The organism is Rhodoferax sp. SPJ21, from assembly GCF_058216335.1.
In genome coordinates, this window is sequence record NZ_JBYZMO010000003.1 from 227462 (window position 1) to 285132 (window position 57671).

Below are 57671 nucleotides of genomic sequence, written 5' to 3' on the forward strand. Positions count from 1 at the left end.
TCCAGCCCCAGGATGGCGGCGTATTCGGCTGCTGCGGCGGCGCGGTCGGTGCCAAACCATTTGTCAATGGCTGCCACCTCCTCCACCGCGATGCGCAGAATATCGGCGTTCTTGTCGGCAAAGCTGCGCGAGCTGAAGTAGTAGCCCCGGTTGTTGACCACACCGGTGGCGTCGGCCAGCAGGCGGGCGTCGGCATTCTTTTGCGCGGCGGCCAGGAACGGGTCCCAGATCACCCAGGCGTCCACCGAGCCCTGCACAAAGGCGGCGCGGGCGTCGGCGGGGGCCAGATGCACGTGCTGCACATCGTTGTAGGCCAGGCCGTTTTTCTCCAGCAGCTTGGCCAGGAAGAACTGCACGTTGGAGCCCTTGTTGTAGGCAATCTTCTTGCCCTTGAGGTCGCCCACCTTCTGGCTGGCCGAGGCCTTGGGCACGACGATGGCTTCGCTGGCGACCAGTGGCGCGGTGGCAGCCACGTAGACCAGGGGCGCACCGGCGGCCTGGGCGAAGATGGGCGGGGCTTCGCCTACGTCGCCAAAATCGATGGAGCCCACGTTCAGCGCCTCCAGCTGCACCGGGCCGGCGTTGAACTCGGTCCAGGTAACGTTCACACCCAGCGGGGCCAGGCGCTTTTCGAGCGTGCCACGGGCCTTCAAAAAGCTCAGCACGCCTTTCTGGTTGCCGATGCGCAGAGTGCGGGTGGCGGGCGCTTGGGCCAGGGCGGTGACGGCTGGCAGTGCCAGGCTGGCGGCGGCTGCGCCGGCGATCAGCAGGCGGCGGCGTTGTTCGAAATTAGATGTACTCATGGTGTGTCCTAGGGGTCTGCGTAGGCAAAGCTCTGCCCTGCCGCTGCGCAGCTGTCAAAAAATCAAACGGTGAAGGAAAGGGGTGGAGCGGCTTAGACGCTACAGCGCACGTCGGCAAACTGCACCGGCGCGTACTGCGGCTGCAGCGACGGTTTGCGCTTGCCGGTGAAAGGCAGCAGGTCCACCACGCCTTCCAGCCGGCGCGCAAGTTCCACGTCGATCTGCTGGCCTTCTTGCGGTAGCAGCACCACTTGCGCGTCGATGGCGAACACGCCCGGCAGGATGTGCTCTGCCGACAGCGACTGCAGCACCGGCCGCAGCGCGTAGTCCAGCGCCAGCATGTGGTGCGGGCTGCCGCCGGTGGCTACTGGCAGCACCGTCTTGCCCTTGAAGGCGGTCTGAGGCAACAGGTCCAGGAACAGTTTCAACACGCCGCTGTACGCCGCCTTGTAGATGGGCGTGGCCACCACCACCGCCGTGGCCCGCGCCACCTGGGCAATGGCCTGGGCAATGCTGGGGTGGGCCACATTGGCCAGCAACAGGGCCTGGGGCGACAGGTCACGGATCTGCACCCGGTCCACCTGCGCACCCTGCAGCTGCAGACGCTGCTGCACGGCGTCCAGCAAGACGGCGGAGCGGGACCGCTCCGAAGGGCTTCCGGCAATCAATAAAACGGACATGTGGTGGACTCCTAACGTACTTGGTTAAGCCCCCTGCCTTCACCAGAGATACCGTGGAACTGGCTTTGCCAGGCCACTGGTATTGCCCCCTGCAAGGGGGTTGGCGAAAGACGCGAAGCGCTGCAGCCTGGGGGTGTGCCTATTTCTTCCCATAGAACTGGTCAAAGACACCGCCATCGGCGAAATGCGTCTTCTGGGCTTTGGTCCAGCCGCCGAACAGGTCGTCAATGGTGAACAGGTTCACGTTGCCGAACTGTTTGGCGTACTTGGCAGCGGCGGTCTTGTCGCGGGGGCGGTAGTAGTTCTTGCCGGCCAGGTCCTGGCCCACCGGGCTGTACAGGTATTGCAAGTAGGCCTCGGCCACCTTGCGGGTGCCGCGCTTGTCCACCACCTTATCGACCACGCTGACCGGCGGCTCGGCCAGGATGGACAGGCTGGGGGTGACGATCTCGAACTTGTCCTTGCCGAACTCGCCCAGCACCAGGTAGGCCTCGTTTTCCCAGGCGATCAGCACGTCGCCCTGGCCACGCTCAGCAAAGCTGATGGTGGAGCCACGGGCGCCGGAGTCCAGCACTACCGCGTTCTTGTAGATGCCGGCCACAAAGTCACGGGCCTGAGCGTCGGTGGCGTTATTCTTCTTCACCGCGTAGCCCCAGGCGGCCAGGTAGTTCCAGCGGGCGCCGCCGGAGGTCTTGGGGTTGGGCGTGACCACGGCGATGCCGGGGCGTACCAGGTCCGACCAGTCGGTGATCTTCTTGGGGTTGCCCTTGCGCACCAGGAACACGATGGTCGAGGTGTAGGGCGACGCGTTATTGGGCAGACGCTTTTGCCAGTCGGCGGGGATCAGCTTGCCGTATTCGTGCAGTGCGTCCACGTCGTAACCCAGGGCCAGCGTGGCCACATCGGCCTCCAGGCCGTCAATGATGGAGCGGGCTTGCTTGCCCGAGCCGCCGTGCGACTGGCTGATGGTCACGTCCTGGCCGGTCTTGGTCTTCCAGTCTTTGGCAAAGGCGGCGTTGAAGTCTTTATAGAACTCACGGGTCGGGTCATAAGATACATTTAGTAACTTGACCGGCTCCGCAGCATGCGCTGCCAGGCCAGCGAGAGACAAGGCCAGGGCCACAAAGGATTGCGAGATTTGGCGGCGGGTGGTCATAGAGCTTGAACAGAGTCCATTTGGTTTGCGATGGATGGATTCTGGAAGCAGCGTGTCAAAACTGGAACGAATGAATTCTCAGTTGTTTATTACTTATTCATCTCATAAGCCTCAGACCCAGAGTTATTTGCCGGGTCTGGCCCTGCTCGGGCTTTGCCTGTGGGCGGCTGCCCCTGCCTGGTCGCAGGCACGTTTTAAGTCAGATGTGATGCGCAATTTTGGCGGCGTGTACGCCAGCAGCTGCGGCAACCCCAGCGGCCCCAGGCTGCGTGTCGCCTGGGATGCACTGGTAGTGGAGCACGGCGACAAGCGCATCGTCGGTCGCAATGTGCAGGCAGATACCCGCTACTACGGCGCCGCCGCGCAGCTGCCGCATTTCCAGGTGGCGCTGACCAGCACGCTACGGTCTGGCGCCAAGCTGGACTTTGTGGTGCTGGAAGAAAAGTCCATCGTCAACATCACGCTACAGGCCGATCCCAAACTACAAGAGGCTCTGGGCAAGACCGTGCTGGCAGCCAAGTACCACCGCTGCAGCAACGACAAACCGGGCAACAAGGGCGAGGAAGCCGCCAATGAGCCGCGCGACGGCAGCCAGGCCACGTTGCCAGAACCCATGAGCGACATCGAGAAGTTGCTGCTCAACCCCCAGTTCAAGACCACCTACACCCGCGCGCTAGGCCCGCTGGTGCGCGAACGCTGGCTGGCCCGGCTGGAAGGCCCCCGCCCACCCATGCGGCGTGAGCACATAGACGGCACCGAATACGTGGTGATTGCCGTGTGCAAGCCGCATTTCTGCACCAACTACAACGCCGCCCTGCTCTACGCCCCCCAGCAGGGGCTGCTCTACGGCAAGGTCTTCCAGCTGGGCAGCAGCACCCAACTGGGCGAACCACCACCGCAGGTACAAACGCGCCTGGACGCGCTATGGGCCGAGCAGTGGCTGCAACACTGATGTGCTATTAAAACAGTAGCTGCCTGCGCAGGTTCTATCTGCGCCAGCGGCCTATTTTGCTTATAAGCGCCGTATAGGCTTCTTGACCCACACCAGGCGGTAATAGGTGGTTTGCATGGCCAACATGGCCAGAAACGCCACCGGGTAGGCGGCCCAGATGCCGTTCAGACCGTAGTGCTGGCTCAGCACCCAGGCCACCGGCACCTCCACCCCGCCAATTGCCAGCATGGTCAGCGCCGTGGGCACCAGCACCGTGCCGCTGGCGCGCATCAGGCCCGATAAGACCATGGACATGCCCATGACGATGATGGCCCAGAGCATGGTGTGCAGCAGGGTCTGCGCCAGATCGACCACCGCCGGGTCGGTGATGAACAGACCCAGGATGCGCCGCGAAAACAGGTAGGCCAGCAGCACCAGCGCACCGGTCAGCAGCGCATTCATCCAGATGCCGGTGCGGGCGATCTTGCCCAGCATGTCGCCCCGCCCGGCGCCAATCGCCTGCGCACCCAGGATGGACGCGGTGATGGCAATCGAAAACGCCGGGAACTGCACATAGGACACGATCTGGTTCACCGCGCCGTAAGCCGCCGTGGCCTGTGAACCAAAGCGGTTCACCAGGAACAGCACAGCGATCTCGGCCAATGAGATGGTGATCATCGACAAGCCCGTGGGCAGGCCAATGCGCAGCACCTTGGCCAGAATCTGCCCGTCTACCCGCAGATAGGGCCGGAACGTGGCGTCCGGCGCCAGCACATGGCGCACGCGCAGCAGGTGCCAGGCCGTCCAGGCCATGGACACGGCAAAGCCCAGGCCCGCCGCGTACGCGCCGCTGACCACGCCCAGCTGCGGCAAACCGCCCCAGCCGCGTATCAGCGCGGGCGTGGCCAGCAAGCCGACGGCGGTGGAGATCAGCAGGGTTTTCAGCGGCGTCTTGGTGTCGCCCACGCCGCGCATCATGGAGGTGACCAGCAAGAACAGAAACACCGCCGGCGAGGCCACCAGCATCACCCGCGCATAGGCCGTGGCGTCGCCCAAAATATCGGCCGGCGTGCCCAGGGCGCGCAGCAGGCCGTCGGTGAACATGCCGCCAAACAGGGCCACCACGACGCCGGCGTACAGGCCCACCATCAGCGTAGTGCCGGCAATCGCCTTCACCCGCTCGGGCTCCTTCGCGCCCCAGGCCTGGCCTATCAGCACGGCAGCGCCCGAGCCCAGGCCGATCATGAAGGCGATCAGAAAGAACAGCACCGGGAAAAAGGCCGACACCGCCGCCATCGCACCCACGCCCAGCATCTGGCCCAGGTAGATGTTGTTCACCGTGCCCGACAGCGCCTGCAGAAAGTTGCTGGCAATCATCGGCACCAGAAACGCCAGGTACACCCGCCACAGCACCTTGGGCCGGGCCGCTGGCCCGGGCATGGCGGCGCCCGCTGGCACGGCCGCACTACGATTTGCATCCATATTCAAACCTCGAAAACGTTGGCCAAGATCTTTTGCAGATGGGCCTGCACATCTGCTGGCCAGCGGGCTATCTGCGCTTCAAACGCTTGCGCGTCGCCCGCGAACAGGGCCCGGCTGGCTTCTTCAAAGCCGGGAGCGTCGCCCGCGATAGCGGACATGAACTTGTAGCCCACGGCGCTGCAGCGGGCGACCTCGTCCTTGCGCTCGGATGCATGCCGCGCCACTTCCACCAGCTTGCGCAGCGCCACCGAGGCGCCGCCGGGCTGGGTGGCCAGCCATTCCCAGTGCCGTGGCAGCAGGGTCACCTCGCGCGCCACCACGCCCAGCTTGGGACGGCCTGGCCCGCGCGGCGCCTGGCCGGAGGGGCTGTCTTCAGCCGGCAGTTGCGCGGGCTCGGCCATGGCATCCACCGCCTGTGCCTGCTGCACCAACTGCACCGCAAACTCTTCCACCGTGCCGTGCCAGTCCAGCTCCAGCACTTCGCTGGTGGCGTCGTCAAACACCCATACCGGCGTGGGTGCGGCGCTGTCAGCGCCCGCGTCCACCGCCATCTTGGCGCGCATGGCTACGTCACGCAGCGCCCCCGCTGCAATGCAGTTGCCGCCTTCGAAGGCGGTGCAAGAAGTATCCAACCATGCCATATTTTCACCCGGATTTAATTAATCCATGGATTCTACCCGGATTTAATATCCGAGCAATTTACACCCGGGTAAAAATTTGCAAACCCGGCTTACACAGGCTTTTCAACCGGCGGTTCAAGTTGCGCTACCGGCTGCACCGGCACATCGCGCAACACCATGGTGGACGGGTTGGACAGCGGCAGCCCGGCGGCACGCAACTCCTTCAGCACCACCAGCAACACGTCACTGCGCACGTTGTACGAACGCCGGGGCGTTGGCACATAGGCGGTGGCGTTGAACATCAGCTTGCCGCTGCTGTCTATGCCCTCCAGCGCCACGCTGGGCGCAGGCGTGGGCTGGACCTCGGGGTGGTTGGTGAATGCCGCCAACAACACGTCCTGCACGCGCTGCACATCGGTGTCCAGCGGCATGGGCAGCTTGATCTGCACCAGGCCCAGCGGGCTGGCGTGGGTGATGTTGCGTACCGTCTTGGTGATGAACTCCGAGTTCGGCACGATCACGGTGGAGCGGTCGCTCATCTGGATCTCGGTGGCCCGCACGTTGATGCGGCGGATATCGCCCTCCACCGTGCCCAGCACCACCCAGTCGCCCACCTTCACCGGCCGCTCGGCCAGCAAAATCAGACCGGAGACAAAGTTCTGCACCACCGCCTGCAGGCCAAAACCAATACCCACCGACAAGGCACTGGCCACCCAGGCCACCCGCTCCAGGCCAACGCCCACGGCCGACATGGCCATGGCCACCACGGTTACACCACCGGCATAGCCAAACAAGGTGCTGGCCGACATCTGCATGCCCGCGTCCAGCGTGGTGGTGGGCAGAAAATTGTTCTCCAACCAGCGCTTGAGGGTGCGCACGCACAGCAGCCCGCCCACCACCACCGCCAGGGCCAGCAGCACCGCTGTGGGCCGCAGCTGGATTTCGCCGATCGCCAGGCCGTCGCCCAGCGCCGAAGCGCGGTGCATCAGCTCGGGCGGCCCATCACCAAACGGCGACAACACCAGCAGCAGGGCCACCAGCGCTACCGTGGCGCGCACCACGCCTGACAGCAGCACGGCCGCCTGGTCGCGCAGGCGCCACACTTCGGGCTCGGGGTTTTCCACCGGGGCGGACGCCAGCCAGCCCATGCACATATCGTCCACCAACATCATCAGCAAGTAGGCCGTGCCAGAGACGATGGTGCACCAGGCCACCTGGCGCAACACAAAGCTGCCCAGCGCCACATAGCCCAGCAGCAAACCCACCACGCTGGCCGCCAGCACCAGCCAGAGCAGAAACGCCAAGCTGCTCAGCCACAGTGGCCGGGCCGGCACCTGGCCCACACCCGTGCCCTCCTCCAGCTGGCGGCGCAGCCGCTCGCCGCGCATCACCGCCATCACCATGCTCAGGCCCAGGGCCAAAGCCAGAATGCAGTTCAAAGCCACAGCTGTGGCCAGGCTGGCGTTCACCAGGCTGTAAAGCTGCTCGGCCAGCCAGCCGGCCGTGGTCACCAACGCCAGTACCAGCGGAAAGCGCCGCAGGCCGAGCGCCACGGTATCTGGCATGGCCGACAAGCGCCAGGTGGGGCGCTTGGGCGACAGCAAAGCCTGACCCAGGCCCGCCACGTAGCCACCGAAACAAGCCAGACCCACGCTGCGCACCAGCAAGGCATGGGGCAGCTCGGACAGGTCGCTATTCCACTCCAGCCCGGTGCGCACCACCAGAGCCACCAGGCCCCAAGACAGCACCGACAGCAGCACCCGCAGCACCGCGTACAGCGAGCGCCGCAAGCGCCCGCCCGGCACCTTGTGGCTGACCAGGTACAGCGCCGCCACTGCCAGCCGATTCCGCACCAGCGCCAGCACGGCCAAGGCCGCCGCCATGCCCAGCCACACGCCCACCGTGGCAGCGCGCAGGGCCTTCACCAGCTCTCCCACCAGGTCGGCCGAGCGGCCCGCATCGGCCACGAAGTTGTCGCGCAGCTCTTTCCAGAACGGCGGCGCCAGTATGGAAGCCGTACGCTGGCCCAGTTGGGCCTGGAACTGCGCGCGCCGCTGGGCAGAAATCTGCGCCGCCAACTGCTCACTTTCCACCACCAGCAGGCGTGCCAGCTTCAGCTGCGCGTCCAGCGCATTGCGGCTCTTGTCCAATTGGCTGCGCATGGAGCTGATGTCGCTGGCCTCTTTTTTGTCGGCCGGTGCGGCGCCCAGCTCGCTCAGCCGGGCCTGCACGCTGTCCAGCTGCGGCGACAGCTCGTCTGCTGCTTTTTGCGCCTGCGCCTCGGCCGCGATGGCAGTGCTGCGCCAGGCCATCAGATCGGTCTCGGCATCCGCATCGGGCAGGTTCTTCTGCATGGTCTCAATCTGCTGGCGCAGCTTGTCCAGCGAGTCGTCCAATTCCCCTGGCTGCGCCCCAACAGGCGCAAGAACACAGGCCACACATACCAGCACGCAGGCAAAAACTTTAGAGAAAAATTGGCTTCTAGCGCTCATGGGTATTGGCTTGCCTGCTATGAATTTCATAAATTGATGGGCCGCCGGGCGAGCCCCCTGGTACACCGCAGCGTGTCCTGGGGGTATGCGCCCGGCCTGCTGCTGCAGCACCAGCAGCGCTACAGGCAAAACGGTGACGGTACCATTGTTGTGTCTACCCCCAGGATGGCCGCAAGCGAATTCAAACCCCTGAGCTGCGGAATTGCAGACGCTCTCTGACTGGGAGCACCCCACCCAACCTGCGGGAAATTGGGGCCGACCTGACGCCCGGGCCACCACCCGCCACACACAAGAAAACAATGCACTCTTCTCAGCTCACCATCCGAGCCGCACAGGCATCCGACGTTCCCCACATCCTCGCAATGATCCACGAGATGGCGGAATTCGAGCACTTAACCCATCTGCTGAATGCGTCCGAAGAGCAGTTGGAAAACGACCTGTTCGGCCCCCGTCCAGCCGCCGAATGCGCAGTCGCCACGGTAGACGCGCAGCCCGTAGGCTACGCTGTTTTTTTCCACAACTACTCCACCTTTCTGACGCGCAAAGGCCTGTATCTGGAAGACCTGTACGTCAAGGCCGATGCGCGCAGCCTGGGCGTGGGCAAGGCCCTGCTCAAGCACCTGGCCAAGCTGGCCTGCGAGCGCCAGTGCGCACGTTTCGAATGGAGCGTGCTGGACTGGAACACCGCAGCCATCCAGTTCTATGAAAAGCTGGGGGCCAGCGTGCTGCCCGACTGGCGTACCTGCCGCGTCACCGGCGACGCACTGCAGGCCATGGCACAGGACTAAAACGCCGCGTCAGGCCCCCAGCTGCGCCCAGGCCTTGTCCAGCCGCTTGGCGCTGACCGGCTGCGGGGTCTTCAGCTCTTGCGCGAAGAAGCTGACGCGCAGCTCCTCCAGCAGCCAGCGGAACTCCTGCATGCGCGCGTCAAGCACGCCTTTGCGCTCGGCCACCAGGCGCCAGTAACGCTGCTCCTGCGGGCGCAGCTCGGCCAGGCGGGCGGTGTCACGGGCCGGGTCGGCGCGGTATTTGTCCAGCCGCGCGGTGATGGCTTTCAGGTAGCGGGCGTAGTGCTGCAGCGGGCCCCAGGGCGTGTTGGCCAGGAAGCGCTTGGGCATCAGCCGCGCCAGCTGCTGGGCAGCGTCGGCGGTGGCGTCGGGTGCGTTCTTGGTGTCCTTGATCTTGCGGGCGGCGGTGGCGTATTCGGTCAGAATGGTCAGGGCCAGCCGCGCCACCTCGTTGGCGATCAGGGTCAGGCGGCCACGGCCTTCGTCGATACGGCGCTTGAAGTCGGCATCAATGGTGGGCAGCGGGTCGAGCAGAAAGGCCCTGTCCAGCGCCACGTCGATGATCTGGGCACGCAGCTCTTCAATGGTGCCGCCGCCTGAGCCGTCGGCATTCTTGCCCACCTGCATGAACACCACGGCCATTTTTTGCAGGTCGGGGATGTTCTTTTCCAGGTACTTCAGCGCGTCCTTGATCTGCAGCGAGAACAGGCGACGCAGGCCGGCGCGGTGCTTGGCGGCGGCCACTTCGGGCTCGTCGAAGACCTCGATGGTGACGGCATCACCCGCGTCGATCAGGCCGGGGTAGCCGATCAGCGTCTGGCCGCCCTTCTGGATTTCCAGCAGCTCGGGCAGCTCGCCAAAGGTCCAGGCGGTGTAGCGCTGGTTGGCCGGGGTGGCAGGCTTTGCTGCGGTTTTTATAGCTGCTTGCGCAGGCGCTACCTGCGCTGCAGGCTGATTTTCTTTAGAAACTGGTTGGGCGGCGGCATTGCTCGCCATCTTCAAACCGGCGAGTGCCTGGAAGGCCCCGCGCGCCTGCGCGCCCAGCTCGGACTTCAGCGCGCCCAGGTTGCGGCCCGTGCCCAGCTGGCGGCCATGCTCGTCCACCACGCGGAAGTTCATGAACATGTGCGGGCTGAGCATGTCGGCCTTGATGTCGGCCCGCACCACGTCCAGCGAGGTGGCGGCGCGCACCAGCTTCAGCACCGCATCGACAAGGGTGCCGTGGCCGAACAGTGCGGGCGCGTTCAGCGTCTCGGCCATCTTGGCGGCGGTGTCGGGCAGCGGCACCAGGCGCGAGCGCGGGCGCTGGTGCAGGGTTTTGATCAGCGCCTGGATCTTGTCCTTCAACATGCCGGGCACCAGCCATTCGCAGCGCTCGTCGTTCACCTGGTTCAGCACGAACAGCGGCACGGTGACGGTCAGGCCATCTTTCGCGTCGCCGGGTTCGTGCAGATAGGTGGCCAGGCAGTCCACACCGCCCAGGCGGATGGTCTTGGGGAACGATTGCGTGGTGATGCCGGCGGCCTCGTGGCGCATCAGCTCCTCGCGGGTCAGCATCAGCAGCTTGGGGTTGATCTGCTGCGCGTCGCGGTACCAGCGCTCGAAGCTGGCGCCGCCGTACACATCGGCCGGCAACTGCTGGTCGTAGAAGGCGTAGATCAGTTCGTCGTCCACCAGCACGTCTTGCCGGCGCGCCTTGTGCTCCAGGTCTTCCACCTGCTTGATCAGTTTGAGGTTGGCCGCCAGGAACGGGAACTTGCAGTCCCATTGGCCCTGCACCAGCGCTTCGCGGATGAAGATTTCCCGCGCCCCCACCGGGTCCACACGGCCAAAGTTGGCACGCCGCCCGCTGTAGATGACGATGCCGTACAGCGTGGCCCGCTCCAGCGCGGTGACCTCGCTGGCCTTCTTTTCCCAATGCGGGTCCAGCAGCTGTTTTTTGAGCAAATGGCCGGCCACCTGCTCGACCCACTGCGGCTCGATGTTGGCAATGCCACGGCCAAACAAACGCGTGGTTTCCACCAGCTCGGCCACCACGATCCACCGGCCCGGCTTCTTGCGCAGGTGCGCGCCAGGATGGCGGTGGAACTTGATGCCGCGCGCACCGAGGTACTCGGTCTGAGCGACCTCGTCGCCCTCGGTCTTCCAGCCGATATTGCCCAGCAGGCCGGACAGCATGGACAAGTGAATCTGCTCGTAGCTGGCCGGCGCAGTATTCAGCCGCCATTTGTGCTCGGCCACCACGGTATGCAGCTGGCTGTAGATGTCGCGCCACTCCCGCACGCGGCGGATGTTGATGAAGTTCTGCCGCAGCAGCTGCTCGTATTGGCGGTTACTGAGCTTGTGGCGCGGGGAGCCCTCACCCCGGCCCTCTCCCAGAGGGAGAGGGAGTGGACCACCCGACTTGCCCCCTCTCCCGCCTGCGGGAGAGGGTTGGGGTGAGGGTGCATTCGGCTGCCCGCCCCGGGCGTCGTTGATCCACTTCCACAGGTTCAAATACCCGCTGAACTCGCTGCGGTCGTCGTCGAACTTGGCGTGCGCCTGGTCGGCCTGGGTCTGCAGGTCCATGGGGCGGTCGCGCACGTCCTGCACGCTCAGGGCGCTGGCAATCACCAGCACCTCGTCCAGCGACTGGCGGGCGCGGGCTTCCAGAATCATGCGGCCCACGCGCGGGTCGAGTGGCAGCTTGGCCAGCTCCTGGCCGGTGGGGGTCAGCTCGTTCGCGTCGTCCACCGCGCCGAGTTCGGCCAGCAGCTGGTAGCCATCGGCAATCGCGCGGCCCTGGGGCTTCTCTAAAAACGGAAAGTCTTCGACGATGCCCAAGTGCAACGACTTCATGCGCAAGATCACGCCGGCCAGCGAGCTGCGCAAAATTTCGGGGTCGGTAAAGCGCGGGCGACCGTTGAAGTCCTGCTCGTCGTACAGGCGTATGCAGATGCCGTTGGCCACGCGGCCGCAGCGGCCGGCGCGCTGGTTGGCCGAGCTTTGGCTGATAGGCTCCACCAGCAGCTGCTCCACCTTGCTACGGAAAGAATAGCGCTTCACGCGCGCCGTACCTGCATCAATCACGTATCGGATGCCGGGCACGGTGAGCGATGTCTCGGCCACATTGGTGGCCAGCACAATGCGTCGGCCACCGGCGTGGGCGTCGAAAATGCGGTCCTGCTCGGCTGGGCTGAGGCGCGCGAACAGCGGCAGCACCTCGGCGCTGCGGAACACCGGCTGGTGGCTCACATGCTTGCGCAGGTGGTCGGCGGCCTCGCGGATTTCACGCTCGCCGGGCAGGAAGATCAGGATGTCGCCCGCGTTGTGCGGATCGCGCCAGAGTTCGTCCACAGCGTCGGCCATGGCCTCGTTCAGGCCGTAGTCACGGCTTTCTTCGAACGGGCGGTAGCGCTGCTCCACCGGGAATGTGCGGCCCGACACCATGATGACCGGGGCCGGGCCCTTTTTGGACTCGAAATGCTTGGCGAAGCGGTCCGCGTCGATGGTGGCGGATGTGACGATGATCTTCAAATCCGGCCGGCGCGGCAGTATCTGGCGCAGATAGCCCAACAGAAAGTCGATGTTCAGGCTGCGCTCGTGCGCCTCGTCGATGATGATGGTGTCGTAGGCATTCAGCAGCGGGTCGGTCTGCGTCTCGGCCAGCAAGATACCGTCGGTCATCAGCTTCACGGAGGCATCGCGCCCCAGCCGGTCCTGGAAGCGCACCTTGAAGCCGACCACATCGCCCAGCGTAGTTTTCAATTCTTCGGCAATTCGCTTGGCCACCGAGCTCGCGGCAATGCGGCGCGGCTGGGTGTGGCCGATCAGCTTGCCTCGCTGGCCTTCGGGGCAGTTCAGTTTGCCGCGCCCCATGGCCAGGGCGATCTTGGGCAGCTGGGTGGTTTTGCCGGAGCCGGTTTCACCGCAGACGATGACCACCTGGTGGGCGGCAATGGCGGCTTCTATCTCTTCGCGCCGTTCTGAGACGGGTAGCGAAGCGGGGAATTCAATTTTCAACATATCCGGCGATTATCCCGGCCCGCGCCGAGCCCTGCTGCGGGCAGGGCGTACTCCCAATGGTGGACGTGGCGTAGATACAAGCCGAGGCACATCCGCTATGGTGTTCTGCCCCGCACAAATGTCGCGTTGGCACTTACACCTCTACTGTGGAACACCACTCCAAGGATTTGCCGATGACGCTGCTACACCGACTGGGTTTGGGACAAAAATTCATCATTCTCGGCCTGATCGCGCTGGTGATGCTGGCAATCCCATTTGGCCTATATATACGCCGCGCCTTTCTGGACAGCCAGGCCGCCCAGCGCGAAGCCCGGGGCGGGCCTCCCCTGGTAGCGCTGAACAAGGTCATACAGCTCACTCAAATGCATCGAGGCATCTCCCTCGCCATGCTCAGTGGCAACGCACAGCTGGAAGCCCGGCGGCCAGCCGTGCGTGATGCGCTTGCGCAGGCCATGGACAACCTGGCCGCCGCGCTGCAACGGGCCGACACCTCGCCGCGCCTGCAAACCCAGTGGAGCGAAACCCGGCAGCTCTGGCAGGACCTGGAACAACGTGTTACCCAGCATGCCGTCAAACCCCAGGACAGTACCCGCCAACACACCCAGATCGTAGGAAGCGAGTTGCTGCTCAGCGACGAGCTGATGGCCGAGTTCGGCCTCAGCACCGACCCCGAGGCTGACACCCACTTTCTGATCCAGGCCAGCCTGGTGAATATGCCGCGCCTCGCTGAAAGCCTGGGCATCATGCGCGCGACGGGCTCGGGCTTTCTCACCCAGACGGTGCTGCCGCCCGAAGGCCGGGCCAGCCTGACCGCACTAAAGGGCCGCGCCATCGAAGCCCAGGCCGATATGTTCCGTAACATCCAGCGCGCCGCCGACGGCAACGCCCAGTTCAAAAGCGTGCTGACCGCCAAGGCCGAAAGCGCCCGCGCAGCCACCAACACCGCCCTGGCCCTGGCCGACCAGGCGCTGCTGGACGCGGCTGAAATCAAGGCCTCTGCGGCCGACTACTTCGACACCTTCAGCCGCGCCATCGACGGCCTATTTGAATTCAACGCCCTGGCCATGCGAAGCATGAGCGACGCACTGCAGGACCGGGCCAACACGGCGCAGCGCGCCAGTTGGGCTCTGGTGGCCGGTTTGATCGTCGGCCTGATGGTCACCACCACGCTGGCGCTGGCCTTTGTGCGCAGCATCACCGGCCCGATTGCCGAAGCTGTGTCGGTGGCCCGCGCGGTAGCCAACAAGGACCTGACCGTCGCGGTACCCGTGCGCGGCAGCAACGAGCTGGGCCAGCTGATGCAGTCGCTGGACACCATGCGCAGCCACCTGGACCACGTGGTCACCAAGGTCCGCGAGGGCTCGGAAGCCATTGCCATGGCCAGCAGCGAAATCGCCCAGGGCAATAACGACCTGTCGGCCCGCACTGAAAGCCAGGCCAGCGCGCTACAGCAAACCTCGGCCTCCATGGAGCAGCTCAGCTCCACTGTCCACCAGAACGCCGAGAACGCGCGCCAGGCCAACACCCTGGCCGGCAAAGCCAGCGCAGTCGCCCACCAGGGCGGCAGCGTGGTCGCCCAGGTGGTCGAAACCATGAAGGGCATCAACGACGCCTCGCGCAAAATCGCCGACATCATCGGCGTGATCGACGCCATCGCCTTCCAGACCAATATCCTGGCGCTGAACGCGGCCGTGGAAGCTGCCCGCGCCGGCGAACAAGGCCGAGGATTTGCCGTGGTGGCGGGCGAAGTCCGCCTGCTGGCCGGGCGCTGCGCCAGCGCCGCCAAGGAAATTCGCGGCCTGATCCACACCAGCGTGGAGCGCGTCAGCAGCGGCTCCAGCCAAGTGGACCAGGCCGGCAACACCATGCAGGATGTGGTGCGTAGCATCCAGCAAGCCACCACCATCATGGGAGAGATCAGCCTGGCCAGCGCCGAGCAGAACGCCGGCGTCTCCCAGATCGGCGAAGCCATCATGCAGATGGACCAGGTCACCCAGCAGAATGCCGCGCTGGTGGAGCAGATGGCCGCCGCCGCCAGTGCGCTCAAATCCCAGTCGCGGCAGCTGGTACAGGAAGTGGCCAGCTTCCGCCTGCAGGAGCGCATCGGGCAGGCCCAGCCAGCCCATCCCCGGCTGACGCTTTGAGCCACGAGGCGGCCAGCAGGCCGCAGCGGAGATACTACGGTAAACCACCGGCGGCCCCATGCGCTTGATAAATCACTACCTACCCCACTACCAGTTCCAGGAAAAGCACCAGCTGCTGACCCACGCCACGCCCGCCGCCCTGCTGGACACCGCGCTCCGGCCCGAGATCAGCGAAGACCCGTGGACCCGCCGCTTCATCCAGCTACGCGAGTTGCCCGACCGGGTATGGGGCGCCCTGGGTGGCCGCAGCGGACTGCAGCAACAGCCCGCGTTTGGCATCCAAAACTTCACGCCACTGGGCCGCGACGAAGACCAGGAAGTCGCCATAGGCCTGGTGGGCAAATTCTGGCAGGCCGACTATGGCCAAGTCCCAATTGGCAACGCCGACACCTTTGCGCAATTTGCCGAGCCTGGGTTTGCCAAGCTGGTACTGAACTTCAGCGCCGAAGCTGCAAGTGACGGCAGCACCTGGCTGCGCACCGAGACACGGGTGTTTTGCAATGACCAGACTTCGCTGCGGCGGTTTACGCCGTATTGGTGGTTGATTCGACCGGTGAGTGGGTTGATACGGATGCGGCTGCTGGCTCGGATTCGGAATGCGGCGCAGGCTAAGTAAGAATGTCCGACGTTGAAACTGGGCGTAGACTTCACTGCCTGCAAACGGCCAATTGCGGACATACGTCGTGGCCGCCGGTCGATTGATCACCGCAGTCATCTTGTAAAGTTTTCGCGGGCTTCCCCGCCTGCCTTGACCAACGCCTGCGCGGACTGATCCGTCGAACTCGCCTAGCGATCGAGCGCAAGCCGGTCTCCGCGGGTTTACTGGGGACTTGCGCTCGGTGAGGTCCCGGCCCCGCGCTGCCCCACCCATGGTAAAGTGAAATCCTCATTGCTCTCAGGAGGCATAAGGCTGGACCCGACGGCCAAGGACAAGGTCATAGTGCGCGGCAGGCTCACCAACCAAAACCCGGTGCAGTACATCGCACGACCCCAGTTCCTAAACCGCAAGCCGCTACGAAGCGGCCCTTGAGCGATACCAAGCCAACCAAAAAGCAGATCACCGTCACAAAGAAGGAGGTTCCCATGATCCGTTACAACGTTTCGTTTGACACTAAGCTGGAAGCTTGCTTCCGCAACCCTCTGCGTGCTGTGGCCCTGTCCGCATGTTTGGCCGTCGCGACAGCAGGTGAAGTTCACTCGGGTCATCCTTATGCCCCTTGAAGTAGAAAATGGGAAAAGGGTCAGCGGCGAGCTGGCCCTTTTTTTTCGATGACAGAGAAAGTCCTCATCCTCGCACCTGACGACTTCGACGAGCTGGATGTGGAGATTGAACTGGTTGCTTAATTCCAAGACTTAATCGGCAGCGACCTTGAATCTGCCCTCGAAACCGATGTTTGGGAACTCGATCTACGAACGCATTTCATCTAGGCTGAAGTCACCGACGTATCCACCGAAGCGGGCAGAATTGTCGTCTTCTGTGATGTGACCTTCGACGCCTTCGTAGTTACCGACATCAGAACTACGCCGGGACGGACGAAAGGCACATTGTCGGTAGCAGAGTAGGTGAAAGCTGGGTCTTCGACAAGTACACACCGCGCCTTCCACGCGACACAGTGTGCGAGTTTTAGGAAGCCTGCATCCAACGCTTGAGCAGTGCGAATCTCTGAACTGAGGACGGACGGTAATCTTTGAAGAGGTCATCGCTTCCACTTCGGAATTTCTTACATCCGATTGAAGGCCACTTCCTGCCATGATGTCCGCTCTGGGCCCTAAGCCGACTTCCACTTTGGTACCGCACAAAGGCTAGGCTAAGCTACCAACGCCCCACGCAGCCTCTCCCCCACCCCCTCCGGCTCCATCCTCCCCACCCGAACCTCCGGCGTGCCATGCCAGTCCGCACAGCGCTGGATCGCATCTGCCACCGCCCGCACCGCCGCGTCACTCAGCTTCACGCCATCTTCCAGAAACAGCGCCTTCACCTCAAACACGCCCTGCGCGCGGTGCGCCTTGGCGTCTAACCGGCCGATCAGCGCGCCACGGTAAAGGATGGGCAGCACGAAGTAGCCGTAGGTGCGTTTTTCTTCCGGCGTGTAGCACTCGATGCGGTAGTCGAAGCCGAACATCGCCGAGGCGCGTTCGCGGTCCCAGACCAGCGGGTCGAAGGGTGATAGCAGCGCGGTGTGGGTGGCGCGCAGCTGGCCGGCCTGGGCAGACTGCAACAGCTCGGCGTGCTGCCGGTGTACGTAGCCAGGCAGCGCCCAGCCTTGCACCTCGACACGCTGCACCACGCCCTGCTCCACCAGCGCGTCCAGGTCGGCGTCTTTCAGGCGTGGCTTCTGGCGGAAGTAGTCGTGCACCCAGCGGGCCTGGGTGATGCCCAGGGCAAGAATGGCTTTCTCGGTGAAATACTGGTGCACGGCGGCGGCTTCGGGCAGCACGGCGTCGGCCAGGTGCGGGTGCACGCGGTGCGCCAAGTCGTAGACGCGCTGGAAGCTGTCGCGGCGCTTGACCATCAGCTCGCCGCTGGCGAACAGGGCCTCTAGCCAGCGCTTTTCGTCCTTGCGGTCCCACCAGCCGTTGCCGGTTTTGCCGTCTTGCCGGGTGAAGTCGGCTGAACGTACCGGGCCGTTGCTGTCAATATGCGCCAGCAGGGCATCCAGGTGGGTGCGATGGCTGGCCTGTATGGATTTGCCATTCTGCAGGCCCCAATGGCGGCGCGTGTGCTGGTTGTAGCTGCGGTGTAGCAGCAGGTCTGCGGCGGGAGCGAAGCAGGCTTCATGGGCCCAGGTTTCGAACAGATGACCATCGGCCAGGGCTGCGTCCAGCCAGGCCTGCGGGTAGGCGCCTAGCCGCGAGAAAAGCACCAGGTAGGGGCTGCGCGCCACCACGCTGATGGTGTCTATCTGCAGCAGCTGCATTTGCGCGATGCTCTGGCGCAGCGCCAGGGGCGTGGCCTTGCGGCGCGGCGCGGCCAGCAGACCCTGGGCGGCGAGTTGCAGATTGCGTGCCTGGGCCAGCGCCAGGGGCTTCGTCAGTAGAGGGTCGTGTGGCATGGCGAACAGTCTATATCGCTACTATTTTTATAGCTACTTGCGCAGGTAATACATGCGCCAGAGGCCTAAAAGGCTTGAAACCCCAAAGGCGCTGCAACGGCGGCTACAGGCCATTACATCTTCAGATGCTGCAGTGCAGCACCGGGTTTTATACTGAAGCCACCCCTTCTTGTCGGGCTAATTGCCCCCCACGCCGTGACCCTACGCGCCTCCTTTCGCCAACTGTTGTTGCTGGCCTTTGTGCTGATTGCCGCACTGCTAGGCGCGGTGTCGCTCAGCGGCCTGCAGGCGCTGCAAGGCGTGCTAGCGCAAAGCCGGGCGAACGGGCAACAGAGTACACAGCTGAACTTGGCGACCCGCGGCCTGGCCGAACGCAGCACCGACATGGAACGCGCCGCCCGCCAGTACCTGGTGCTGGGCGATGACGCCTTGCGCCAGCGCTTCGACGATGCTGCCAACCAGGCCCAGGCCCTGCTGCTGCCCCTGGGCCAGTACCCGCCCACAGCCGCACTGGCCCAGCAGTGGCTGGCCTCGGCCGTGCGCATCCGCAGCCAGCTGGCCGATGACCGCGTGCCGCGCCCCAGCCGGGGCAATGCGGTGGCGGCAGAATTCCAGACGCTGGACGGCATCTCGCGCGGCCTGTCGCAGCAGGTGCAGCAAAGCATTGCCGAGCACAACCAGCAGGTGCAAAACGCGTTGGAAGAACAGCGCAACCGCCAGGTGCAGCAGGTGCTGGTGGCCATCGTGGCGGCAGCGGTGGCGGCACTGGCGTTTGGCTTGTGGCTGACGCGCCCGCTGCGCCGCCTGGGCCAGTCCATCGTGGCGCTAGGTGAAGGCCGGCTGCAGCAGGCCATACAAATACACGGCCCGGCCGACCTGGCCAGCCTGGGCCGTCAGCTGGACTGGCTGCGCCTGCGGCTGACCGAGCTGGACGAAGACAAGGCCCGCTTTCTGCGCCACACCTCGCACGAGCTGAAAACCCCGCTGGCCGCGCTGCGCGAGGGCGTGGCCCTGCTGCAAGAAGGCGTGGGCGGCACCCTGGGCAGCGAGCAGGCCGAGATCGTGGCCATACTGCAGCACAACACCGGCGTGCTGCAGCAGCAAATAGAAGACCTGCTGCGCTACAACGCCGCCGCATTCGACGCGCGGCAGCTGCAGCGCCGCCCCACGGTGCTGCGCACATTGCTGGACGGTGTAGTGCAAGCCCAGCGGCTGAGCTGGCAGGCCCGTAGCCTGAGCGTGGCGGTAGAAGGCGACGCCACGCTCAGCCACCCGGTAGACCCGGAGCGCCTGGGCATGGCGCTGGGTAATCTGCTGTCCAACGCCGTGCGCTTCAGCCCCCCGGGGGGGCGCATACGCTGGTGGGTGGGCACGTTGAACAGCCAGGTGGTGTTAGAGATCAGCGACAGCGGCCCCGGCATACCCGAGGACGAGCGGGAACACATCTTTGACCCCTTCTTCCGTGGCCATATACAGCCACAAAACCAGCCACGCGGCAGCGGCATCGGCCTGGCCATCGTGCGCGAGCAGGTAGCCGCCCACGGCGGGCTGGTACGCGCCATGGCCAACACCGGTGGTGCCTGCTTTCAAATCGTTTTGCCTCTGGACACCTCACATGTTTAAGTTACTGATCCGCAATCTGAGCCTCTGGAGCCTGTGCGTACTGGTCGCCTGCAGCGCCACGCCAACCCTGCCGGTACAGCCGCAGCCAGCCAAGGTCCCCGTGGATACACCCGACCCCACGCCGGTGATCAAACTGGTACCCATGCCCTCGCCGCTAAGCCCGGCGGACCAGGCCGGCCGCCAGCTGCAGCAATGGCAGGATGCGCTGCGCTTGGCCGCCCCCGAGACAGCGTCCGGCTTTGCCTCCCGGCTGGCGGCCGAGCCCGCCACACCGGCCGGCATGGTGCATCTGGCCCTGGCCTGGCTGCACACCCGTACCCCCGGCGATGCCGCACGGGCGCAGGCCCAGTTGGAAGGCCTGGCCAATTCCACAGAACCCACCGCTGCGGCCTGGGCAGGCTGGCTGCCGCTATTGACTGCGCGGGCTGCTGAACAAAAGCGGCTGGAAGAACAAGTCGCCCGGCAAAGCCAGCAGCTGCGCGACAACCAGCGCCGCATAGACCAGTTGACCGAGCAACTGGAGGCGCTGAAGGCCATCGAGCGGTCCCTGGCGCCGCGCAGCATGGGGAAAGCGCCATGAGCACCACGGGCGGCAAGCCGCAGATCCTGGTGGTAGACGACGACCCCGACATGCTGCGCCTGCTGTCGCTGCGCCTGGGCGCCGCCGGCTATGCCGTCACCGCCGAAGTAGATGCCGAGGCCGCGCTGGCCCGGCTGGAGGTACTGCGCCCGCAGCTGGTACTGAGCGATGTGCGCCTGCCGGGCTTGGACGGCATGGGCTTGTTCGACGCCGTACAGTCGCGCTTCCCAGGCCTGCCGGTGATTCTGCTGACCGCCCACGGCAGCATCCCCGACGCGGTGGACGCCACGCTGCGCGGCGTGTTCAGCTACCTGACCAAGCCCTTTGACGGCAAAGAGCTGCTGGCGGCGGTGAGCCGGGCCCTGGCCTTGTCTACCGCCAGCCGCCCGGTGGCGGGCTCGGCCGGCGAGGCCTGGCGCGCCGAGATCGTGAGCCGCTCGGCGGTGATGGACGAGGTACTGGCCGAGGCGCGGCTGGTAGCGCCCAGCGACGCATCGGTGCTGGTACGCGGCGAAAGCGGTAGCGGCAAAGAGCTGCTGGCACGCGCCATCCACCGCGCCAGCCCGCGTGCCCACGGTGCCTTTGTGGCGGTGAACTGCAGCGCCATTCCCGAGGCGCTGCTGGAGTCCGAGCTGTTTGGCCACGTCAAAGGCGCCTTCACCGGCGCAGTGGCGCACCACCGGGGCTTGTTCCAAACAGCCAACGGCGGCACCCTGTTTCTGGACGAAATCGGCGACATGCCGCCTACCCTGCAGGTCAAGCTGCTGCGCGTGCTGCAAGAGCGGCAGATACGGCCCGTGGGTGCCCAGCAGTCGGTAGATGTGGACGTGCGCATACTCTCGGCCACCCACCGCGACCTGGAGGCCGCGCTGGCCCAGGGCGACTTCCGCGAAGACCTGTACTACCGGCTGAACGTAGTCACCCTCACCCTGCCCCCGCTGGCCGACCGGCGCGAAGACATCGCCCTGCTGGCGCAGCACTTTCTCCAGCGCCTGGCAAGCAAGTACCACAAGCCGGTGAAAGGCTTTGCCCCGGATGCGCTGAGCGTGCTGGCTACCGCCGCCTGGCCGGGCAATGTGCGCCAACTGCACAACGTGGTCGAGCAGGTCTGCGCCCTGGCCACCACGCCGCTGGTGCCGCTGGCCCTGGTGCAGCGCGCCCTGCGCGTGCCCACGGTGGAGGTGCTTGGCTTTAGCGAGGCGCGCAACCGCTTTGAACGCAGCTACCTGGTGGGCCTGCTGAAGCTGACCGACGGCCAGGTGGCCGACGCCGCACGGCTGGCTGACAAGAACCGCACCGAGTTCTACCGCCTGCTTCAAAAGCACGGGCTGACACCCGGCCTGTTCCGCGCCGAGCCGCCCGACGGCGAGCCTGAAAGCGGCCTGTCGCCAGCTGGCGACAGCTGATTTATCTTTATGAATCAATAGCTTGCAAGACGCAGGCGGATACCCGGGAGCATAGCTGTCGCTGATCAGCGACGCTTTTGGGCAAAAAATCTGGCTTCCATTTTTCAAAAATCATGTAAGCCATTGATTTTTAAAGAATTATTCCTGTGGCATAGGGTTTGCACCAGTACCGGCAATGACCTGTACTACACGCACATCTCTATCCGCCCTGCTGGTGCTATCGGCTCTAGCGGCACCCGCCACCTTTGCAGCGCCGCCACTGCGCACCGACTTCGACACGCTCGCAGAGCGCGCCCAAACCCTGGCGGCACAGCCCTACAGCCCGGTACCCAGCCAAACGCCGCAGGCGCTGCGCCAGCTCAGCTACGACCAGATGCGCGACATCCGCTTCAAGCCCGAGCGCGCGGCCTGGCGCGCCGAGCAGCTGCCGTTCGAGCTGATGTTCTTCCACCTGGGCAAGTACCAGACCGAGCCGGTACGCCTGCACGAGCTCACAGCCGAAGGCGAACGGGCATTTCGCTTTGATCCACAAAACTTCAGCTACGGCGCCAACGCGCTGAATCCACAAAGCTGGGGCGACATAGGCTACGCCGGCTTTCGCGTGCACTACCCCCTGAACAACCCCGCCTACAAGGACGAGCTGGTGGTGTTCCAGGGCGCCAGCTACTTCCGGGCGCTGAGCAAAGGCCTGCACTACGGCCTGTCGGCCCGTGGCCTGGCGGTGGACAGCGCCGGTGGCGGGCCGGAGGAATTTCCCCGCTTCACCGACTTCTGGATTGAACGGCCCGATACCAAGGCCCAGGCCCTGACCGTGCTGGCCCTGCTGGACTCGCCCCGCGTGTCGGGCGCCTACCGCTTTGAGATCAGCCCCGGTGGCACCACCAGCATGACGGTAAAGGCCCGGTTGTTCCTGCGCGCATCGCCGCAGAACCCGATACGCACCCTGGGCATTGCGCCGCTGACCAGCATGTTCAACTTTGGCGAAAACCAGCCCAGCCGCGACGACTTCCGCCCCGAAGTGCATGACTCCGACGGCTTGATGGTCGCCAGTGGCGAAGGCGAATGGCTGTGGCGCCCGCTGCAAAACCCGCGCAAGCCGCTGGTCACCTCGTTCACCACCCAATCGCCCAAGGGCTTTGGCCTGATGCAGCGCGACCGCAGCTTCAGCAGCTACGAGGACAGCGAAGCCAGCTACGAACGCCGGCCCTCCGCCTGGATCACACCGCTGGGCGACTGGGGCAAAGGCCGGGTGGAGCTGATGCAACTGCCCACGCCCGACGAAACCCACGACAACATCGTCGCCTACTGGGTGCCGGCCACTTTGCCCGCCCCCGGCCAGCCGCTGGACGTGTCATGGCGCGTGGACTGGCAGGGTGAAGCCCAGCAGCGCCCACCCCAGGCCTGGGCGACGCAAACCCGGGCTGGCCGCAGCTTTGCCGCCCTGGCGCAGAACGAGCAGCAATTCATCGTGGACTTCAACGGCCCGGCCCTGCCCGGCAGCGGCGAGCTGAAGGCCGTGGTCAGCGCCAACAGCAACGGCCACATCACCGAGCAGAACGTCTACCGCGTGGAAGCCACCGGCGCCTGGCGCCTAGCCCTGCGCGTCAAGACCCTGGACCCCGCGCGCCCCGTGGAACTGCGCGCCTACCTCACAGCCGGCCCTGACACGGTCAGCGAAACCTGGACTTACATCCTGCCTGCCCTATGACCACACCTGCACACACCTCCGGGATGCCTCCCATCCAACGCGGCTCCATGCCCGCCCAGGCCTGGTTGGGCTTTATGGCCCGCCTGCGTGGAGAGCAAGCTCCTGGCGACGCGCCCTGGCGCGCCAATGCCGCCCAATTGCAGCAACAAACACCCGCCTGGGAAGCGGCTGCCCAGCAACGCCGCAACTGGCTGCTGTTCTGGATTGCCGGTGCCACGGCCTTTGCCACCGCCCTGCTGTGGCGTGCCCAGCCCGGCGCGGGCAGTGACTGGTTGCTGGCGGCGCAACTAGGGCTGTTCGCGCTGCTGTTTGCCTGGGTGTCGGCCGGCACGGTGACCGCCGTAATGGGCTTCTGGGTCACGCTGCGCGGCGACCGGCATGCACTGTCGGCCCGCAGCGCGGACGGCATCACCCTGCCGGCAGACGCGCGCACCGCCGTCATCATGCCGATCTGCAACGAAGACGTGGCCACGGTGTTTGCGGGCCTGCGCGCCACCTGCGAGTCGCTGGTGAACGCCGGGGCCGAGCGGCTGTTTGACGTGTTTGTGCTGTCCGACACCAGCGACCCCGATCTGCGAGTGGCCGAGATGAGCGCCTGGCAAGACTTGCGCAGCCAGATGCAAGCCCATGGCAGCAAGCTGCAGGTGCACTACCGCTGGCGCCAGCACCGCACGCGCCGCAAGGCCGGGAACGTGGCCGACTTTTGCCGCCGCTGGGGCCGCAGCTACCGCTATATGGTGGTGATGGACGCCGACAGCGTGATGAGCGGCGACACCCTGGTCACCCTGGCCCGCCTGATGGAGGCCCACCCGCGCGCCGGTATCTTGCAAACCGCGCCGCGCGCCTGCGGCCACGCTACCCTGCATGCACGGGCACAGCAGTTTGGCAGCCGTGTCACCGGCCGGCTGTTTACCGCCGGCATGCAGTTCTGGCAGCTGGGCGAGGCCCATTACTGGGGCCACAACGCCATCATCCGCGTAGCACCCTTCATGCAGCACTGCGCGCTGGCCACCCTGCCCGGCACCGGCGCCCTGGCGAGCGAAATCCTGTCGCACGATTTTGTGGAAGCCGCCCTGATGCGCCGTGCGGGCTACGAGGTCTGGCTGGTGAACGACCTGGAAGGCAGCTACGAGCAGCAGCCGCCCCACCTGCTGGCCGAGCTGCAACGCGACCGCCGCTGGTGCCAGGGCAATCTGCAAAATGCCCGCCTACTGGCCGAACCTGGCCTGCGTCCGGTCCACCGCGCCATGCTGGCCACCGGCGCCATGTCCTATGTGTCTGCGCCGCTATGGCTGCTCTACGTCGTGCTGGGCGCCTGCCTGTGGCTGCACGACAGTGAGTTCCAGCCCTGGTCCCACCATGGCGTGGTGACGCTGTGGGCGTCTACCGCGCTGATGCTGGCCCTGCCCCGGGTGCTGGGCCTGGCCGCCGTACTGTTGCGTGGCGAACAAGCCCGCTTTGGCGGCAGTCTGGCCCTGGTGGGCAGCACCGTGCTGGAAGCCGGTCTATCGATGCTGCAAGCACCGCTGCGCATGGCGGCGCACAGCCTGTTCGTGGTAGGTGCGCTAACGGGCTGGCGCCTGGAATGGACCTCGCCCCCGCGCGAAGCCAATGACCTGCCCTGGGCCGATGCAGCACGGCGCTTTGGCCCCCTGGGCCTAGGCGTGCTGTGCCTGCTGGCCTGCATTGCCGCCATCTCGCCCGCCACTGCGCTGTGGCTGTTGCCCATGGGCCTGCCGCTGCTGCTGGCCGTACCGTTCACCGTGCTCAGTAGCCAAAGTGGGCTAGGCCAGCGCATGCGCAATGCCGGCTGGCTGCTGGTGCCCGAGGAGACCCAGTCCCCGTCGGTGCTGAAGCAAGCCTGGGCCTATGCCAAAGACAGCCATGTGCGCACATCCGCCGGCAGCTGGCTGGCCGACCTGCCGCGTCTGGCCAGCCTGGCTCTGCAAGCCCTGGGCCCCCGCCACACCGGACTGGGCCTGCGCGGCGAGCACCGCCGCCAACGCGTGCGCCAACTGGGTCGCCAGGGCCACGCCGTACAGCAAGCCGCAGAAAAAATGCGCTTTTTGAACGAGCCGCATAGCCTGCGCATGCTGCATGCCGCCCTGGTAGGTGCCCGCGTGCGCTGATCGAGAAAAAGCAGCGGGGCTGGCCCCGCTGCAACAGAGGCTTTCATGCACAATCACGCGCCATGACCATGACCTCTGTTTTCAACTTCACCTTCGTGCCCTGGTTCCGTTCCGTGGCACCGTACATCCACAAGTTTAGGAACCAGACCTTTGTGGTGGGCATCGCGGGTGAGGCGATTGCAGCGGGCAAGCTGCCCAACCTGGCACAAGACCTGGCCATGATCCAGAGCATGGGTGTAAAGATCGTGTTGGTGCACGGCTTTCGCCCGCAGGTCAATGAGCAGCTCAAGGCCAAGGGCCACCCCCCCAAATACGCCAACGGGATCCGCATCACCGACGAAGTTGCGCTGGACTGCGCGCAAGAAGCCGCCGGCCAACTGCGCTACGAGATCGAGGCGGCGTTCAGCCAGGGCCTGCCCAATACGCCGATGGCAGGCGCTACCATCCGGGTGATTTCGGGCAATTTCATCACCGCCCGCCCGGTCGGCATCGTGGACGGCATCGACTTCCAGCATTCCGGCCTGGTACGCAAGGTAGATATCGCCGGCATCACCCGCGTGCTGGACATGGGCGCCATGCTGCTGCTGTCGCCCTTTGGCTTCTCGCCCACTGGCGAAGCTTTCAACCTGACCATGGAAGAGGTAGCCACCTCGGTCGCCAGCGCCTTGCAGGCCGATAAGCTGATCTTCCTGACCGAGGTGCCCGGCATCCGCATGCATCCGGGCGAGCCCGAGAGCGAAGACAACCCTATCGACACCGAGTTGCCCCTGGCCATGGCCGAAAAACTGCTGGCCGAACTTCCCGCCGCCAATGTACCCACCGACACCGCCTTCTACCTGCAGCACTGCGTGACGGCCTGCAAGTCCGGCGTGGAGCGCAGCCACATCATTCCGTTTTCGGTCGATGGCGCCATCCTGCTGGAGGTGTATGTACACGACGGCATAGGCACCATGGTGGTGGACGAAAAACTGGAAAGCCTGCGCGAAGCCTTGGTAGACGATGTGGGCGGCATCTTGCAGCTGATCGAGCCTTTCGAAAAAGACGGCACCCTGGTCAAGCGCAGCCGCACCGAGATCGAACGCGACGCCCATATGTACACCGTGGTGGAGCACGACGGCGTGATCTTCGCCTGCGCTGCCCTCTACCCCTACCCCGAGGCCCACACCGGCGAGATGGCCGCGCTGACGGTATCGCCCCAGGTACAAGGCCAGGGCGACGGAGAAAAAGTGCTCAAACGCGTGGAGCAGCGCGCCCGCGCCGCCGGCCTACAGAGCATTTTTGTGCTGACCACCCGCACCATGCACTGGTTCATTAAACGCGGCTTTGTGCAGGTGGACCCCGATTGGCTGCCCGAAGCCCGCAAGCGCAAGTACAACTGGGACCGCAAGAGCCAGGTGCTGGTCAAAAAACTGAGTTAGCGCTCCTCAGGGCGGGGGGGCGATTCGGTGGCACGTGGCCGTCTATGGCGCCCGAAACGTCGGAAACTGATAGAAATTAGTTGCATTTAGCCGTGCGCCCAGCCGAGCCTGGGTACACAATGTGCTAGCAAATACCCCTTTGCGGGTTCTCTGACCACCGCCAGGACGTTCTATGCGCCGCTACGGACACCGTGACATGCATGCGAAGGGCCTCGCACCATGAGGCAAACGGCTCCGCACCCCTCGGTGACGGACTCCCGCCTGAACCGACGCCACGCCCAGGAATGGTGGGCCATGGCACTGGCGCTGCTGGTTTTGCTGGGTACGATGGCCTGCAAACTCTGGCGGGAACACGGGCTGAACCGGGAAAAAGAATTCGACCGCCTGCAAACCCAGGCCCGCGTGGTGGACGAAAACCTGATCCGCCAACTGCAGGGGGTGAACCGAGCCCTGGCCGGCCTGCGCTACGACCTGTACTACAGCGACCACCCCGGCGAAACTCCCAATATGAGCCGACGCCTGCAGCTGTTGGCCGACGCCATGCCTGGCGTGCGGGACCTGTCCATACTGGACAAATCCGGCATCGTCATCGGCAGCAACAACAAGAGCGCATTGGGCGCCGACCTACACCAAAGCCCGTATTTCGAAATTCCCCAAGCCAGCCCGGACTACGCGGCGCTGTATATATCGCCCAACTACCTACCCAGCTCCGGCTTCTATGCGGTGGGAGTCAGCAAGGCCGTATCCGAGGTGGATGGGCAATTCATAGGCCTGATCAGCGCCACGCTGGAGCCAAGCTATTTCGACACCGTGATGCAGTCGGTGCTCTATGCGCCCGACATGACCGTGAGCATCACGCACAACGATGGGCGGGTGTTCATCATGATTCCGCCCAACGTCAAATCCCTGAACACCAACATCAACGTGCCGGGAGCATTGTTCCACCGGCATGTCCAGTCTGGACAGACCATAAGCCAGCTGGTTGGCCAGTCAAAGGTGCTGGGCGACCAGCGCATGCTGGTCTTTCGCAATATACAGCCCGCAGAGTTGCGCATGTACGCGCCGCTGACCGTCTCCGTGAGCCGAAACCTGGCCGAGGTAGACGCCATCTGGTGGGACGAAGCCAAGCTGAACCTGGGCCTGCTAGCGGCATTCGGCACGATTGCCTGCATAGGCCTGGCCTATATCCACAAGCACCGCCGGGCCATGCACCTGGCCCATATTGAGATACAGGAAGCCTTGAAGGAAACCGCCCAGCGTTTTGAATTCGGCCTCAAGGGAGCGGACCTGGGACTGTGGGACTGGAATATGGCCAAGAACACCATGGTGTTTAGCGACCGGCTCTGGCAGATGCTGGGCTACCAACCCAACGAAATCCTGCTGCGGGGCGGCCTGTGGTGGCAGCTACTGCACCCGCAAGAGCTGCCCGTTTTGCGTGCCGCATTCATCGCCCACATCAAGGGTCATAGCCCGTCTTACAAGCTGGAGCACCGCGTGCGCCACAAGGACGGCCACTGGATCTGGGTACTGGACCACGCCATGGTCGCAGCGCGCGATGAAAAAGGCCGCGTCACCCGCGTGCTGGGTACGCACATGGATGTGTCAGAGCGCAAGCAGGCAGAGGCACACCTGGCGGCTGCCACGGCCTTGCAGCGGCGCACCGGCGAGATCGCCAAGATCGGTGGTTGGGAGTTGGACCTGTCGAACATGTTGCAGACATGGACGCCGGAGGTCTTTCTGATCTATGACCTGTCCGTGGGCACGCCGCTCTCCCTGGATGAATCTCTGAACTGCTACACGCCAGACTCCCGCCACAAACTGGAGCAGGCTATGGCGGAAGCTATACGCTACGGCACGCCCTGGGCCCTGGAGCTGCAAATGACAACCACCGCCGCGCGCCAGGTGTGGGTGCATTCCCATGGCGAGGCCATCGTGCAAGAGGGCCACACCGTGCGCCTGGAAGGAACCTTGCAGGACATCACCGAACGCATGCAGTTCCAGGCCGAGCTGCAGCGCGCCAACGAACAGCTGGCCGAACTCAGCGTGACCGACGGGTTGACGGGCGTGGGCAATCGGCGTTTCTTCGACCAGTGCCTGGCGTCCGAGTGGGCGCGCAGCATGCGCCAGGAGCAGTCTCTGGCCTTGCTGATGATAGACATAGACCATTTCAAGCTCTACAACGACGCCTATGGCCACCTGAGCGGCGACAACTGTCTGCGCGAGGTAGCACGCATTCTGAACACCTGCATCTGCCGTCCAGGCGAATTGCTGATGCGCTATGGCGGTGAAGAATTTGCGGTCTTGCTGCTGGACACCGATATCGCTGGCGCCACCGTGGTTGCGCGGCGCTGCCTGGAGCGTATACGGCATGCCGGCCAGCCGCACAAAAACTCCCCTACGGCCAGCCACGTTACTCTGAGCGTGGGCATTGCCAGCGTCATACCGCACAAGGACATTTCAGAACAAGACCTGCTGGAACAGGCCGATGCAGCCTTGTACGAAGCCAAGCGCCAGGGCCGCGATCGCCATATGTGCGCAACCCAGGGGCCACCGCCTGCGCCTGGCCCCAGCCAATCCGAGTTTTATCTGGGCTGATCAGGCCTTGAGCTTACGGCCCAGGAACACCAGGGCCAACAGGATGATGGCGACAAAGCAGACAAACGACCAGTTAGCGATGGAGCCTCCCAGGAAGGTCCAATCCACCACCGTGCAATCGCCGCCGCCCTTGAAGATCATGGGAATGGCGCGCTGCAGTGGGAAGGTTTCAATCATCCCGTAGAGGTCGCGCCCGCAAGTGGCCACCTCGGGCGGATACCACTGCAGCCAGCTCTGGCGCGCAGCCACGAACGCGCCGAAACCCGCTACCAGCAGCACCAGGAACACGCCAGAAACTTGCAAGCTTTTTTTGCCGCTGGCGCTGGTAATACCTGCGATGATTGCTACTAAAACAAGAGCATATCGCTGGACGATGCACATGGGGCAAGGCTCCAAGCCCACCACATGCTGCAGGTACAGGCCGAAGGCCAGTAGGCCGATACACACCACGCTGACTCCCAACAGCACACGGCGTGGGGCGGCATCAATCCAGGACAACAACATGCATAGCTTTCAAAAAATGCGCCCTGCGGACGCACCCCTTGGGGCTACATCACGCTGGCGCGGACTCCACAAACACTTTGGCGCGGCGTGGTGTCACCACCAGCGTGTCGCCCTCTTGCAAACCTAGAACCCGGAACTGCTCCGCAGGCAACTGCGCTTCCACCAGGTTATCCAGCGTATTGTCCACGGCTTGGTGCTGCTCCAGCGGCGTTAGTTCCAAACGGGCGATGGGACCGATCACCAATGCGCGGGTCAGCTTCACCACCATGCCCAGCGGTTTGCCGGCCGCGTCCAGGCCTTCACCCTTCACGTAGCGCTGCACCTGGATGTCGTGGGGGCGCACATAGGCAAAGGCCTTGGCGTCTTGCGCGTCAGGATGCTCTGGCGCCTGGATCTTGATGCCTTCCAGCTGTACCTCGCCCTCGTGGGCGCGGCCATGGAACAGATTCACATCGCCCAGGAAGCCATACACAAAGGGGCTGGCCGGGTGGTCCCACACGTCTTGTGGCGAGCCGATCTGCTCGACCTTGCCCTTATTCATCACCACCACGCGGTCGGCCACCTCCAGCGCTTCTTCCTGGTCGTGGGTCACGAAGATGCTGGTCACGTTCAAGTCATCGTGCAAGCGGCGCAGCCAGCGGCGCAACTCCTTGCGCACCTTGGCGTCCAGCGCACCAAAAGGCTCGTCCAGCAGCAAGACTTTGGGCTCCACCGCCAGTGCGCGCGCCAAGGCAATGCGCTGGCGCTGGCCGCCAGAGAGCTGGCTAGGGTAACGGTTGGCCAACCAATCCAGTTGCACCAGGCCCAGCAGCTCATGCACCTTGGCCTTGATCGCCGACTCGCTGGGGCGCAGGCTACGGGGCTTCATACGCAGACCGAAGGCCACGTTCTCAAAGACCGTCATGTGGCGGAACAGCGCGTAGTGCTGGAACACAAAACCGACCTGGCGTTCACGAACATGTACATCGGTGGTGTCTTCACCAGAGAAGTGGATGCTGCCGGAGTCAGGCGTTTCCAGCCCGGCGATGATGCGCAGCAGCGTGGTCTTGCCGCAGCCCGAGGGGCCGAGCAAGGCTACCAACTCGCCGGACTGGATGTCCAGGCTGACATCGCCCAAGGCAGTGAAGCTGCCAAACTGCTTGTGGATATTGCGGATTTCGATGCTCATAACAGGCCTCTTTCAATGGGCGGCGGCAAGCTGTGCCGCAGGTGTATCGGTACGTGGCGCTTCGGGTGGTATTTCGGCAATGGAGCGCAGCTCGCGCTCGATGCGCCACTCGGCCACCGACTTGATCACCAGCGTCACCAGCGCCAGGATGGCCAGCAGGGACGCCACGGCAAAAGCCGCCACGGATTGGTATTCGTTGTACAAAATCTCGACGTGTAAAGGCAGCGTGTTGGTTTGCCCACGGATATGGCCGGACACCACCGACACCGCACCAAACTCACCCATGGCCCGCGCATTCGTCAGGATCACGCCATACAGCAAGCCCCATTTGATGTTGGGCAGAGTCACATACCAGAAGGTTTGCCAGCCGGTCGCCCCCAGCACGATGGCCGCCTGTTCCTCGTCATTGCCCTGGGCTTGCATCAGCGGAATCAACTCACGGGCCACAAAGGGGAAGGTCACAAACACCGTGGCCAACACAATGCCAGGCACCGCAAACACGATCTTCATATCGTGCGCCTGCAACCAGGGGCCGAACCAGCCACTGGCGCCAAACAGCAGCACGTAGACCAAGCCCGCCACCACCGGCGACACCGAGAACGGCAGGTCCACCAGCGTGGTCAGAAAGGACTTGCCCCAGAAGTCGAACTTGGCAATCGCCCAGGACGCGGCGATACCAAACACCAGGTTCAGCGGCACGGCGATCACGGCCGTCAGCAACGTCAGCTTGATAGCTGACCAGGCATCGGGCTCCTGCAGGGCTTCTAGGTAGGCGCCCGCACCTTTGCGCAACGCTTCGGTGAACACCGCTGCCAGCGGCAGCACCAGGAACAGCAGCAGAAATACCAGTGCCACGGTCAGCAGCGTATAGCGGACCCACGCGGCCTCAGTGGTGCCGGCCTTGGCGCGGCGTACGGTATTGGCACTCATGCGGTGGCTCCGGTTTGGCGGCGCTGCCAGGCCTGCAGGGCGTTGATCAGCAGCAGCAGAATGAAGGATATGGTCAGCATCACCACGGCCACGGCGGTCGCGCCGGCGTAGTCGTACTGCTCCAGCTTGCCAATGATGATCAGCGGCGTGATTTCAGACACCATGGGCATATTGCCCGCAATGAAAATCACCGAGCCATATTCACCGATGGCACGGGCGAAAGCCATGGCGAAGCCGGTCAACAGCGCAGGCGCAATATGCGGCAGGATGACGCGGGTAAAAACCTGCAAACGGGTCGCACCAAGTGAGGTTGCAGCTTCTTCCAGTTCTTTTTCGGCGTCTTCCAGCACCGGTTGCACCGTGCGCACCACGAAGGGCAGCCCAATGAAAATCAATGCAATCACAACCCCAGCCGGCGTAAACGCCAGTTTGATGCCCAGCGGCTCCAGGTATTGCCCCAGCCAGCCATTTCCCGCCAGCAAAGCTGTCAATGAAATACCAGCCACCGCTGTCGGCAAGGCAAATGGCAGGTCCACCAACGCATCCACAATCTTCTTGCCCGGGAAGCTATAGCGCACAAGTACCCACGCTACCAGCAGGCCAAACACCAGATTCACCAACGCCGCCAGCAGCGACGCGCCAAAGGTCAGCCGGTAGGAAGCCAGCACGCGCGGCCCCGTCACGGCGTCCACGAACTGGTCCCAGCTCAAGGTAAATGTTTTAAAAAACAGGGCCGACAAGGGCACCAGCACGATGATGCTCAGATAGAGCACGGTATAGCCCAGGGTCAGGCCAAAACCGGGCAAGACGCGTTTGGCCTTGCCGGACGGAGCGCGCGCAACGCTCATTTGGCACCTGGGGTGTAGATCTTGTCGAACTGGCCACCGTCGTTGAAGTGCACCTTCTGCGCTTCACCCAGGCTTCCAAAAAGCTCGCTCACAGTGAATAACTGGATAGGCTTAAACACCGCAGCGTACTTCTTCAGTATGGCTTCGCTGCGGGGGCGCAGAGCGTGCTTGGCCGCAATCTCCTGGGCTTCGTCAGAGTACAGATAGTCCAGGTATTCCTTAGCCAAGGCTGCCGTTCCCTTCTTGGCTACCGTGCGCTCCACCACGGCGACAGGGTTCTCGGCCACGATGCTGATGCTGGGGTGGATCGCGTCCACCTTGCCGGCGCCAAACTCGCGGTCGATAGACACCACCTCAGACTCGAAGGTGATCAGCACATCGCCAATATTGCGCTGCAGAAAGGTCGTTGTGGCTGCTCGGCCGCCCTGGGCCAGCACCGGCACGTTCTTGTACAGCTTGCCCACAAACTCGGCCGCCTGGGCGTCGCTGCCGCCCTTCTTCTTCACGTAGCCCCAGGCCGCCAAGTAGGCGTAGCGGCCATTGCCGCCGGTCTTGGGGTTCACTACGATCACCTGGATGCCGGGTTTGACCAAGTCATCCCAGTCCTTGATGCCCTTGGGGTTGCCGTTGCGCGTCAGAAACAGCATGGTGGATGTGGTGGGGGATGCATTACCCGGGAACTTCTTATTCCAATCCTTCGCAACCACGCCTTTGTCGGCCAGAAAGTCGATGTCGGTCGAGGTGTTCATGGTCACCACGTCGGCATCCAGCCCCTCGGCCACCGAGCGGGCAATGGCGCTGGAGCCGGCATGCGATTGGTCCACCTTCACATCCTTGCCGGTGGTCTTCTTGATGTGGGCGATGAAAGCGGCGTTGTAGTCCTTGTAGAACTCGCGCGCCACGTCATACGAGCCATTCAGCAGCGTAGTCTGCTGGGCAGACGCCAAGCCCGTGGCAGCCAAGAGCAGGCCGGCGAGCAATGTGCGCAGCGCGCTGGATGGACGGCTAGACGAAGAAATCCTGTGAAAAAAGCGCATGCGTGACCCTGGCAATAAAGTTGTAAGCAATATTGTCTGGTCAAAGCTTTACACCACAAACGACTGATTTCTTGTTTGTATAGCGTGATTTGGAATATAGAAGCTCAGCGGTTCCCGCTGAAGCCCCCCGCTTAGTGCCAACCCATATGGCCGCGCCAATAAGGGTTGCCGTAGTGGTACGGACGCGGCGCCACGTAAACCGAAGGCTGCACCACCACAGCCGGTGCCTCATAGTATCCAGGTCCATAGGCCCGTGGACCGTAAGGAGCAACCACGCAGCCACTCAGAACACAGGCTAGCAACACGGCAGAAATCACGATACGCATGGCGAGGCTCCTAAAATACAGTTCTACTGCAACGCGACAGCGGCACCGTTTGCCGACGCCCGTACGCGAAGTTCTGTAAAGCCCAGGCAGCGCCAGGGCGTTGCAAACATTGCTACAGTCGCCCCCTGCAATGCGAACCACAACCGGTTTGCGCACCCCACACTACACATTACAAGGCTTTTTATGGCACGCATGGTCCACTGCATCAAACTCGACAAGGAAGCCGAAGGCCTGGATTTCCCACCCTACCCTGGCGACCTGGGCAAGCGCATCTGGGAAAACGTCAGCAAGGAAGCATGGGCCGCCTGGCTTAAGCACCAGACCATGCTGGTGAACGAAAACCGCCTGAACCTGGCCGACCTGCGCGCCCGCCAGTACCTGGCCCGCCAGATGGAAAACCACTTCTTTGGTTCGGGTGCCGATGCCGCCCAAGGCTACGTACCGCCAACGCCCTAAATTCACAGACAGCGCCGAACGAATTGCCGAACACTCTTATCCCAGGACCCCACGGGACCGGCTTTGCCGGACCTTCGGGGTCGCCCCCGGAAGGGGGTTGGAGGCCACACGAAGTGGGCAAGCCTGGGGGAGAGCCGATCCAATGGCTACCTGATGGAACCCCGTTCAGCCCCCGCTTTGGTGACCGCTACCGCAGCGAATCGGGTGGGTTGAGCCAGGCGCAAGAGGTCTTCTTCCACGGCTGCGGTCTGCCTGCAGCCTGGGCACAACAGCCCCAGTGGTGCATTCTGGAAACCGGTTTTGGCCTGGGCCTGAACTTTCTAGTGACCTGGGCGGCCTGGAAGGCTGACCCGCAGCGCCCATCGCTGCTGCATTTTGTTTCCATCGAAGCCTGGCCCTCCAGTGCCGACGACCTGCTACGTAGCTTTGAGGCCCACCCTGCGCTGCTGCCCCTGGCGCGGCAACTGCACGCCCAATGGTGGGGCCTGTCGCCGGGTTTCCATCGCCTGGTGTTTGAAGGTGGCCAAGTACAACTCACCCTGTGCATAGGCGACGCACAAGCCATGCTGCGCGAAATGGCGCTGCAGGCCGACAGCGTGTACCTGGACGGCTTCAGCCCCCAGCGCAACCCCGACATCTGGAGCCCGCACACGCTGAAGGCCGTGTCGCGCTGCTGCAAACGCGGCACGCGCATCGCCACCTGGACCATCGCCCGCGCGGTGCGCGACGCGCTGGAGCAGTGCGGCTTCTCGGTACAAAAAACCCCGGGCGTGCCACCCAAGCGTGACAACCTGCAGGGCCGCTTCGACCCTCGCTGGGAGCCCCGCCCCGCAGTGCAGCCCGCGCCCACACCCAGCCACTGCGTGGTCATAGGCTCTGGCCTGGCCGGGGCCAGCGTGGCCGACAGCCTGGCGCGGCGCGGCTGGCAGGTACAGGTGCTGGATGCCGCTGCAGCCCCGGCCGCAGGCGCTTCCGGCCTGCCCACGGGCATCTTCTCGCCGCTGATTTCACGCGACCACAATGTGCAGTCCCGCCTGTCCTACAGCGGTGTACGCGCCACACTGCAGCTGGCCCAAACCCGGCTGCAGGCGGGCCAAGATTGGCAAGCCACCGGCGTGCTGGAATGGCTGGGCGATAGCCCTGCCGCCGAATACCCGGCCCATACGGCCGCCAGCACGGAAGCATTGGACCAGGCCGACTTGCCTGCCGACACCCATGCGCTGTGGCACGCCCGCGCTGGCTGGATCAGACCCGTGCAGCTGGTGCAGGCCCTGCTGGACCACCCTGCCATCCGCGTGCGCGGCCACAGCCCGGTAGACCGGCTGCAGCCCTGCGAGCAGGGCTGGCAGGTGCTGGACGCGCAAGGCCATGTCCTGGCGCAAGCGCCGCTGGTCGTGGTTGCCGCCGGCTTTGCCAGCCGGCAGGTGGCGGCGGCAGACATTCCGGTGCAGGCCGTACGGGGCCAAATTTCCTGGGGCTTGCGGGGTGATGCGGCCCTGCCGCCCTTCCCGGTCAATGGCCAGGGCCACTGCATACCCGACTTCCCCAGCGCGAATGGCCGCGCCTGGCTGATCGGCGCCAGCTACGAACGCGACACCATCCACAGCGAAAGCTGCGAGGCAGACCGCATCGGCAACCTGGAACGCCTGCGCAGCTTGCTCCCCGGAGCCGCCGAGGCACTTGCCCCCTGCTTTGAACAAGGCTGCGTGCAAGACTGGGCCGGCGTGCGCTGCACCTCGCCAGACCGCCTGCCCATGGTGGGCACACTGGCGCCCGGCCTGTGGGTCAGCACCGCCATGGGCTCACGCGGACTCAGCTTCGCCCACCTGTGCGCCGAACTGCTGGCGGCTCGGCTGCATGGCGAGCCACTACCGTTGGAGAAAAAACTGGCGGCAGCCCTGGATGTGCAACGCTTCGCCGGCGTGCGCCCATAGGCACCACCAACTCAACCAAAGCAATCTTGATTTGCTACAAATAAAATAGCTGCTGGCGCAATATTTATCTGCGCCAGCAGCTATTTTCATGCCTTAAATATATCTATGGCGGCCCCTCAGCCAGCGCCAAACCCGTCATCCGCAGCAATCACCGCGCCGTTCACAAAATGGCTTTGGCCGCAGGCCAGCATGACCAGCAGGGCGTCCAGGTCTTCGGGCTTGCCAATGCGCTTGCGTGGCAGCATCTGCACTAGCTTCTGACCTTGTTCGGTCTCCCAGTGGTGGTGGTTGATGTCGGTGTCGATGTAGCCAGGGCAGATGGCGTTCACGTTGATGCCGTGCTTGCCCCACTCCACCGCCATGGCCTTGGTCATCTGGATCACCGCCGACTTGCTCATGCAGTACACGCCGATCTGCGGCAGCACCTTGAGCCCGGCCATGCTGGCGATATTGATGATGCGCCCGCCGGTGAAGCTGCCCGGCGCCGAGCCGTTAGCGCGTGCCAGCATGCGCTTGCCCACCTCTTGCGCCACAAAGAAGGCGCCGCGCACATTGGTGTTGAAGATGAAGTCGAAGTCGTCTTCGGTCACGTCCTGCAAGCGCTGCGTGGTGCTCACGCCCGAGTTATTGACCAGGATGTCGATAGACCCCACCTCGGTCTCTGCGTGGGCCACGGCCGACTTGATGGAGTCCATGTCGCTCACGTCCAGCTCGACCACATGGGCGTCGCCACCCTCGCCCTCGATGCGGGCGCGCAGGTCCTTGAGCTTGTCAACTTGGCGACTGGCCAGCACCACGGCAGCTCCTGCACGCGACAAAGTTCGGGCAAACTGCGCCCCCAAGCCGCCCGACGCCCCGGTGACCAAAGCCACCCGACCCGAAAGATCCATGCTGTATGCCATCGCAAGCCTCTTCGCTGTTCGTTAAGTGCAGACTGGATTGTGACAGTGCAGCCGCCCCATCCACATAAAATGCCTTGCGATTTTGTAAGCCACGTAACCGCCGCATAAGCATCGCGCAGCAATAGCCCCCCACAGGAAAAAACCCATGACGAACGAAGAGATTCTTGCCCAGTTTGGCCCCCGCGAAGCCATGGAATACGACGTGGTGGTGGTAGGTGGCGGCCCAGGTGGGCTTGCCACCGCCATCCGCCTGAAACAACTGGCCACGGAAAAAGGCACGGACATCTCGGTCGTGGTGCTGGAAAAAGGCTCCGAGCCCGGCGCCCACATCCTCAGCGGCGCCATCATGGACCCGATCGCGCTCAGCGAACTCTTCCCCGACTGGAAGGCCATGGGCGCGCCCCTGAACCAGCCGGTGACCGACGACGCAATGATCTTCCTGGGCGAAAAGTCGTCCTTTCGCACGCCCAACTTTTTACTGCCGGGCTGCTTCCAGAACCACGGCAACTACATCGTCAGCCTGGGTGCCGTCACCAAATGGCTGGGCGAGCAGGCCGAAGCCCTGGGCGTGGAAATCTTCCCCGGTTTTGCCGCAGCCGAAGTGCTGTACAACGATGACGGCTCCGTCAAAGGAGTGGCCACCGGCAATATGGGCGTCAGCAAGGAAGGCGAGCCCACGGCCGACTTCCAGATCGGCATGGAACTACATGCCAGGTACACCGTGTTTGCCGAAGGCGCACGCGGCCACCTGGGCAAGCAGCTGATCGCCAAGTTCAAGCTGGACGACGGCAAAGACCCGCAAACCTACGGCCTGGGCATCAAGGAAGTCTGGGAGATCGACCCCAAGCGCCACCAGCCCGGCTTCGTCATGCACACCGCCGGCTGGCCCATGGACAACAGCACCTACGGCGGCGCCTTTCTGTACCACATGGAAGGCAACAAGGTCACCCTGGGCTTCATCACCGGGCTGGACTACGCCAACCCGTATCTGAGCCCGTTTGAAGAATTCCAGCGCTGGAAGACCCACCCGAACGTGCGTTGGTACCTAGAAGGCGACGCAGAGCACGGCATTGCCCCCGCCAAGCGCCTGGGCTACGGCGCACGCGCCATCACCGCCGGCGGCCTGATGAGCCTGCCCAAGACCGTGTTCCCCGGCGGTGCGCTGGTGGGCTGCGACGCGGGCTACCTGAACGTCAGCCGCATCAAGGGCAGCCACGCCGCCATCAAGACCGGCATGCTGGCCGCCGAGGCCGCCTATGACGCCGTCACCAGCGGCCGCCAGCACGACGAGCTCAGCGCCTACCCCGAGGCCTTCGAGAACAGCTGGCTGCATGCCGAGCTGCACAAGGCGCGCAACTTCAAGGCCTGGTTCAAAAAGGGCCTGGTCACCGCCACGCTGATGAATGGCATTGAACAATTCGCGCTGCGCGGCCACATCCCCTGGACGCTGCGCCGCGACAAGCCCGACCACGCCTACCTGAAGCCGGCTGCCGAATGCAAGCCCATCGCCTACCCCAAGCCCGATGGCAAGCTGACCTTTGATCGGCTGAGCAGCGTGTTCATCAGCAACACCAACCACGCAGAAAACCAGCCCGCGCACCTGACGCTGAAAGACGCATCGGTGCCGGTCAATATCAACCTGCACAAATACGCTGGCCCAGAAGCCCGCTACTGCCCGGCAGGGGTGTATGAGTTCGTGAAGACAGATACGGGTCAGGACAAGCTGCAGATCAACGCGCAGAACTGCGTGCACTGCAAGACCTGCGACATCAAGGACCCGACGCAGAACATCGTGTGGGTCACACCCGAAGGCGGCGGCGGGCCCAACTACGCGGGCATGTGATTTTTGATGCCTTTTTTAAGGCAACAAAACCGACGCCAGCGCATATAAACCGTGCGCTGGCAGCTCTTATTTTTGAAGTTAAAAATCGGAGCAGACTTGTTCAATGCCCGGCGGGTCCCGCAGCAGGCTTCTTGCCGAACAGCGCGCTGATCTCGCCCACCACGCCACGGCGGAACAGCATCACGCAGACTACGAAGATCACGCCCATGATCACGGTGACCCAGGAACCCACCTTGTCGGCCAGCAGGTCTTCCAGGCTGACGATGGTGATGGCACCGGCCACCGGGCCGAGGATGGTGCCCAGGCCTCCCAGCAGCGTCATCAGCACAACCTGGCCCGAGGTATGCCAGTGCACATCGGCCAGCGAGGCCAGCTGGAACACCAGCGCCTTCATGGAGCCCGCCAAGCCCGACAGCGAGGCCGAGATGACGAAGGCCAGCAGCTTGTAGCGCGCCACGTCATAGCCCAGCGAAGTGGCCCGCGCCTCGTTGTCCCGTATGGCCTTCAGTATCTGGCCGAAGGGCGAATGGATGGTGCGGTGCACCAGCCAAAAGCCGCCCAGGAACACCGCAAACACGAAGAAGTACATGGCGATGTTGTCCGACATATCCACCAGCCCAAACAGCTTGCCGCGTGGGATGCCCTGCATGCCGTCCTCGCCACCGGTAAAGCCCATTTGCAGCGCCACAAAGTAGACCAGCTGCGCCAGGCCCAGCGTGATCATGGTCAGGTAGATACCGCTGCGGCGTATGGCCAGCATGCCGAAGATGGCGCCCAGCACCGCGCCAAATGCAGCGCCGGCCAGCAGGCCCAATTCAGGGGGCCACCCCATGTCGCGGCACAGGTAGCCGGTGATATAGGCCGAACCGCCGAAGAAAGCTGCGTGGCCGAATGACAGCAGCCCCGCAAAACCCAGCAACAGGTTGAACGCGCAGGCGAACAGCGCAAAGCACAGCACCTTCATCAGGAACGTGGGGTACAGCACGAACGGCGCAATGCTCCCCACCACGACCAGGGCCACGAACATCCACAGCGTACGCTGGCTTGCCGCTTTGCTGGCACCGTGGGCAGGAATAGCTTGAACAGATTGCATCGTTCTTCCTCAGGCTTGCTTGCCAAACAGGCCCGCAGGTTTGACCAGCAGCACCAACACCATGACCAAAAAGATCACCACCGCCGAGGCTTCGGGGTAGAACACCTTGGTCAGCCCCTCCACCACGCCCAGGCCCAGGCCGGTGACGATGGAGCCCATGATCGAGCCCATGCCGCCAATCACTACCACGGCAAACACCACGATGATGAGGTTGGAGCCCATCACCGGGTTGACCTGCACGATGGGTGCTGCCAGCACGCCGGCAAAGGCCGCCAGCGCTGCCCCCACGGCATAGGTGGCCGTCAGCAGCACCGGCACGTTGATGCCCAGGGCCTGCACCAGGTCTGGCCGCTGGGTGGCCGCCCGCAGCGTGGCGCCCAGACGGGTGCGCTCAATGGCGTACCACGCGACAAAGCACACGCTCAATGCCGCTACCACCACCCAGGCGCGGTAGATCGGCAGGTACATAAAGCCCAGGTTCACGCCGCCTTGCAGCAGCTCCGGCACTTCATAGGACGAGCCCGACACGCCAAAGAAATTCTTGAAAACCCCCTCGGCGATCAGCGCCAAGCCAAAGGTCAAGAGCAGGCCATACAGGTGGTCCAGCTTGTACAGGTGGCGCAACATGAGGCGCTCTATGGCCACCGCCACCACACCGACCACCAGGGGCGACAAAATCAGCGCCCACCAGTAGTTGATACCCAGGTAGCTCAAGCCCAGCCAGGCCACGAAAGCGCCCACCATGTACTGTGCGCCATGGGCAAAGTTGATGATGTTGAGCAGGCCAAAAATGATGGCCAGGCCCAGACTCAAGATGGCATAAAACGAGCCGTTGATCAGCCCCAGCAACAGCTGGCCGAAAAAGGCCGGTGACGGTATGCCAAATATCTCCATAGCGGGATTCCCTCGTAGCGCGGACAAACCCCAAGGCCGCGCGCGGCCCCGGGGACTTGGGGTTTACTTCTTTACCAGCGGGCAGCGCGATGCCGACAGCGGCTGGAAGGCCTCGGCTGCGGGAATCGTTGCGCGCACGTTGTAGTAGTCCCACGGCGTCTTCGATTCGGCCGGGGTCTTGACCTGCATGAGGTACATGTCGTGCACCATGCGGCCGTCTTCACGGATGGTGCCGTTCTTGGCGAAGAAGTCGTTCACCGGCATCTTCTTCATCTGTGCCATGACCTTGGCGGTGTCGTCGCTGTTGATGGCTTTGACGGCCTTCAGGTAGTGCATGGTGGACGAGTACTGCCCCGCCTGCACCATGGTCGGCATGCGCTTGTGCTGGTCGAAGAAGCGCTTGGACCAGGCCCGTGTCTGGTCATTCAGGTCCCAGTAGAAACCTTCGGTGAGGTACATGTTCTGGGTGGTCTTCAAACCCAGGGAGTGGATGTCGGTGATGAACATCAGCAGCCCGGCCAATTGCTGCTTGCCGGTGATGCCGAACTCGGCCGCCTGCTTGATGGAGTTGACGGTATCGCCGCCCGCATTGGCCAGGCCGATGATCTGCGCACCCGAGGACTGCGCCTTCAGGAGAAAGGACGAAAAGTCCGACGTCGGGAACGGGTGGCGTACACCGCCCACCACTTCGCCGCCATTGGACTTGACCACGTCAGACGCATCTTTTTCCAGCGCATGGCCAAATGCGTAGTCGGCCGTCAGGAAGAACCATTTCTTGCCGCCAGCCTTGGTAACCGCCTTGGCCGTGCCATTGGCCACTGCATAGGTGTCGTAGGCCCAGTGCACGGTCACGTCGTTGCAGGCTTCGTTGGTGATGGAGGTGGCGCCCGCACCGTTCACCAGCACGATCTTGTTCTTTTCCTTGCCGATCTTTTGCACCGCCAACGCGGTGGAGCTGGTGACCAATTCAGTCAGCACGTCCACCTTGTCACGCTCCACCCATTCACGGGCCTTGTTGGCGGCGATGTCGCCCTTGTTCTGGTGGTCGGCAGCCACCATTTCAACCTTGAAGCCGGGTTTTTCGGCAGCCACAAAATCATCGATGGCCATCTTGGTGGCGAGCACCGCGCCAGGCCCGGCCAAGTCAGAGTACGTGCCCGACAAATCGGTCAGCACGCCGATCTTGACGACACCGTCGGACACCTGTGCCTGGGCCCCCGTGGCCAGCATAAGGGAAAGGCCTGCAGCCATAGCAAGTGATGTAGCAAGCGGTGTGGGCTTGAATTTCATGGGGTGTCTCCTCTGGTCAACGATGAAAAGGTCTTGTTACCCGGCTTACACGCCGAGCAAAGCTTGCATGTCGCTGGTCTTGGCTGCCAGCTCGTCTTTCTGAACCACCATGGCCACCTGGCCATGCTCCAGCACGTAATGCCTGTCCGCCAAGGGCGCGGCGAAGCGGAAGTTCTGCTCCACCAGCACGATGGTGTAGCCGCGCGTTTTCAGTAGGCGAATTACCTCGCCCAGCTTCTTCACGATCACCGGGGCCAGGCCTTCGGTGATTTCGTCCAACAGCAGCATCTTGGCGCCGGTGCGCAGAATGCGGGCCATGGCCAGCATCTGCTGCTCGCCGCCCGACAGGCGGGTGCCGGGACTGTTGCGGCGCTCGTACAGATTGGGAAACAGCGCATAGATTTCGTCCAGCGTCATGCCTCCGCTGGCCACCACCGGGGGCAGCATCAGGTTTTCTTCGGTGGACAGGCCGGCAAAAATGCCGCGCTCTTCGGGGCAAAAGCCCACGCCCAAGCGTGCAATGTGGTGGGGCGCCATGCGCACCACTTCGTTGCCATTGAACATGATGGAGCCGCTACGCCGCCCCACCAGGCCCAGAATGGCCTTCAAGGTGGTCGAGCGGCCGGCGCCGTTGCGGCCCAGCAGGGTAATCAGCTCGCCCCGGTTCACATGCAAGTCCACACCGTGCAGTATGTGCGACTCGCCATAGAAAGCATGCAAATCGGTGACGCGCAGCATCTCGCTGCTGGGGTTGAATGCGCTGCTCATGGCAAGACCTCCGTGCTGCGCACTGCGGTGCGAGCTTGCTTGGGGCGGCCCAGCGCGGCGCTCATGCCTCCACCCCCACGTAGGCTTCCAGTACGCGCGGGTCTTTGGACACGGTCGCGTAGTTGCCCTCGGCCAGCACGCTGCCGCGCTGCAAGACGGTGAGCGTGTCGCACAGCGACTCGACCACCGACAGGTTGTGCTCCACCATCAGAATGGTGCGGCCTTTGGATACCTTGCGGATCAGCTCCACCACGCGGCCCACGTCCTCGTGGCCCATGCCCTGGGTGGGCTCGTCCAGCAGCATCAGCTCGGGCTCCAGGGCCAGGGTGGTGGCGATCTCCAGGGCGCGCTTGCGGCCGTAGGGCATCTCCACCGCCACGGTGTCGGCAAAGCCTTGCAGGTCCACCTGCTCCAGCAGCTCCATGGCCCGGCCGTTCAGCGCGTCGAGCCGCGTCACCGAGGACCAGAAGTTAAACGAATCAGTACGCTTGCGCTGCAGGGCCACGCGCACGTTTTCCAGTGCCGTGAGGTGGGCGAATGTGGCGGAGATCTGGAACGAGCGCACCATGCCACGCCGCGCCACCTGGATGGGTGTTTCCCGCGTGATGTCGATACCGTTGAACTGGATCTGCCCCTTGGTGGGTTGGATGAATTTGGTGAGCAGATTGAAGACGGTGGTCTTGCCCGCGCCGTTGGGGCCAATCAGCGCGTGGATGCTGCCGCGTTGCACCTGCAGGTTGACGCAGGCGACTGCAGCAAAGCCAAGGAATTCCTTGGTCAGGCCTTCCGTCTGGAGAATGATGTCACTGGGCAAATCGAGTCCTTTACTGCAGGTTCATCGGGCAAGCCTGCTACACAACACCGTGCGTGGCAGGCAAAGAGGCATCAGGTATTTGCGTTCGACTTTACTTGTTCACGCAGAACAAATTTTTGGATTTTCCCGGTTGACGTTTTCGGCAATTTGCAGAAGACCACCTGTTTCGGTACTTTAAAGCGTGCCATATGGCTTCGGCAGAAGTCAATGATGTCCTGGGCGCTGGCCTGCGCATCGGCCTTCAATTCGATGAAGGCGCAGGGCACTTCGCCCCATTTTTCGTCTGGCTGGGCTACCACGGCCGCCAGCATCACCGCCGGGTGGCGGTGCAGCACATCCTCCACCTCGATGGACGAGATGTTTTCACCGCCCGAGATGATGATGTCCTTGCTGCGGTCCTTGATCTGGGCATAGCCATCGGGGTGCATCACCGCCAGGTCGCCGGTATGGAACCAGCCGCCGGCAAACGCCGCTTCGGTGGCAGCCGGGTTCTTCAGATAGCCCTTCATCACCACGTTGCCACGGAAGAAGATTTCGCCCATGGTCGTGCCGTCAGCAGGTACCGGCTGCAAGGTTTCAGGGTCGAGCACAGCCACCGCCTGCTGCAGCGGATAGGGCACACCCTGACGGCTGTTCAGGCGGGCGCGCTCGGCTATCGGCAGGCCAGCCCAGGACTCTTGCGGTGCACACACGGCCGCCGGGCCATACACCTCGGTCAGGCCGTAGACGTGGGTGATGTGGATGCCGGCGTTCTCGCAGCCCTCGATCACCGCCGCTGGTGGCGCCGCACCGGCCACAAGGCCCTGGATGGTGTGGGTGATACCTTCGCGCAGGGCGGCGGGCGCGTGGATCAACATGCTGAACACAATCGGCGCGCCGCACAGGTGGGTGATGTGGTGCTCGCGTATCAGCGGGTAGATCAGCGCCGGGTCCACACGCCGCAGGCACACGCTGGTGCCGGCGATCAAGGCCATGGTCCAGGGAAAGCACCAGCCGTTGCAGTGGAACATGGGCAAGGTCCACAAATACACCGCGTGGTGCGGTATTTGCCAGGACAGCACGTTGTTGGCGGCGTTCAGATAAGCACCGCGGTGGTGGGTGACCACGCCCTTGGGGTTGCCTGTGGTGCCCGAGGTGTAGTTCAGCGCAATCGCATCCCACTCGTCGGCCGGCAACTGCCAGGCAAAGTCAGGTTGGCCGGCGGCGATGAAGCTCTCGTAGTCGGTATCGCCCAGGTATTTGCCTTCAGGCGCCAGGGCATCCTCCACCTCGATGACATAGGGCCGCTTATCGCCCAGCAGGGACAGGGCCTTGTCGACCACGGAGGCGAATTCGCTGTCCACCAGCAGCACCTTGGCCTCACCGTGCTGCAGCATGAAGGCGATGGCCTCGCCGTCCAGCCGGGTGTTCAAGGTGTTAAGCACGGCGCCGGACATGGGCACGCCGAAATGGGCTTCCAACATGGCCGGCACATTGGGCAGCATCACCGCCACGGTGTCACCCTCGCCTATGCCCCGCGCTTGCAGGGCGCTGGCCAACTGGCGGCAACGGGTGTAGGTCTGGGCCCAGGTCTGGCGGCGCTCGCCGTAGATCACCGCCAGGCGGTCCGGGTAGACCTTGGCCGATCGCTCGATAAAGCTCAGCGGCGACAAGGCCACAAAGTTGGCGGGGTTCTTGTCCAGCCCTTGCTGGTAAACGTTGTTGCTGCGCATGCTTGTCTCCGGTTCCCGGGCACTGCGTGCCGGGGTTTTGTTTTATGTGGCGCATTGTGGCCACGCAAATTGACGGTTTGCTGACGAAAACGCGCTTTCGAAACCCATGCAACCTTATAGGTCAAATTGGCCGCTAGCGCACAATTTATCTACTCAAGCAGCTATTCAAACCATAGCAAACTACGTAACGATCCGTAGCCGCCGGTGATAGGAGAAGAAGGCCCACAACAGCGCGCTGGCATCGGGCCCCACGCTGTCGTTGAAGCGCAGCGTGCCGTCGCCGCCGCTCCAGGCGTGGTCCAACCCGGCGATACGGCAGACCGACACGATGGGTTTGCGGCCCACGCGGTAGTCCTGCGTCTGAAAGGCATGACGCGGGCTGCGGCCCTTGGGGCGGGCGGGACTGAGTACGGTGACCGGGGCCAGATTGGCGATGCCATTGACCCGCAGAAACTGCTGCGCCACCTGCTGCTGGTTGACGATGCGCACCACCTTATCAGCCTCGCCGTGCAGGATGATGGCCGGCATGCGCGGGAAGCCGCCTCCATCCACGGTGGCCTGCACTGCCTGCGCCACATGGGTGCCGCCACCGGTCTGCATCGCGGCAAAGGCGCTCATGCGGTTGTCTGCTGTGCCAAACACCGGGCCGGAATGCAGGCCCACGGCGGCAATACGAAAGGGATAGCGCAGCGCGATGATCTGGGCCAGCGCCGCGCCGGCCGAGATGCCGGCCAGGTAGACCCGGCTTGCGTCCAGCCCCAGCCTGGCCACCACGTGCGTGACCATGCCCGCCACCAGGCCGGCCTCGCCGCCGCCATTCTGCGTGGTGCGCTGGTACCACTGCCAGCAGCGGTGGGCGTCGATGGTCAGCAGTTGTTGCGGGTACAGCACGGCAAAGCCTTTGCGCTGGGCCAGGGTGTTCATGCGACTACCCTGGGCGAATTCGGGTGCCGTCTGGGTGCAGCCGTGCAGCATGACGACCAAGGGCAAAGGTTTGAGAGCCTGCGCCTTGTCGCGCAGCGGCAGGTACAGCCAGTAACTCATGCGCTGGCCATTGGGTGCGGCGAAGAAGGAACGGGTCCAACTGCCGGGCAACTCCGCCGGTGGCGCAGATTTGGCGGCGGGCTTGGCAGCGGGTTTGGCGGATGGTCTTGCAGCAGCCTTGGCGGACGGTTTGGCGGTGGGCCTGGGCGCAGGCTTCGGCGGCGCCAGCGCCTTTTTTACCGCCGCCTTGGTCGCCTTCTTGGTGGCCACCGTCAAACTTCTGACCAGCTTTTTCTGCTGGGTCTTGGCGATGCGGGTCAGGCTTTTCAACCACAGACTGCTGAGACTTCGGGCCATATTTGCAATCTTTCGTGGTGGTGGCGTTGACCGGGGTGGTCAATCTCGATCGGGGGCGATCGCTTCGGCGTAGTCGTACAAGGCACCCAGAATTTCTTCGCCGCGCTCGTCGGCGGTTTCCGACAGGGTGTCGATTTCGCTAAACAGCGTGTCGATGGTGCGGGCACCGCCCTCCCCGTCAAACAGGCGCGCGGCGCGGTGTTCCTCCCACCGCTGCAGCTCCTCAAACGACAGGCTGGCCGGAAAGTTGCGCGCACGGTAGCGAAACAGCAACTCGTCCAGCCGGCTGTCATCAAAGCTGCTGCGCACTTGGGCCAGCTTTTCAGGCGACAGCGTGCGCAGATCGTTCAGGCGGCGGCGGTCATGGTCGTCCACAAAGCCGCCGTACAGGTCTTCGTCCACATCGCGCGCGGGCTCTGGCGGGCGCTCAAACACGGCGGGCCAGATGCCGCTCATATCTGGCAAGGCCCGCGCCTCGGCCGCATGGGCGCGTAACACGTCACCGTCCAGTCCCCAGCGTTTGGCCAGCTCGGGCGACAGGGTTTTCAAATTTGCCACCACCATGGGCGACTTGTTCAGGTGGATGGTCTTGATGGGCAGCCGGCTCACGCCCTCGGGCAAGTCGCTGGCCTTGCTGAAGAGGCGCAGGCGGATATCTTCCACATTCATCTGGCTGAATTCCGCCGGGCTGTGCGACAGGTCCCAGGCGATCAGCTCGTTGCGGTTGGTGGGGTGCATGGCCAGCGGCCACATCACGGCCAGGCAGCCGCGTTCGGCCGGGAACATGCCGGAAATATGCAGAAACGGCCGAGCGGCCTGCAGCGTGGTGGGCAGCCCCAGCTCGGCAGCCACACGCTCTTTCTTGTGCAGGCCCAGGCAGAAGTCGAACAGGCGCGGCTGCGTGGTGCGGATCAGGCGCGCCAGGGCGATGGTGGCACGCACGTCAGACAAGGCGTCGTGCGCGGCCTCGTGCAGCAGGCCGTTGGCGCGGCTCAGGTCTTCCAGGCGGAAGCTGGGGCCGCCTTCGGGTTTGGTGGGCCATGCTATGCCCTCGGGGCGCAGCGCGTAGGTGGTGCGCACCACATCCAGCAGGTCCCAGCGGCCGCAGCCGTTTTGCCATTCACGCGCGTAGGGGTCGATCAGGTTGCGCCAGAACATGAAGCGCGTGATCTCGTCGTCAAAGCGAATAGTGTTGTAGCCCACGCCAATGGTGCCGGGCTGGCTTAAGGCCTGCTCGATCGCTTGTGCAAACACGGCCTCGGGCACGCCGCGCTCCAGACAGAGCTGGGGAGTAATGCCGGTGATCAGGCAGGACTGCGGGTCGGGTAGAAAGTCGGGCGCGGGCTGGCAGTACAGCATCATGGGCTCGCCGATTTCGTTCAGGTCCGCATCGGTGCGGATGGCAGCGAACTGGGCGGGCCGGTCGCGCCGCGCGTTGGCACCAAAGGTCTCGTAGTCGTGCCAGAGGAAGGTGTGCTGCGCGGGCGCGTCTGTCATGGTGGCCTCAGCGTTTTCCCAAGGCCAGGTCTACGCCACGGTTGGCCAGCGCATCGGCGCGCTCGTTACCGGGGTGGCCGGCATGGCCCTTGACCCAACGCCATTCAATCTTGTGGCCGGCCGTGTTGACCAGGCTGTCCAGGCGTTGCCACAAGTCGACGTTCTTCACCGGCTCTTTGGATGCGGTCATCCAGCCACGGGACTTCCAGCCCTTGAGCCATTCGGTCATGCCCTTGAGAACGTACTGGCTGTCGATATACAGGGTGATGCTGCAAGGCTGCTTGAGCGCGCTCAGGCCCTCGATCACGGCCATCATTTCCATGCGGTTATTGGTGGTGGCCAGCTCGCCGCCAAACATTTCTTTTTCAGTGCCGCCCCAGGTCAGCAAAACGCCCCAGCCGCCGGGGCCAGGGTTGCCCTTGCAGGCGCCATCGGTATACATGTCAACGTGGTTCAAACACAGCTTTCTAATAAGGATTCGGGAACGTCGTTTTTACCAGATGGGCTAAGTGCTATGGTTGCCATGGCGGTTGGCGTCCCGGTTGGCAATCGGCACGGGGGCATTGGCCAGGGCCTTGGGGACTTTCCAGCGCGGCCCCATCAGCCGCATGCCGCGCACCCGCTTGACGGCCACCACGAAGTAGACAGCGCCTAGGATGGGCGCAAACCGCTCACCCGCAGCGTCCATCCAGGCGAAGCGGTTCAGCCAGGCCTCGCTGCGCACCGAGGGGCGGTAGCAGCCGAACTGCACCGACTCCACCTCGAAGCTCAGCAGGCGCAACCAGTCACGTAGGCGCCAATAGCCGATCATGCCGCCCATCTCGGGCAAGTAGCTACCGCCTATGCCCATGCGGCGGTACAGGTGACCACGGCTTTGCCGCAGGCCCCACAGGCTCATGGGGTTGAAGCCGGCAATCACCACCTTGCCCTCGGGCACCAGCACCCGCTCTACCTCGCGCAAGGTGGCATGGGGGTCGGGGCTGTGGTCCAGGGCATGCGGCAGCAGCAGCAGGTCCAGGCTGCTTTCGGAAAACGGCAGCGCTGCAAAATCGGTGACCAAGGTTACGCGCTCGCTCTGTAGGTCTGCATCTTGCGGCTCGGTAACAGCATGGGTGGCAAGCCAACGGTGCGGTATGCGGTTATTCTGCAGCCCTGGCAGTTCCGCAAGCCCGAGCTGGAGGGCGTGGTAACCAAATATGTCCGCGACTGCCTCATCAAAGCGCCCACGCTCCCAATCCAGCATGTAGCAGCCGGGCGGGGTTTTCAGCCAATCGTGCAAACCTATAATTTCGCTGCCCATGAACTTGCTTGCCCTACCTGCTTTTGCCGATAACTACATCTGGATGTTGCACGATGGCCACCGCGCACTCGTGGTGGATCCGGGCGACGCACAGCCCGTGTTGGACGCTCTGCAGAAGCACAGCTTGCAGTTGGACAGCATTCTAGTCACCCACCACCATGCCGACCATGTCGGCGGTGTGGACCGCCTGCGCGAAACGACCGGAGCCACGGTGTACGGGCCTGCGCGGGAGCGTATTCCCGAGCCGCTGCACAAGTTGAGCCAGGGCGACCGCATCACCGTGTTGGGCCTGCAATTCGAAGTGCTCGACGTGCCTGGCCACACCGCTGGGCACATCGCTTACTACACACCCCAATGCCAGGGCGCGCCCTTGGTATTCTGTGGCGACACCCTTTTCTCGGGCGGCTGCGGGCGCCTGTTTGAAGGCACACCGGCGCAGATGCTAGCGTCCCTGTCTGCGCTGGCCGCATTACCGGGAAACACGCGGGTATGCTGCACCCACGAATACACATTAAGTAACCTGAAGTTCGCACGGGTGGTGGAACCCGATAACGCCGCCCTGCTCCAATACCAGCTCGCATGCATAGTCAAACGTGAGGCGAATGAGCCCACATTGCCCTCCAGCATGGCGCTAGAGCTGCAGATCAACCCCTTTTTGCGCACCCGCCAGCCCACGGTACGACAGGCCGCACTGGCGTTTGATGCCACCACCTTTGATGAAGCCAGCGTATTAGGCGCACTTCGCACCTGGAAAAATCAGTTTTAATGAAACTCCTCTCTCTTCTCAGCCTGTCCGTCATGGTCTGGCTGACAGGCTGCGCCAACATCGCCCCCAAGGCCGATGTCAGCCCGGCAAGCACGACCCCAGATGCTGGTCTAGCCACGGCCAAACCGGCGGCAGGCACGTCTGCGCGCACAGCTATCTACCCCCGTGCTAGCCTGCAGCCGATTACCGCCGCAGAAGCCAGTTCGCGTGGCGTGGCCCAGCTAAAGCCCCCCGCAGACCTGTGGGAACGCATACGCCGCGGCTTTGCCATGCCCAATCTGGAAAGCGACCTGGTGGTAGACCGCGAGCAGTGGTACACCACGCGGCCTGACTACATCCAGCGCATGACCGAGCGCTCCAGCAAATACCTGTTTTATGTGGTGGAAGAGCTTGAACGCCGAGGCATGCCCACCGAGCTAGCGCTACTGCCCTACATCGAAAGCGCCTTCAACCCGCAGGCCGTGTCCAGCGCCAAGGCGGCCGGCATGTGGCAGTTCATGCCGTCCACCGGCAACTACTTCGAGCTGAAACAAAACCTGTTCCGCGACGACCGGCGCGACGTGCTGGCATCGACCCGCGCAGCACTCGACTATCTGCAAAAGCTCTACAACATGTTTGGCGATTGGCAGCTGGCATTGGCCGCCTACAACTGGGGCGAAGGCAGCGTCAGCCGCGCAATTGCACGCAACCAGAAGGCTGGCCTGGGCATCAGCTACAGCGAGCTGAACATGCCCGCCGAGACACGCTTGTATGTACCCAAGCTGCAAGCCGTCAAGAACATCATCGCCAACCCGAATCTGTATCGTACCGACCTGCCGCTGATCGAGAACCACCCTTACTTCCAAAGTGTGGACATCACGCGAGACATCGACGTGGCCCTGGCTGCCAAGCTGGCCGATGTAAAGCTGGACGACTTCAAGGCGCTCAACCCTTCGTCCCACCGGCCCGTGATTCTGGCGGCGGGTACGCCGCAGATTCTGCTGCCCTGGGACAACGCCACCGTCTTCACCCGTAATCTCGAAGCCTATACACAAGGCCAATACGCCAGCTGGACGGCCTGGACGGCGCCCAGCACCATGAGCGTCAGCGCTGCCGCACAGCAGGTTGGCATGAGCGAATACGACTTGCGCAGCGTCAACAACATCCCGCCGCGCATGCTGATCAAGGCAGGCTCTTCGCTGATCGTGCCGCGCTCGGCCCTGATGCAGGACGTAAGCGAACACGTAGCCGACACGGCACACCTCAGCCTGGCCCCCGAGATCGTCAACCGCAAGACATCGGTCAAGGCTGGCAAGCGCGACACCGTCGCCAGCATCGCCAAAAAGTACGGCGTCAGCGCCAGCAATGTGGCGGACTGGAACGACATCAAGGCCAGCGCAGCCTTCAAGGCCGGCCAACAAGTGGTGCTATTCCTACCCGTCAAGCTGACCGGCACCCGCGCTGCGCCTCCCGAGCGAGCGGGACAGCACTCGCGCAGCACGGCCAACAACAAGACCAGGGGCACCAGCAAGCAACCGGTGATTGTCAAGAAGCCACGCAAACACTAACGGGCTGGTGATGCCCGTATGGCATCAGGCCTTGAAACGCTCCTTGGCGTTGCGGGCAAATTCGTTGGTGTAGGTTTTCGACAGATCGATGCGCGCGTTACCCATGCTGACGTCAAAGCTACCCAGCGCCTTCAGTGCCAACCTGGCGCCGTCTTCGGCCAGCATGCCGTCCAGCGAGATGGCCTCGCGCCCCTTGTTGAAAGACGCCAGGTACAGCGCGCGGTCTCCCAGGAAATAACTCTCAGGCACGATCTTGATGATGTCGCTAGGGCCGGCGGTCTGCAGCCATTTCAGGCCGTGCACCATGCCATTGGCCAGCGCCTGCACAGTGTTGGGATTTTTCTGGATGAAGTCCAGCGGTGCATACAGGCAGGCTGCGGGCATGCCGCCCCCCATGGCCTCGCGGGTACCGCGTAGCGTGCGCGCGTCGGCCACCACGCGGATATCACCCTTTTGCTCCAGCATGGCCATGACCGGGTCGCTGTTGCTGATGGCATCAATTTGCCCGGAGCGCAGCGCCTGCACCGCAATCCACCCTGCCCCCACGGCCACAAACTGCACCTCACCCGGATGGATACCCGCCCTGGCAAGCACCACATTCGCCACTGTATGGCCGGGCGAGCCCAAGGCCGATACGCCTATGCGCTTGCCCTTCAGATCGACCAGTGTGCGGTAGTCTGGCAGGCTGCGGGTCGATATGCCAAGCGCAATCTGGGGAGCACGGCATTGCAGCACGAACGCCTGGAAGTACTGGTTGCGCGCCTGCAAAGTCAGCGTCTGCTCATACGCGCCTGCATACACATCGACCGGACCGCCGGATACCGCCTGTGGGGAGCGCGCACCGCCCACCACGTCGCTGATATCCAGGTCAAGCCCCTCGCTCTTGAAGTAGCCCAACTGGTCGGCAATGGTCAGTGGCAGGTGGTAGAGCGCAGCCTCGCCATCCACCACCAGGGATACCTTGTTACGCTCTAGGCGACCCTGGGCACGCAGTACCGGAGCCGCCATGCCCGCAGCCAGGGCAGTCATGGAAGCGGTGAAGGTGCGGCGGCGAATAGGCATGGTGTGCATAGTTGTATGCATCCAGCTTAAAGACCGCCAGCCCGTTTCCTATTGGGGCCATCCCCGTGCGGGTTTGCCCGTAACGCTTCGAGTTAAGGGTTAACGTCTATCCACGAAGGCATGGGCGATCGTGCCCAGATCTACATACTCCAGCTCGCTGCCCACCGGCACGCCACGGGCCAGGCGCGTAACCTTCAGGCCACGGGCCTTCAACGCCACGCTGATCACATGCGCAGTGGCCTCGCCTTCAGCTGTGAAGTTGGTGGCCAAAATCACCTCTTGCACGATGCCATTGCTGGCGCGGTCCAGCAACTTCTGCAGACCGATGTCTTTGGGGCCCACGCCATCCAGCGGGCTGATCTTGCCCATCAACACAAAGTACAGCCCTTTGTAGGCAGCCGTACGCTCCACCGCAGACTGGTCGGCGGGGTTCTCCACCACACACAACTTGGACGCGTCACGCCCATCGTCCTGACAGGTGTCGCAGATAGCGTCTTCGGTAAAGGTGTGGCATAGCTCGCAGTGCCGCACATTGCCCACCGCCTGGGCCAAAGCCTGCGACAGCATCTGCGCACCCTCGCGGTCATGCTGCAGCAAATGAAACGCCATACGCGACGCCGACTTCACCCCCACCCCCGGCAAGCGGCGTAGCCCCTGAATCAAGGCAGTCAACGCACTGGTATCAGCCATGCACGCCTCTTGCTACATTTTCAGTAGCTGCCTGCGCATATTCCGTATGCGCTAGCGGCCTAAAAAGCATAAACCCGATCAGAACGGGAATTTCATGCCACCGGGCAGACCAGGCATGCCTGCAGTCAGCTTGCCCATTTTTTCCTGGGTGGTTTCTTCGGCCTTGCGCACTGCGGCATTGAAGGCTGCAGCCACCAGGTCTTCCAGCATGTCCTTGTCGTCGGCCAACAGGCTGGGGTCGATGGTGATGCGTTTGACATCGTGCTTGCAGGTCATCAGCACCTTGACCAGACCAGCACCAGATTCGCCGGTCACTTCGACGAAAGCCAGCTCGTCCTGGGCCTTCTTCATGTTGTCCTGCATGGCCTGCGCTTGCTTCATCAGGCCGGCGAGTTGTCCTTTGTTGAACATAGTTCTTCCTTGAATTAAAAGTTAAAGGGGTTTCAGCGTACCGGGCACAATTTTCGCGCCGTAGTCTCGCATCAGGGATTGCACCAGCGGATCACCCAGGATGATCTCTTCCGCTATGCGTTGCTTTTCTGCGGTCGCCGCCGCGTTGCGCTTGCCTGGGCTGTCCACCACCTGGCCGACCTCTACGTCCAGGCTGGCTCCAGGGCTGATAGCGTCCAGAGCGACGCGCAAGCGCTCGCGGCTCAACGGCTGGTTCAGCGACTCGCGCTCTATGCGAATGACCCAGCGGCTATCCGCATGGGAGACCAATTGGGACTGCAGCGCCAGCTCGCGCGCCAAGCCCGTGACAGTGTCAGTAGCCACCATTTGCTGCACCGTGCTGTGCCAAAAGTCGCCCTCTTCACCAAACACGATGGCGGGAGCCGCTGGCGCGCTAGGAACACTGACGGTAGCGACAGATGTGGGCGGCTCAACCGGTACGTCGACGACTGCAGCAACCGGCGCAGGCATGGCCGGCGGTGGCATCTCTACGGGTGCGGCAGCTGGCACCACTGCGGGTGGAGCTACGGGCGCAGCCTGGACAACCGGAGCAGCAGGCGGCTGAACGGGAGGTATGGAAACAGCAGGGGCTTCGGGCCGGGGCGCTGCAGCCAAGGGTGCCGCCACGGGCGCTGGTGCTGGTGCTGGCTGCGAAACACGCGGCGCAGCTTCAATCAGAGTTTTTTTTTCCGCTGGGGCTTTGGCCTGGGCGGGCTTGAAGGCCAGCAAGCGCAGCAGCACCATGGTCAGCGCGGCGTATTCGTCCGGCGCCAAGCCCAGCTCGGCGCGGCCATGCAGGCACATGCTGTAGAGCAGCTGGGTTTCGTCCGCCGGCATGGCAGCAGCCAGGCGGGCGGTATCGGCGGCCTCGGGGTCGGTGTCGTCTGCCACCTGGGCTTTTTCAGGCACGGCCTGGATCACGGCCATGCGTTGCAGCACGCTGGTCATTTCTTCCAACGTGGATGCCGCGCTCAGGCCATTCAGACGCAGGGCCTCGGTGGTTTCCACCACCGTTTTGCCATCGGCCAGGGCCAGCGCTTCGATCAGGCGGAACACATAGCTGCGGTCCACGCTGCCCAGCATCTGGCGCACCGTAGCCTCTTCCAACTGGCCACTGCCAAATGCAATCGCCTGGTCGGTTAGCGACAAGGCATCGCGCATCGAGCCGCGTGCGGCGCGGGACAGCAGACGCAAAGCACCAGTCTCGGCCTGCACGCCCTCGGCCTGCAGTACCTGGGTCAGATGCGACAGCACGGTTTCAGGTGCCATCGGGCGCAGATTGAACTGCAGGCAGCGCGACAGCACGGTGACCGGCACTTTTTGCGGGTCGGTGGTGGCCAGCACAAACTTCAGGTATTCGGGCGGCTCTTCCAGCGTCTTCAACATCGCGTTGAACGCAGTGTTGGTCAGCATGTGCACTTCGTCAATCATGAAGACCTTGAAGCGGCCCTGCACGGGCTTGTACACCGCTTGTTCCAGCAGGGCCTGCACCTCGTCCACACCACGGTTCGACGCCGCGTCTAGCTCGGTGTAATCGACAAAGCGGCCCGCATCGATATCGCGGCAGGCCTGGCACACGCCGCAAGGGCTGGCGGTGATGCCGCCGGTGCCGTCCGGGCCCTGGCAGTTCAGCGACTTGGCCAGGATGCGCGACACCGTGGTCTTGCCCACCCCTCGGGTACCCGTGAACAGATAAGCATGGTGCAGGCGCTGTGTGGTCAGCGCATTGCTAAGCGCCTGCACCACATGCTCCTGCCCCACCATTTCAGTGAAACTGCGCGGACGGTATTTGCGGGCAAGCACGAGATAAGACATTGCTGGATTCTAAGGGGCAGCGTCACCCCGTTTTTCTGTCTCAGCGCCCGCAACAGGCGGCTTAGCTTTTCATTTACCCAGAACCAGAAAGGCCTTGCCGTTGGCTTACAATAGATCTTGACGGGCCTTCCCGCATGGTAAAGCGGCCAACCGAGTCAGGTGGGGAACCAAGCAGCTCTAACTGTGGAGCCAGTGCCGGGGTCAAGGCTCGTCAACTAATTCACCAAAAGTCCAATGCTGGCAACAGGTTAAGGCAATTAGCCACCTCCAGCCCCGCGACTGTGTAACTTCACTGTGTACCTTTAGCCTTTCCGGAGTCCGCCCATGAACCAAAAGAGCGCGGATATGAAAAGAGCAACAGGCGTAAGTCCTAGGTCTGGTCCCACCAATTGGCAATGTGCCATCAAGCCCCCCAAGGACCTCCAGGCGCACTACACGGGATAGTGGGCACACCGCGTTGACGCGGCACAGCAGACCTCCAGTAAGCCAACACAAATGCCGCACAGCTGCGCCATGAATGGCTCCTGCGCTTTGAGGACCTGCGTAAGGTTTTGAATCCTGTTCCCGTGGTGCACATCTCTCCAGAACTGTCTTCGCTTCTGGCCGATCGAGTGAGGGCCACATTGCTATGGCAAAGATGATCAACTACGCACAGGCCCCCCGCTGTTGGCTGAGCTGGTGCACACCCGCAAAGATGCACAGCGTAATCAAACCAATCAGCTGCGCATCACCCCGGACGCAGGCCTACCAAAAGCTACACGCATAGCGTAACCGCACCGGGTGGGGTCTTGAGGCGTCCGGATGGTGCCCCTTGCATACCAAGGCGGCCGCCTGCTGTCACGTCAAGCTACGCGCCGCCACCCAGCGCCATGGGCTTCGCGTTCACAGCCACGCACGCCATCTCCTCATCTGGAAATATTGCAACCAGCCAAAAAAATGCATCGCTGCCATGCAGCACTTTGGCGGCTTCGCTGGCTGGCTTCTGCAACGTGGTCTGCAACGCCTCAGGAATCCCAGGCGCCTCCAGCAGATCTACTCTTTGCGCTGCGGTAACTGGGTCGAGCTGCTCCT

46 protein-coding genes and 1 other RNA gene (2 of these 47 running past the window's edge) are annotated in these 57671 nt (G+C 63.5%); 18 read left to right on the top strand and 29 right to left on the bottom strand.

The window, feature by feature from the left end; all coding sequences use genetic code 11:
- The 3 genes from AC4BBN_RS16435 to AC4BBN_RS16445 all read right to left on the bottom strand — a co-directional run.
- Positions 1 to 803: the 5' portion of an aliphatic sulfonate ABC transporter substrate-binding protein gene (locus tag AC4BBN_RS16435; protein ID WP_490593080.1), read on the bottom strand. It extends 166 nt beyond the left edge of the window; 803 of the gene's 969 nt are visible here — the first part of the coding sequence; it begins with the start codon at positions 801 to 803; the stop codon falls past the left edge of the window.
- Between the two features lie 92 nt (positions 804 to 895).
- Complete coding sequence (gene ssuE / locus AC4BBN_RS16440) at positions 896 to 1483, bottom strand: NADPH-dependent FMN reductase (protein WP_490593081.1); 588 nt, start codon at positions 1481 to 1483, stop codon at positions 896 to 898.
- Positions 1484 to 1622: 139 nt separating this feature from the next.
- A complete protein-coding gene (locus AC4BBN_RS16445) occupies positions 1623 to 2639 on the bottom strand; it encodes a sulfate ABC transporter substrate-binding protein (RefSeq protein ID WP_490593082.1) in 1017 nt (338 codons plus the stop codon).
- A 208-nt stretch (positions 2640 to 2847) separates the two neighbouring features.
- On the opposite strand from AC4BBN_RS16445, the gene AC4BBN_RS16450 reads away from it, so the two are divergent.
- Entirely contained in the window at positions 2848 to 3591 is a 744-nt protein-coding gene (locus AC4BBN_RS16450) for an Ivy family c-type lysozyme inhibitor (protein ID WP_490593641.1), read from the top strand.
- Between the two features lie 60 nt (positions 3592 to 3651).
- Here the strand turns inward: AC4BBN_RS16450 and AC4BBN_RS16455 are convergent, their stop codons facing one another.
- From AC4BBN_RS16455 to AC4BBN_RS16465, 3 genes are all read right to left on the bottom strand, one after another.
- Entirely contained in the window at positions 3652 to 5010 is a 1359-nt protein-coding gene (locus tag AC4BBN_RS16455) for an MATE family efflux transporter (RefSeq protein WP_490593642.1), read from the bottom strand.
- Positions 5011 to 5054: 44 nt separating this feature from the next.
- Positions 5055 to 5693, bottom strand: coding sequence for a DUF2239 family protein (locus AC4BBN_RS16460; RefSeq protein ID WP_490593083.1), 639 nt, complete (start codon positions 5691 to 5693; stop codon positions 5055 to 5057).
- An 89-nt stretch (positions 5694 to 5782) separates the two neighbouring features.
- The gene (locus tag AC4BBN_RS16465; RefSeq protein ID WP_490593084.1) at positions 5783 to 8068 is read right to left on the bottom strand and encodes a DUF3772 domain-containing protein; all 2286 of its coding nucleotides are present in this window, start codon (positions 8066 to 8068) and stop codon (positions 5783 to 5785) included.
- A 395-nt stretch (positions 8069 to 8463) separates the two neighbouring features.
- Between AC4BBN_RS16465 and AC4BBN_RS16470 the strand changes: the two genes are divergently transcribed.
- Positions 8464 to 8952: a GNAT family N-acetyltransferase gene (locus AC4BBN_RS16470; protein ID WP_490593085.1), complete on the top strand. Its 489-nt coding sequence runs from the start codon at positions 8464 to 8466 to the stop codon at positions 8950 to 8952.
- A gap of 9 nt (positions 8953 to 8961) precedes the next feature.
- On the opposite strand, the gene hrpA is transcribed toward AC4BBN_RS16470, so the two are convergent.
- The gene (hrpA, locus tag AC4BBN_RS16475) at positions 8962 to 12957 is read right to left on the bottom strand and encodes an ATP-dependent RNA helicase HrpA (protein WP_490593086.1); all 3996 of its coding nucleotides are present in this window, start codon (positions 12955 to 12957) and stop codon (positions 8962 to 8964) included.
- Between the two features lie 173 nt (positions 12958 to 13130).
- Here hrpA and AC4BBN_RS16480 point away from each other — a divergent pair, with 173 nt between their 5' ends.
- The 3 genes from AC4BBN_RS16480 to AC4BBN_RS16490 all read left to right on the top strand — a co-directional run bounded on the left by AC4BBN_RS16480 (position 13131) and on the right by AC4BBN_RS16490 (position 16322).
- On the top strand, positions 13131 to 15101 hold the full coding sequence (locus AC4BBN_RS16480) for a methyl-accepting chemotaxis protein (RefSeq protein ID WP_490593087.1): 1971 nt from the start codon (positions 13131 to 13133) through the stop codon (positions 15099 to 15101).
- A 58-nt stretch (positions 15102 to 15159) separates the two neighbouring features.
- Positions 15160 to 15717 carry a hypothetical protein gene (locus AC4BBN_RS16485; RefSeq protein WP_490593088.1) on the top strand — a complete coding sequence of 186 codons (558 nt, stop codon included), beginning with the start codon at positions 15160 to 15162 and terminating at the stop codon, positions 15715 to 15717.
- Between the two features lie 410 nt (positions 15718 to 16127).
- The gene (locus AC4BBN_RS16490; RefSeq protein WP_490593089.1) at positions 16128 to 16322 is read left to right on the top strand and encodes a hypothetical protein; all 195 of its coding nucleotides are present in this window, start codon (positions 16128 to 16130) and stop codon (positions 16320 to 16322) included.
- 587 nt (positions 16323 to 16909) lie between these two features.
- On the opposite strand, the gene AC4BBN_RS16495 is transcribed toward AC4BBN_RS16490, so the two are convergent.
- Positions 16910 to 18154: a winged helix-turn-helix domain-containing protein gene (locus tag AC4BBN_RS16495; RefSeq protein WP_490593090.1), complete on the bottom strand. Its 1245-nt coding sequence runs from the start codon at positions 18152 to 18154 to the stop codon at positions 16910 to 16912.
- Between the two features lie 195 nt (positions 18155 to 18349).
- On the opposite strand from AC4BBN_RS16495, the gene AC4BBN_RS16500 reads away from it, so the two are divergent.
- The 7 genes from AC4BBN_RS16500 to AC4BBN_RS16530 all read left to right on the top strand — a co-directional run bounded on the left by AC4BBN_RS16500 (position 18350) and on the right by AC4BBN_RS16530 (position 29613).
- A complete protein-coding gene (locus AC4BBN_RS16500) occupies positions 18350 to 19777 on the top strand; it encodes a sensor histidine kinase (protein WP_490593091.1) in 1428 nt (475 codons plus the stop codon).
- Positions 19770 to 20357, top strand: a complete 588-nt coding sequence (locus AC4BBN_RS16505; protein ID WP_490593092.1) for a hypothetical protein — start codon at positions 19770 to 19772, stop codon at positions 20355 to 20357. The genes AC4BBN_RS16500 and AC4BBN_RS16505 overlap by 8 nt, the downstream gene beginning before the upstream one ends.
- On the top strand, positions 20354 to 21763 hold the full coding sequence (locus tag AC4BBN_RS16510) for a sigma 54-interacting transcriptional regulator (protein WP_490593093.1): 1410 nt from the start codon (positions 20354 to 20356) through the stop codon (positions 21761 to 21763). Before AC4BBN_RS16505 ends, AC4BBN_RS16510 begins: the two co-directional genes overlap by 4 nt.
- 175 nt (positions 21764 to 21938) lie before the next feature.
- Entirely contained in the window at positions 21939 to 23471 is a 1533-nt protein-coding gene (locus tag AC4BBN_RS16515) for a glucan biosynthesis protein G (protein ID WP_490593094.1), read from the top strand.
- 23 nt (positions 23472 to 23494) lie between these two features.
- Positions 23495 to 25600 carry a glucans biosynthesis glucosyltransferase MdoH gene (gene mdoH / locus AC4BBN_RS16520; protein WP_490593095.1) on the top strand — a complete coding sequence of 702 codons (2106 nt, stop codon included), beginning with the start codon at positions 23495 to 23497 and terminating at the stop codon, positions 25598 to 25600.
- A 68-nt stretch (positions 25601 to 25668) separates the two neighbouring features.
- Positions 25669 to 27018 (top strand): amino-acid N-acetyltransferase, encoded by a 1350-nt coding sequence (argA, locus tag AC4BBN_RS16525; protein WP_490593643.1) that lies wholly within the window; start codon positions 25669 to 25671, stop codon positions 27016 to 27018.
- A gap of 219 nt (positions 27019 to 27237) precedes the next feature.
- The gene (locus tag AC4BBN_RS16530) at positions 27238 to 29613 is read left to right on the top strand and encodes a diguanylate cyclase domain-containing protein (RefSeq protein ID WP_490593096.1); all 2376 of its coding nucleotides are present in this window, start codon (positions 27238 to 27240) and stop codon (positions 29611 to 29613) included.
- On the opposite strand, the gene AC4BBN_RS16535 is transcribed toward AC4BBN_RS16530, so the two are convergent.
- From AC4BBN_RS16535 to AC4BBN_RS16555, 5 genes are read right to left on the bottom strand one after another with little or no spacing between them, the layout of a single operon-like run.
- Positions 29614 to 30117, bottom strand: a complete 504-nt coding sequence (locus tag AC4BBN_RS16535) for a disulfide bond formation protein B (RefSeq protein WP_490593097.1) — start codon at positions 30115 to 30117, stop codon at positions 29614 to 29616.
- Between the two features lie 49 nt (positions 30118 to 30166).
- Positions 30167 to 31285, bottom strand: coding sequence for a sulfate/molybdate ABC transporter ATP-binding protein (locus tag AC4BBN_RS16540; RefSeq protein ID WP_490593098.1), 1119 nt, complete (start codon positions 31283 to 31285; stop codon positions 30167 to 30169).
- Between the two features lie 12 nt (positions 31286 to 31297).
- Positions 31298 to 32215 (bottom strand): sulfate ABC transporter permease subunit CysW, encoded by a 918-nt coding sequence (gene cysW / locus AC4BBN_RS16545; RefSeq protein WP_490593099.1) that lies wholly within the window; start codon positions 32213 to 32215, stop codon positions 31298 to 31300.
- Entirely contained in the window at positions 32212 to 33063 is an 852-nt protein-coding gene (gene cysT, locus AC4BBN_RS16550) for a sulfate ABC transporter permease subunit CysT (RefSeq protein ID WP_490593100.1), read from the bottom strand. Before cysT ends, cysW begins: the two co-directional genes overlap by 4 nt.
- Positions 33060 to 34100 (bottom strand): sulfate ABC transporter substrate-binding protein, encoded by a 1041-nt coding sequence (locus tag AC4BBN_RS16555; RefSeq protein WP_490593101.1) that lies wholly within the window; start codon positions 34098 to 34100, stop codon positions 33060 to 33062. Before AC4BBN_RS16555 ends, cysT begins: the two co-directional genes overlap by 4 nt.
- 509 nt (positions 34101 to 34609) lie before the next feature.
- Here AC4BBN_RS16555 and AC4BBN_RS16560 point away from each other — a divergent pair.
- Positions 34610 to 34882, top strand: a complete 273-nt coding sequence (locus AC4BBN_RS16560) for an oxidative damage protection protein (protein WP_490593102.1) — start codon at positions 34610 to 34612, stop codon at positions 34880 to 34882.
- 113 nt (positions 34883 to 34995) lie between these two features.
- Positions 34996 to 36816 (top strand): bifunctional tRNA (5-methylaminomethyl-2-thiouridine)(34)-methyltransferase MnmC2/FAD-dependent 5-carboxymethylaminomethyl-2-thiouridine(34) oxidoreductase MnmC1, encoded by a 1821-nt coding sequence (gene mnmC / locus AC4BBN_RS16565; protein WP_490593103.1) that lies wholly within the window; start codon positions 34996 to 34998, stop codon positions 36814 to 36816.
- Positions 36817 to 36932: 116 nt separating this feature from the next.
- Here mnmC and AC4BBN_RS16570 read toward each other — a convergent pair whose 3' ends face one another.
- Complete coding sequence (locus AC4BBN_RS16570; RefSeq protein WP_490593104.1) at positions 36933 to 37718, bottom strand: SDR family oxidoreductase; 786 nt, start codon at positions 37716 to 37718, stop codon at positions 36933 to 36935.
- A gap of 145 nt (positions 37719 to 37863) precedes the next feature.
- Here AC4BBN_RS16570 and AC4BBN_RS16575 point away from each other — a divergent pair, with 145 nt between their 5' ends.
- Positions 37864 to 39561, top strand: coding sequence for an electron transfer flavoprotein-ubiquinone oxidoreductase (locus AC4BBN_RS16575; RefSeq protein WP_490593105.1), 1698 nt, complete (start codon positions 37864 to 37866; stop codon positions 39559 to 39561).
- A gap of 100 nt (positions 39562 to 39661) precedes the next feature.
- On the opposite strand, the gene AC4BBN_RS16580 is transcribed toward AC4BBN_RS16575, so the two are convergent.
- From AC4BBN_RS16580 to AC4BBN_RS16625, 10 genes are all read right to left on the bottom strand, one after another.
- Positions 39662 to 40588 (bottom strand): branched-chain amino acid ABC transporter permease, encoded by a 927-nt coding sequence (locus tag AC4BBN_RS16580; RefSeq protein ID WP_490593644.1) that lies wholly within the window; start codon positions 40586 to 40588, stop codon positions 39662 to 39664.
- Between the two features lie 75 nt (positions 40589 to 40663).
- Positions 40664 to 41548: a branched-chain amino acid ABC transporter permease gene (locus tag AC4BBN_RS16585; protein ID WP_490593106.1), complete on the bottom strand. Its 885-nt coding sequence runs from the start codon at positions 41546 to 41548 to the stop codon at positions 40664 to 40666.
- Between the two features lie 63 nt (positions 41549 to 41611).
- Positions 41612 to 42838: an ABC transporter substrate-binding protein gene (locus AC4BBN_RS16590; protein ID WP_490593107.1), complete on the bottom strand. Its 1227-nt coding sequence runs from the start codon at positions 42836 to 42838 to the stop codon at positions 41612 to 41614.
- A 45-nt stretch (positions 42839 to 42883) separates the two neighbouring features.
- Positions 42884 to 43606 (bottom strand): ABC transporter ATP-binding protein, encoded by a 723-nt coding sequence (locus AC4BBN_RS16595; protein ID WP_490593108.1) that lies wholly within the window; start codon positions 43604 to 43606, stop codon positions 42884 to 42886.
- Positions 43607 to 43667: 61 nt separating this feature from the next.
- Positions 43668 to 44420 (bottom strand): ABC transporter ATP-binding protein, encoded by a 753-nt coding sequence (locus AC4BBN_RS16600; RefSeq protein ID WP_490593109.1) that lies wholly within the window; start codon positions 44418 to 44420, stop codon positions 43668 to 43670.
- Between the two features lie 71 nt (positions 44421 to 44491).
- Positions 44492 to 46132: an acyl-CoA synthetase gene (locus AC4BBN_RS16605; protein ID WP_490593110.1), complete on the bottom strand. Its 1641-nt coding sequence runs from the start codon at positions 46130 to 46132 to the stop codon at positions 44492 to 44494.
- 180 nt (positions 46133 to 46312) lie between these two features.
- Positions 46313 to 47473, bottom strand: a complete 1161-nt coding sequence (locus tag AC4BBN_RS16610) for an extracellular catalytic domain type 1 short-chain-length polyhydroxyalkanoate depolymerase (protein ID WP_490593111.1) — start codon at positions 47471 to 47473, stop codon at positions 46313 to 46315.
- A gap of 39 nt (positions 47474 to 47512) precedes the next feature.
- Entirely contained in the window at positions 47513 to 48970 is a 1458-nt protein-coding gene (sbcB, locus tag AC4BBN_RS16615) for an exodeoxyribonuclease I (protein ID WP_490593112.1), read from the bottom strand.
- Positions 48971 to 48977: 7 nt separating this feature from the next.
- Entirely contained in the window at positions 48978 to 49427 is a 450-nt protein-coding gene (gene rnhA, locus AC4BBN_RS16620; protein ID WP_490593113.1) for a ribonuclease HI, read from the bottom strand.
- A gap of 48 nt (positions 49428 to 49475) precedes the next feature.
- Positions 49476 to 50270 (bottom strand): methyltransferase domain-containing protein, encoded by a 795-nt coding sequence (locus AC4BBN_RS16625; protein ID WP_490593114.1) that lies wholly within the window; start codon positions 50268 to 50270, stop codon positions 49476 to 49478.
- Between AC4BBN_RS16625 and gloB the strand changes: the two genes are divergently transcribed.
- Positions 50269 to 51036, top strand: a complete 768-nt coding sequence (gene gloB / locus AC4BBN_RS16630) for a hydroxyacylglutathione hydrolase (RefSeq protein WP_490593115.1) — start codon at positions 50269 to 50271, stop codon at positions 51034 to 51036. The two genes, AC4BBN_RS16625 and gloB, sit on opposite strands and share 2 nt — an antisense overlap.
- Positions 51036 to 52583 (top strand): transglycosylase SLT domain-containing protein, encoded by a 1548-nt coding sequence (locus AC4BBN_RS16635; RefSeq protein WP_490593116.1) that lies wholly within the window; start codon positions 51036 to 51038, stop codon positions 52581 to 52583. The genes gloB and AC4BBN_RS16635 overlap by 1 nt, the downstream gene beginning before the upstream one ends.
- Positions 52584 to 52607: 24 nt before the next feature.
- On the opposite strand, the gene AC4BBN_RS16640 is transcribed toward AC4BBN_RS16635, so the two are convergent.
- From AC4BBN_RS16640 to dnaX, 4 genes are all read right to left on the bottom strand, one after another.
- Positions 52608 to 53654 carry an ABC transporter substrate-binding protein gene (locus AC4BBN_RS16640; protein WP_490593117.1) on the bottom strand — a complete coding sequence of 349 codons (1047 nt, stop codon included), beginning with the start codon at positions 53652 to 53654 and terminating at the stop codon, positions 52608 to 52610.
- 90 nt (positions 53655 to 53744) lie between these two features.
- Positions 53745 to 54335 (bottom strand): recombination mediator RecR, encoded by a 591-nt coding sequence (gene recR / locus AC4BBN_RS16645; RefSeq protein WP_490593118.1) that lies wholly within the window; start codon positions 54333 to 54335, stop codon positions 53745 to 53747.
- Between the two features lie 78 nt (positions 54336 to 54413).
- Positions 54414 to 54746 (bottom strand): YbaB/EbfC family nucleoid-associated protein, encoded by a 333-nt coding sequence (locus tag AC4BBN_RS16650; protein WP_367850029.1) that lies wholly within the window; start codon positions 54744 to 54746, stop codon positions 54414 to 54416.
- Positions 54747 to 54767: 21 nt separating this feature from the next.
- Positions 54768 to 56600: a DNA polymerase III subunit gamma/tau gene (gene dnaX, locus AC4BBN_RS16655; protein ID WP_490593119.1), complete on the bottom strand. Its 1833-nt coding sequence runs from the start codon at positions 56598 to 56600 to the stop codon at positions 54768 to 54770.
- A 119-nt stretch (positions 56601 to 56719) separates the two neighbouring features.
- On the opposite strand from dnaX, the gene ffs reads away from it, so the two are divergent.
- Positions 56720 to 56816: signal recognition particle sRNA small type (gene ffs, locus AC4BBN_RS16660), an RNA gene on the top strand.
- A 631-nt stretch (positions 56817 to 57447) separates the two neighbouring features.
- Here the strand turns inward: ffs and AC4BBN_RS16665 are convergent.
- A protein-coding gene (locus AC4BBN_RS16665; protein ID WP_490593120.1) for a hypothetical protein crosses the window boundary here: on the bottom strand, positions 57448 to 57671 show its 3' portion. 127 nt of this gene lie beyond the right edge of the window; the window shows 224 of its 351 coding nt (coding positions 128-351); its start codon lies off the right edge, out of view; it ends in the stop codon at positions 57448 to 57450.

Coding starts and splice junctions, on each gene's coding strand:
- ssuE (WP_490593081.1), bottom strand. CDS start 1,483: ATGTCCGTTTTATTGATTGCCGGAAGCCCTTCGGAGCGGTCCCGCTCC.
- AC4BBN_RS16445 (WP_490593082.1), bottom strand. CDS start 2,639: ATGACCACCCGCCGCCAAATCTCGCAATCCTTTGTGGCCCTGGCCTTG.
- AC4BBN_RS16450 (WP_490593641.1), top strand. CDS start 2,848: ATGCGCAATTTTGGCGGCGTGTACGCCAGCAGCTGCGGCAACCCCAGC.
- AC4BBN_RS16455 (WP_490593642.1), bottom strand. CDS start 5,010: ATGCCCGGGCCAGCGGCCCGGCCCAAGGTGCTGTGGCGGGTGTACCTG.
- AC4BBN_RS16460 (WP_490593083.1), bottom strand. CDS start 5,693: ATGGCATGGTTGGATACTTCTTGCACCGCCTTCGAAGGCGGCAACTGC.
- AC4BBN_RS16470 (WP_490593085.1), top strand. CDS start 8,464: ATGCACTCTTCTCAGCTCACCATCCGAGCCGCACAGGCATCCGACGTT.
- hrpA (WP_490593086.1), bottom strand. CDS start 12,957: ATGTTGAAAATTGAATTCCCCGCTTCGCTACCCGTCTCAGAACGGCGC.
- AC4BBN_RS16480 (WP_490593087.1), top strand. CDS start 13,131: ATGACGCTGCTACACCGACTGGGTTTGGGACAAAAATTCATCATTCTC.
- AC4BBN_RS16485 (WP_490593088.1), top strand. CDS start 15,160: ATGCGCTTGATAAATCACTACCTACCCCACTACCAGTTCCAGGAAAAG.
- AC4BBN_RS16495 (WP_490593090.1), bottom strand. CDS start 18,154: ATGCCACACGACCCTCTACTGACGAAGCCCCTGGCGCTGGCCCAGGCA.
- AC4BBN_RS16505 (WP_490593092.1), top strand. CDS start 19,770: ATGTTTAAGTTACTGATCCGCAATCTGAGCCTCTGGAGCCTGTGCGTA.
- AC4BBN_RS16510 (WP_490593093.1), top strand. CDS start 20,354: ATGAGCACCACGGGCGGCAAGCCGCAGATCCTGGTGGTAGACGACGAC.
- AC4BBN_RS16515 (WP_490593094.1), top strand. CDS start 21,939: ATGACCTGTACTACACGCACATCTCTATCCGCCCTGCTGGTGCTATCG.
- mdoH (WP_490593095.1), top strand. CDS start 23,495: ATGCCTCCCATCCAACGCGGCTCCATGCCCGCCCAGGCCTGGTTGGGC.
- argA (WP_490593643.1), top strand. CDS start 25,669: ATGACCTCTGTTTTCAACTTCACCTTCGTGCCCTGGTTCCGTTCCGTG.
- AC4BBN_RS16530 (WP_490593096.1), top strand. CDS start 27,238: ATGAGGCAAACGGCTCCGCACCCCTCGGTGACGGACTCCCGCCTGAAC.
- AC4BBN_RS16535 (WP_490593097.1), bottom strand. CDS start 30,117: ATGTTGTTGTCCTGGATTGATGCCGCCCCACGCCGTGTGCTGTTGGGA.
- AC4BBN_RS16540 (WP_490593098.1), bottom strand. CDS start 31,285: ATGAGCATCGAAATCCGCAATATCCACAAGCAGTTTGGCAGCTTCACT.
- cysW (WP_490593099.1), bottom strand. CDS start 32,215: ATGAGTGCCAATACCGTACGCCGCGCCAAGGCCGGCACCACTGAGGCC.
- cysT (WP_490593100.1), bottom strand. CDS start 33,063: ATGAGCGTTGCGCGCGCTCCGTCCGGCAAGGCCAAACGCGTCTTGCCC.
- AC4BBN_RS16555 (WP_490593101.1), bottom strand. CDS start 34,100: ATGCGCTTTTTTCACAGGATTTCTTCGTCTAGCCGTCCATCCAGCGCG.
- AC4BBN_RS16560 (WP_490593102.1), top strand. CDS start 34,610: ATGGCACGCATGGTCCACTGCATCAAACTCGACAAGGAAGCCGAAGGC.
- AC4BBN_RS16570 (WP_490593104.1), bottom strand. CDS start 37,718: ATGGCATACAGCATGGATCTTTCGGGTCGGGTGGCTTTGGTCACCGGG.
- AC4BBN_RS16575 (WP_490593105.1), top strand. CDS start 37,864: ATGACGAACGAAGAGATTCTTGCCCAGTTTGGCCCCCGCGAAGCCATG.
- AC4BBN_RS16580 (WP_490593644.1), bottom strand. CDS start 40,588: ATGTTCGTGGCCCTGGTCGTGGTGGGGAGCATTGCGCCGTTCGTGCTG.
- AC4BBN_RS16585 (WP_490593106.1), bottom strand. CDS start 41,548: ATGGAGATATTTGGCATACCGTCACCGGCCTTTTTCGGCCAGCTGTTG.
- AC4BBN_RS16590 (WP_490593107.1), bottom strand. CDS start 42,838: ATGAAATTCAAGCCCACACCGCTTGCTACATCACTTGCTATGGCTGCA.
- AC4BBN_RS16595 (WP_490593108.1), bottom strand. CDS start 43,606: ATGAGCAGCGCATTCAACCCCAGCAGCGAGATGCTGCGCGTCACCGAT.
- AC4BBN_RS16605 (WP_490593110.1), bottom strand. CDS start 46,132: ATGCGCAGCAACAACGTTTACCAGCAAGGGCTGGACAAGAACCCCGCC.
- AC4BBN_RS16610 (WP_490593111.1), bottom strand. CDS start 47,473: ATGGCCCGAAGTCTCAGCAGTCTGTGGTTGAAAAGCCTGACCCGCATC.
- sbcB (WP_490593112.1), bottom strand. CDS start 48,970: ATGACAGACGCGCCCGCGCAGCACACCTTCCTCTGGCACGACTACGAG.
- gloB (WP_490593115.1), top strand. CDS start 50,269: ATGAACTTGCTTGCCCTACCTGCTTTTGCCGATAACTACATCTGGATG.
- AC4BBN_RS16625 (WP_490593114.1), bottom strand. CDS start 50,270: ATGGGCAGCGAAATTATAGGTTTGCACGATTGGCTGAAAACCCCGCCC.
- AC4BBN_RS16635 (WP_490593116.1), top strand. CDS start 51,036: ATGAAACTCCTCTCTCTTCTCAGCCTGTCCGTCATGGTCTGGCTGACA.
- AC4BBN_RS16640 (WP_490593117.1), bottom strand. CDS start 53,654: ATGCACACCATGCCTATTCGCCGCCGCACCTTCACCGCTTCCATGACT.
- recR (WP_490593118.1), bottom strand. CDS start 54,335: ATGGCTGATACCAGTGCGTTGACTGCCTTGATTCAGGGGCTACGCCGC.
- AC4BBN_RS16650 (WP_367850029.1), bottom strand. CDS start 54,746: ATGTTCAACAAAGGACAACTCGCCGGCCTGATGAAGCAAGCGCAGGCC.
- dnaX (WP_490593119.1), bottom strand. CDS start 56,600: ATGTCTTATCTCGTGCTTGCCCGCAAATACCGTCCGCGCAGTTTCACT.